62 protein-coding genes (1 of these 62 only partly in view) are annotated in these 56,553 nt (G+C 53.9%); 14 read left to right on the plus strand and 48 right to left on the minus strand.

What is annotated here, in order from left to right; translation table 11 throughout:
• A partial coding sequence (locus tag ISF27_RS11850) for a type II toxin-antitoxin system PemK/MazF family toxin (RefSeq protein WP_328701617.1) occupies positions 1-369 on the minus strand: 369 nt, incomplete at its 3' end.
• 251 nt (positions 370-620) lie between these two features.
• Between ISF27_RS11850 and ISF27_RS11855 the strand changes: the two genes are divergently transcribed.
• Together ISF27_RS11855 and ISF27_RS11860 are read left to right on the plus strand one after the other, a co-directional pair.
• Complete coding sequence (locus ISF27_RS11855) at positions 621-1,202, plus strand: type IV toxin-antitoxin system AbiEi family antitoxin domain-containing protein (protein WP_407926089.1); 582 nt, start codon at positions 621-623, stop codon at positions 1,200-1,202.
• Entirely contained in the window at positions 1,199-1,744 is a 546-nt protein-coding gene (locus ISF27_RS11860; RefSeq protein ID WP_194611703.1) for a nucleotidyl transferase AbiEii/AbiGii toxin family protein, read from the plus strand. Before ISF27_RS11855 ends, ISF27_RS11860 begins: the two co-directional genes overlap by 4 nt.
• 175 nt (positions 1,745-1,919) lie before the next feature.
• Here the strand turns inward: ISF27_RS11860 and ISF27_RS11865 are convergent, their stop codons facing one another.
• From ISF27_RS11865 to ISF27_RS11925, 13 genes are all read right to left on the minus strand, one after another.
• Positions 1,920-2,600: a DsbA family protein gene (locus tag ISF27_RS11865; RefSeq protein WP_194611704.1), complete on the minus strand. Its 681-nt coding sequence runs from the start codon at positions 2,598-2,600 to the stop codon at positions 1,920-1,922.
• A 31-nt stretch (positions 2,601-2,631) separates the two neighbouring features.
• Complete coding sequence (locus ISF27_RS11870; RefSeq protein ID WP_194611705.1) at positions 2,632-3,510, minus strand: radical SAM protein; 879 nt, start codon at positions 3,508-3,510, stop codon at positions 2,632-2,634.
• A 101-nt stretch (positions 3,511-3,611) separates the two neighbouring features.
• Positions 3,612-3,926, minus strand: coding sequence for an ArsR/SmtB family transcription factor (locus ISF27_RS11875; protein ID WP_194611706.1), 315 nt, complete (start codon positions 3,924-3,926; stop codon positions 3,612-3,614).
• A gap of 105 nt (positions 3,927-4,031) precedes the next feature.
• The gene (locus tag ISF27_RS11880) at positions 4,032-4,259 is read right to left on the minus strand and encodes a thioredoxin family protein (RefSeq protein ID WP_194611707.1); all 228 of its coding nucleotides are present in this window, start codon (positions 4,257-4,259) and stop codon (positions 4,032-4,034) included.
• A gap of 58 nt (positions 4,260-4,317) precedes the next feature.
• On the minus strand, positions 4,318-4,716 hold the full coding sequence (locus tag ISF27_RS11885) for an arsenate reductase ArsC (protein WP_194611708.1): 399 nt from the start codon (positions 4,714-4,716) through the stop codon (positions 4,318-4,320).
• Between the two features lie 12 nt (positions 4,717-4,728).
• Complete coding sequence (locus tag ISF27_RS11890; RefSeq protein WP_194611709.1) at positions 4,729-5,727, minus strand: permease; 999 nt, start codon at positions 5,725-5,727, stop codon at positions 4,729-4,731.
• The gene (gene arsB, locus ISF27_RS11895; RefSeq protein WP_194611710.1) at positions 5,727-6,767 is read right to left on the minus strand and encodes an ACR3 family arsenite efflux transporter; all 1,041 of its coding nucleotides are present in this window, start codon (positions 6,765-6,767) and stop codon (positions 5,727-5,729) included. The genes ISF27_RS11890 and arsB overlap by 1 nt, the downstream gene beginning before the upstream one ends.
• A 98-nt stretch (positions 6,768-6,865) precedes the next feature.
• Complete coding sequence (locus tag ISF27_RS11900) at positions 6,866-7,186, minus strand: ArsR/SmtB family transcription factor (RefSeq protein WP_194611711.1); 321 nt, start codon at positions 7,184-7,186, stop codon at positions 6,866-6,868.
• A 513-nt stretch (positions 7,187-7,699) separates the two neighbouring features.
• Positions 7,700-8,608, minus strand: a complete 909-nt coding sequence (locus tag ISF27_RS11905) for a radical SAM mobile pair protein B (protein WP_194611712.1) — start codon at positions 8,606-8,608, stop codon at positions 7,700-7,702.
• Entirely contained in the window at positions 8,596-9,285 is a 690-nt protein-coding gene (locus ISF27_RS11910) for a radical SAM mobile pair protein A (RefSeq protein ID WP_194611760.1), read from the minus strand. Before ISF27_RS11910 ends, ISF27_RS11905 begins: the two co-directional genes overlap by 13 nt.
• Positions 9,282-9,719, minus strand: coding sequence for a radical SAM mobile pair system MarR family transcriptional regulator (locus tag ISF27_RS11915; protein ID WP_194611713.1), 438 nt, complete (start codon positions 9,717-9,719; stop codon positions 9,282-9,284). Before ISF27_RS11915 ends, ISF27_RS11910 begins: the two co-directional genes overlap by 4 nt.
• A 367-nt stretch (positions 9,720-10,086) precedes the next feature.
• Entirely contained in the window at positions 10,087-10,779 is a 693-nt protein-coding gene (locus ISF27_RS11920) for a hypothetical protein (RefSeq protein ID WP_207727451.1), read from the minus strand.
• A 16-nt stretch (positions 10,780-10,795) separates the two neighbouring features.
• The gene (locus tag ISF27_RS11925; RefSeq protein ID WP_194611714.1) at positions 10,796-11,788 is read right to left on the minus strand and encodes an SIR2 family NAD-dependent protein deacylase; all 993 of its coding nucleotides are present in this window, start codon (positions 11,786-11,788) and stop codon (positions 10,796-10,798) included.
• A 258-nt stretch (positions 11,789-12,046) separates the two neighbouring features.
• On the opposite strand from ISF27_RS11925, the gene ISF27_RS11930 reads away from it, so the two are divergent.
• Entirely contained in the window at positions 12,047-12,592 is a 546-nt protein-coding gene (locus ISF27_RS11930; protein WP_207727452.1) for a TetR/AcrR family transcriptional regulator, read from the plus strand.
• Between the two features lie 477 nt (positions 12,593-13,069).
• On the opposite strand, the gene ISF27_RS11935 is transcribed toward ISF27_RS11930, so the two are convergent.
• On the minus strand, positions 13,070-14,242 hold the full coding sequence (locus tag ISF27_RS11935; protein ID WP_194611716.1) for a type I restriction enzyme HsdR N-terminal domain-containing protein: 1,173 nt from the start codon (positions 14,240-14,242) through the stop codon (positions 13,070-13,072).
• Between the two features lie 151 nt (positions 14,243-14,393).
• On the opposite strand from ISF27_RS11935, the gene ISF27_RS11940 reads away from it, so the two are divergent.
• Positions 14,394-14,585, plus strand: coding sequence for a hypothetical protein (locus ISF27_RS11940; protein ID WP_207727453.1), 192 nt, complete (start codon positions 14,394-14,396; stop codon positions 14,583-14,585).
• A 17-nt stretch (positions 14,586-14,602) separates the two neighbouring features.
• On the opposite strand, the gene ISF27_RS11945 is transcribed toward ISF27_RS11940, so the two are convergent.
• The 11 genes from ISF27_RS11945 to ISF27_RS12000 all read right to left on the minus strand — a co-directional run bounded on the left by ISF27_RS11945 (position 14,603) and on the right by ISF27_RS12000 (position 23,786).
• Positions 14,603-15,379 carry an SDR family NAD(P)-dependent oxidoreductase gene (locus ISF27_RS11945; RefSeq protein WP_194611717.1) on the minus strand — a complete coding sequence of 259 codons (777 nt, stop codon included), beginning with the start codon at positions 15,377-15,379 and terminating at the stop codon, positions 14,603-14,605.
• An 8-nt stretch (positions 15,380-15,387) separates the two neighbouring features.
• Positions 15,388-16,236 (minus strand): N-acyl homoserine lactonase family protein, encoded by an 849-nt coding sequence (locus ISF27_RS11950; protein WP_194611718.1) that lies wholly within the window; start codon positions 16,234-16,236, stop codon positions 15,388-15,390.
• A 109-nt stretch (positions 16,237-16,345) separates the two neighbouring features.
• On the minus strand, positions 16,346-16,531 hold the full coding sequence (locus tag ISF27_RS11955) for a hypothetical protein (protein WP_207727454.1): 186 nt from the start codon (positions 16,529-16,531) through the stop codon (positions 16,346-16,348).
• Between the two features lie 162 nt (positions 16,532-16,693).
• Positions 16,694-18,121: an IS5 family transposase gene (locus ISF27_RS11960; RefSeq protein ID WP_194608004.1), complete on the minus strand. Its 1,428-nt coding sequence runs from the start codon at positions 18,119-18,121 to the stop codon at positions 16,694-16,696.
• Between the two features lie 129 nt (positions 18,122-18,250).
• On the minus strand, positions 18,251-18,541 hold the full coding sequence (locus ISF27_RS11965) for a TetR/AcrR family transcriptional regulator (protein ID WP_207727455.1): 291 nt from the start codon (positions 18,539-18,541) through the stop codon (positions 18,251-18,253).
• 105 nt (positions 18,542-18,646) lie between these two features.
• The gene (locus tag ISF27_RS11975) at positions 18,647-18,907 is read right to left on the minus strand and encodes a type II toxin-antitoxin system RelB/DinJ family antitoxin (protein WP_194611719.1); all 261 of its coding nucleotides are present in this window, start codon (positions 18,905-18,907) and stop codon (positions 18,647-18,649) included.
• A 212-nt stretch (positions 18,908-19,119) separates the two neighbouring features.
• Positions 19,120-19,419 (minus strand): helix-turn-helix domain-containing protein, encoded by a 300-nt coding sequence (locus ISF27_RS11980; RefSeq protein ID WP_194611720.1) that lies wholly within the window; start codon positions 19,417-19,419, stop codon positions 19,120-19,122.
• The gene (locus tag ISF27_RS11985) at positions 19,416-19,763 is read right to left on the minus strand and encodes a type II toxin-antitoxin system RelE/ParE family toxin (RefSeq protein WP_194611721.1); all 348 of its coding nucleotides are present in this window, start codon (positions 19,761-19,763) and stop codon (positions 19,416-19,418) included. The genes ISF27_RS11980 and ISF27_RS11985 overlap by 4 nt, the downstream gene beginning before the upstream one ends.
• Before the next feature lie 286 nt (positions 19,764-20,049).
• Positions 20,050-21,525, minus strand: coding sequence for a 23S rRNA (uracil(1939)-C(5))-methyltransferase RlmD (rlmD, locus tag ISF27_RS11990; protein WP_194611722.1), 1,476 nt, complete (start codon positions 21,523-21,525; stop codon positions 20,050-20,052).
• Positions 21,512-22,618, minus strand: a complete 1,107-nt coding sequence (aroC, locus tag ISF27_RS11995) for a chorismate synthase (RefSeq protein ID WP_194611723.1) — start codon at positions 22,616-22,618, stop codon at positions 21,512-21,514. Before aroC ends, rlmD begins: the two co-directional genes overlap by 14 nt.
• Positions 22,619-22,727: 109 nt before the next feature.
• Entirely contained in the window at positions 22,728-23,786 is a 1,059-nt protein-coding gene (locus ISF27_RS12000) for a lactonase family protein (protein ID WP_194611724.1), read from the minus strand.
• 253 nt (positions 23,787-24,039) lie between these two features.
• On the opposite strand from ISF27_RS12000, the gene ISF27_RS12005 reads away from it, so the two are divergent.
• Genes ISF27_RS12005 through ISF27_RS12025 form a run of 5 tightly spaced genes read left to right on the plus strand, consistent with a single transcriptional unit; the run spans position 24,040 to position 28,935 of the window.
• Entirely contained in the window at positions 24,040-24,573 is a 534-nt protein-coding gene (locus ISF27_RS12005; RefSeq protein WP_194611763.1) for a helix-turn-helix domain-containing protein, read from the plus strand.
• A gap of 29 nt (positions 24,574-24,602) precedes the next feature.
• A complete protein-coding gene (locus ISF27_RS12010; RefSeq protein ID WP_194611725.1) occupies positions 24,603-25,700 on the plus strand; it encodes an ABC transporter ATP-binding protein in 1,098 nt (365 codons plus the stop codon).
• A 22-nt stretch (positions 25,701-25,722) separates the two neighbouring features.
• Positions 25,723-26,544, plus strand: coding sequence for an ABC transporter permease (locus ISF27_RS12015; RefSeq protein ID WP_235986386.1), 822 nt, complete (start codon positions 25,723-25,725; stop codon positions 26,542-26,544).
• A complete protein-coding gene (locus ISF27_RS12020) occupies positions 26,544-28,481 on the plus strand; it encodes an extracellular solute-binding protein (RefSeq protein ID WP_194611727.1) in 1,938 nt (645 codons plus the stop codon). The genes ISF27_RS12015 and ISF27_RS12020 overlap by 1 nt, the downstream gene beginning before the upstream one ends.
• Positions 28,482-28,506: 25 nt before the next feature.
• Positions 28,507-28,935 carry a NifB/NifX family molybdenum-iron cluster-binding protein gene (locus ISF27_RS12025; protein WP_194611728.1) on the plus strand — a complete coding sequence of 143 codons (429 nt, stop codon included), beginning with the start codon at positions 28,507-28,509 and terminating at the stop codon, positions 28,933-28,935.
• A gap of 124 nt (positions 28,936-29,059) precedes the next feature.
• On the opposite strand, the gene ISF27_RS12030 is transcribed toward ISF27_RS12025, so the two are convergent.
• The 10 genes from ISF27_RS12030 to ISF27_RS12075 all read right to left on the minus strand — a co-directional run bounded on the left by ISF27_RS12030 (position 29,060) and on the right by ISF27_RS12075 (position 38,976).
• Positions 29,060-30,397 carry an MATE family efflux transporter gene (locus ISF27_RS12030; RefSeq protein ID WP_235986387.1) on the minus strand — a complete coding sequence of 446 codons (1,338 nt, stop codon included), beginning with the start codon at positions 30,395-30,397 and terminating at the stop codon, positions 29,060-29,062.
• A gap of 34 nt (positions 30,398-30,431) precedes the next feature.
• Positions 30,432-30,950 (minus strand): tRNA (cytidine(34)-2'-O)-methyltransferase, encoded by a 519-nt coding sequence (locus tag ISF27_RS12035; RefSeq protein WP_194611729.1) that lies wholly within the window; start codon positions 30,948-30,950, stop codon positions 30,432-30,434.
• Complete coding sequence (locus tag ISF27_RS12040; RefSeq protein WP_194611730.1) at positions 30,947-32,122, minus strand: aminotransferase class I/II-fold pyridoxal phosphate-dependent enzyme; 1,176 nt, start codon at positions 32,120-32,122, stop codon at positions 30,947-30,949. Before ISF27_RS12040 ends, ISF27_RS12035 begins: the two co-directional genes overlap by 4 nt.
• Positions 32,119-32,601, minus strand: a complete 483-nt coding sequence (locus tag ISF27_RS12045) for an Lrp/AsnC family transcriptional regulator (RefSeq protein WP_194611765.1) — start codon at positions 32,599-32,601, stop codon at positions 32,119-32,121. The genes ISF27_RS12040 and ISF27_RS12045 overlap by 4 nt, the downstream gene beginning before the upstream one ends.
• Positions 32,602-32,603: 2 nt before the next feature.
• Positions 32,604-33,269 (minus strand): AIR synthase-related protein, encoded by a 666-nt coding sequence (locus ISF27_RS12050; protein ID WP_194611731.1) that lies wholly within the window; start codon positions 33,267-33,269, stop codon positions 32,604-32,606.
• 127 nt (positions 33,270-33,396) lie between these two features.
• Positions 33,397-34,461: an L-threonylcarbamoyladenylate synthase gene (locus tag ISF27_RS12055; RefSeq protein ID WP_194611732.1), complete on the minus strand. Its 1,065-nt coding sequence runs from the start codon at positions 34,459-34,461 to the stop codon at positions 33,397-33,399.
• 182 nt (positions 34,462-34,643) lie between these two features.
• The gene (locus tag ISF27_RS12060; RefSeq protein WP_194611733.1) at positions 34,644-36,323 is read right to left on the minus strand and encodes a glycosyl hydrolase family 18 protein; all 1,680 of its coding nucleotides are present in this window, start codon (positions 36,321-36,323) and stop codon (positions 34,644-34,646) included.
• A gap of 251 nt (positions 36,324-36,574) precedes the next feature.
• Positions 36,575-36,820: a hypothetical protein gene (locus tag ISF27_RS12065; RefSeq protein ID WP_194611734.1), complete on the minus strand. Its 246-nt coding sequence runs from the start codon at positions 36,818-36,820 to the stop codon at positions 36,575-36,577.
• A gap of 107 nt (positions 36,821-36,927) precedes the next feature.
• Entirely contained in the window at positions 36,928-37,512 is a 585-nt protein-coding gene (locus ISF27_RS12070) for a hypothetical protein (protein WP_194611735.1), read from the minus strand.
• Positions 37,513-37,533: 21 nt separating this feature from the next.
• Entirely contained in the window at positions 37,534-38,976 is a 1,443-nt protein-coding gene (locus ISF27_RS12075) for a serine/threonine-protein kinase (protein WP_328701621.1), read from the minus strand.
• Between the two features lie 444 nt (positions 38,977-39,420).
• Between ISF27_RS12075 and ISF27_RS12080 the strand changes: the two genes are divergently transcribed.
• The gene (locus ISF27_RS12080) at positions 39,421-40,458 is read left to right on the plus strand and encodes an adaptor protein MecA (RefSeq protein ID WP_407926090.1); all 1,038 of its coding nucleotides are present in this window, start codon (positions 39,421-39,423) and stop codon (positions 40,456-40,458) included.
• Positions 40,459-40,586: 128 nt separating this feature from the next.
• Positions 40,587-40,757: a DUF362 domain-containing protein gene (locus ISF27_RS12085; protein WP_194611738.1), complete on the plus strand. Its 171-nt coding sequence runs from the start codon at positions 40,587-40,589 to the stop codon at positions 40,755-40,757.
• A 240-nt stretch (positions 40,758-40,997) separates the two neighbouring features.
• On the opposite strand, the gene ISF27_RS12090 is transcribed toward ISF27_RS12085, so the two are convergent.
• From ISF27_RS12090 to ISF27_RS13645, 12 genes are all read right to left on the minus strand, one after another.
• Positions 40,998-41,621 (minus strand): class II aldolase/adducin family protein, encoded by a 624-nt coding sequence (locus ISF27_RS12090; protein ID WP_194611739.1) that lies wholly within the window; start codon positions 41,619-41,621, stop codon positions 40,998-41,000.
• Positions 41,614-42,891, minus strand: a complete 1,278-nt coding sequence (gene otnK, locus ISF27_RS12095; protein WP_194611740.1) for a 3-oxo-tetronate kinase — start codon at positions 42,889-42,891, stop codon at positions 41,614-41,616. Before otnK ends, ISF27_RS12090 begins: the two co-directional genes overlap by 8 nt.
• 212 nt (positions 42,892-43,103) lie before the next feature.
• Complete coding sequence (dnaB, locus tag ISF27_RS12100; protein ID WP_194611741.1) at positions 43,104-44,471, minus strand: replicative DNA helicase; 1,368 nt, start codon at positions 44,469-44,471, stop codon at positions 43,104-43,106.
• 92 nt (positions 44,472-44,563) lie between these two features.
• The gene (gene rplI, locus ISF27_RS12105; protein ID WP_194611742.1) at positions 44,564-45,010 is read right to left on the minus strand and encodes a 50S ribosomal protein L9; all 447 of its coding nucleotides are present in this window, start codon (positions 45,008-45,010) and stop codon (positions 44,564-44,566) included.
• 2 nt (positions 45,011-45,012) lie between these two features.
• Positions 45,013-47,055: a DHH family phosphoesterase gene (locus tag ISF27_RS12110; protein ID WP_194611743.1), complete on the minus strand. Its 2,043-nt coding sequence runs from the start codon at positions 47,053-47,055 to the stop codon at positions 45,013-45,015.
• Between the two features lie 283 nt (positions 47,056-47,338).
• Positions 47,339-48,952: a phosphoenolpyruvate carboxykinase (ATP) gene (pckA, locus tag ISF27_RS12115; protein WP_194611744.1), complete on the minus strand. Its 1,614-nt coding sequence runs from the start codon at positions 48,950-48,952 to the stop codon at positions 47,339-47,341.
• Positions 48,953-49,223: 271 nt separating this feature from the next.
• A complete protein-coding gene (gene rpsR, locus ISF27_RS12120; protein ID WP_456236843.1) occupies positions 49,224-49,481 on the minus strand; it encodes a 30S ribosomal protein S18 in 258 nt (85 codons plus the stop codon).
• Between the two features lie 39 nt (positions 49,482-49,520).
• A complete protein-coding gene (locus ISF27_RS12125; RefSeq protein ID WP_194611746.1) occupies positions 49,521-50,018 on the minus strand; it encodes a single-stranded DNA-binding protein in 498 nt (165 codons plus the stop codon).
• A gap of 18 nt (positions 50,019-50,036) precedes the next feature.
• A complete protein-coding gene (gene rpsF / locus ISF27_RS12130) occupies positions 50,037-50,324 on the minus strand; it encodes a 30S ribosomal protein S6 (protein ID WP_194611747.1) in 288 nt (95 codons plus the stop codon).
• A 61-nt stretch (positions 50,325-50,385) separates the two neighbouring features.
• Positions 50,386-50,607 carry a DUF951 domain-containing protein gene (locus ISF27_RS12135; protein WP_194611748.1) on the minus strand — a complete coding sequence of 74 codons (222 nt, stop codon included), beginning with the start codon at positions 50,605-50,607 and terminating at the stop codon, positions 50,386-50,388.
• On the minus strand, positions 50,604-51,344 hold the full coding sequence (locus tag ISF27_RS12140) for an NAD-dependent protein deacylase (RefSeq protein WP_194611766.1): 741 nt from the start codon (positions 51,342-51,344) through the stop codon (positions 50,604-50,606). The genes ISF27_RS12135 and ISF27_RS12140 overlap by 4 nt, the downstream gene beginning before the upstream one ends.
• A gap of 237 nt (positions 51,345-51,581) precedes the next feature.
• Positions 51,582-53,657 (minus strand): GNAT family N-acetyltransferase, encoded by a 2,076-nt coding sequence (locus ISF27_RS13645; protein WP_194611749.1) that lies wholly within the window; start codon positions 53,655-53,657, stop codon positions 51,582-51,584.
• A 246-nt stretch (positions 53,658-53,903) separates the two neighbouring features.
• On the opposite strand from ISF27_RS13645, the gene sufC reads away from it, so the two are divergent.
• The 3 genes in view from sufC to ISF27_RS12160 are tightly spaced (at most 25 nt apart) and all read left to right on the plus strand, a layout consistent with a single transcriptional unit that may run on beyond the window.
• Complete coding sequence (gene sufC / locus ISF27_RS12150; RefSeq protein WP_194611750.1) at positions 53,904-54,647, plus strand: Fe-S cluster assembly ATPase SufC; 744 nt, start codon at positions 53,904-53,906, stop codon at positions 54,645-54,647.
• Between the two features lie 16 nt (positions 54,648-54,663).
• On the plus strand, positions 54,664-56,070 hold the full coding sequence (gene sufB / locus ISF27_RS12155) for a Fe-S cluster assembly protein SufB (protein ID WP_194611751.1): 1,407 nt from the start codon (positions 54,664-54,666) through the stop codon (positions 56,068-56,070).
• Between the two features lie 25 nt (positions 56,071-56,095).
• Positions 56,096-56,553 carry the 5' end (the start) of a SufB/SufD family protein gene (locus ISF27_RS12160; protein WP_194611752.1) on the plus strand. Its footprint extends 616 nt past the window's final position, so the window shows 458 of its 1,074 coding nt (coding positions 1-458); its start codon is at positions 56,096-56,098; its stop codon lies beyond the right edge, outside the window.

The following is a 56,553-nucleotide window of genomic DNA, read 5'->3' on the forward strand; positions in this document are numbered from 1 at the left end:
ATTCTGATAAGATTCTTTGCTGAAGATTGCCTTTCTGGCCTGACTGATGCTGTTCTGTTCCATCAGGACTGACCCCATCAGCCGGATCAGCGAGGCTTCATTTTCACTGAGTCTTCCCAAAAATGTATGAAGTCTATGTTTATCAATCGTATCAATCTGTTCACCCAGAACCATGGATACCCTCTTCAGAAAAAAAGCATCCTGCAGCACATAGTGTGATGCCAGATGCACTTTCTTCAGATTTGAGGTTAACGGTACCATGGTAACCGTTGGAAAATATACACATCCCCAATCGTTTTGCATGATCACGACAGGTCTGAGTCCTCCCTGTTCTGATCCAAACGGATTGCCAGGATAGGCCAGAAACACATCACCCCGGTGGTATATTCTTTCGTTGCCACCGCAGGATGGGAAACCCCTCCTACAGTTCCAATTTCAGAGTCAGTGAAAGCTGAATTTTAGCGCCTGAATCGACCGGTCACCGTCCTTTATAAGACCGGTACGATCTCCGATTCACGCCAGCTGTATTTTGATTATTTTCTGCTATTAATTTTATTTGCCGAATTTAGTTGAAATAATTCCCGGAATGATGTACACTCCGGGACAAGGAGGTGATGATTGTGATCGCGCTTGAAGCAGATCAGAAATACTACACGACCAGTGAACTGAAAAACATGGGCTATTCTTACTACAAGATCGGCCAGATGGAAGAAAACGGTCAGCTGCACCGCATCAACCGGACCACATACGAGAATCTCTCCTATAAAGGTGATGAGAATGATTTCATCAACGCTGCTGCGTATGTTCCGGACGGTGTGATCTGCCTGATGAGTGCCGCCCGATATTATGAACTTACGAATTTCCTGCCAGACGTTGTCGATGTTGCGATCGACCGGAAGAAAAAAGTCAGTACTCTTCCCGACTGGCCGGAAATCAGGATATTCTATTTTGATCCTTCCCGTATGGAAACCGGTGTTGCACAGATCGCGGAAGGCGGCGATTCATTCCGTATCTTTGACATTGAAAAGACCGTCGTTGATATCATCTACTACCGCAATAAGATCGGCATTGAAGAAACATCAGAGGTGCTGCGCAACTATCTGAAAAGGAAGGATCGTCAGATCGACCGGCTTTATAACTATGCCAAAATGCTGCGGTGCGAAGCTATTGTAAGAACTTATCTGGAGGTGCTTGTTTCATGAACGCAGATTCCGTAAAGGCAAGACTGAAGAATTTCGCTGTCAGCTCCGGCTGCACGTTTCAGGATGCTCTCGTCTATTACGGGCTTGAACGGACGATCTACCGGATCTCGGTATCTCCGTATGCCGGCCACTTTGTTCTGAAAGGCGGCATCTTTCTGTACGCAATCTTCGACAGGAAGTACGAGCGGGCCACGACAGATGTTGACCTGCTGGCCAGACGTATCTCAAACAGCGCTGAGGAAATGAAAACTGTCTTCCGTGATATCTTTGCCCAGGACACCGATGATGCTCTTGTTTTCGCTCTTGATTCCATTACAGCGGAAGATATCACAGAATTCAAAGAATATCATGGACTGCATATCTCAGCGGTCGCATATCTTGACCGGACCAGATGGAACTCGTTCTTGAAAAAGAAAAGAGCTCTGATTCCGGTCTCAATGAATGATGCTATATCCCGGATCAGAACATTTGTAACGCCCCTTCTTACTCAGCCCAGTGTGCCAGTCACTGAATGGGATCCGAACGAGGGATGCTGGAAATAAACCATTATCAGTGAATCCCTCTGTGCCTTGCGGTTGGATTCTGTTTCTTCCAGCAGCAGATATTCTGATTCCGTAATCTTTCCTGCTTTATGCAGCTGATTCAAATACGACAGCTGCAATGCATACCGCAGCATCCGTTCCATCCCTTCCAGTAAAATTTTCTCCTTCAAATAGCTTATGAACAACCTGTGCCGTCGATATTACAGGCAACGGGCGTATTGTCTCCATCATTGAAGATCCCGCCCTTTTCCTTAATGATATTCAGATTTTCCTCTAAATCATTGAGGGTAATCGCACTTCCTTTTAAGTCATAATGCTTCCCATTGATTTCAAGAAGCAGCGTCGGGAAGGATGTGACTCCTATTTTTCTTGCCTCATAAAAGTCCGGATGGTACTTGCCCTCTTCAGAAATACGGATGAACTCATCTGCGATCTTGTCTGCAGGAAGGTCATAGGATTTGGCGATTGATCTGATCGTCTCCACGTCAGAAAGTGATTTACCATCCAAATAGAATGCTTCATGCATCTTTGACGCAAGATTAACATGTTCTCCTTTAGGTAAGAAGCTCCTGAGAACTCCAAATCCTATTGCGGCATCATTCGAGTCAGGAACCATACTTCCCGTCTCTAACAGGTTCAGATATGGCTTGCCGAATTCCACGCCAAACATATCCGCAATTCTTTTATTCGTATCACTCATATACGGAAATGCCGAAAGCGGATGACCGTCCATAAATAATCCACCTGATAACGCCGTTACTTCCAATTCCGGATGTGCTTCAATAAACGGTTTAAGAATTGTTTCAAACCCATAGCACCATCCACAATAGCTGTCAAAAATATAATACACTTTCATCTAAATACCGCCTTTCTGATTTTTATCCTGGTCACAGGCTTCTCATGCTGTCTCTTCGCATCCGCAATCGCTCTTCTCCCTGTTCGTCTGCACCCTGTTTGAGCATCGCCAGTATCTTCTCTTTGTCCTCCGGAAGATGTCCATATACCGGCATCATGTTGGAGACATTCGTCGCATCCAGCAGAGTGTGGATATCAAGCGTCTTCACAAAGGTATACAGTTCCTGTATCTTCTCTGTCTCTGTAGACTCTACGAACTCACCTCTTCTTACTTCCTCCATAAGCGGTGTGTCAGGGAAGATCGAGAGCCCGGAAGCCAGTACTCTGACGGGCGACAGGTGGTTTAACACTTCTGCTGTTTTGACGGCATGCCCCATACCATACGCATGACCTCCCAGCCCGTATAAGAAGATGACAGAATAATGCATTCCCGCCTCATCCATCTTGGAGAGCTGTTCCACTATATCACTGGCATGATAGCCCTTGTTCATCTTATCGAGGACAGCATCATCGCCCGACTCGATCCCGAATACGATCATGTCGTATCCCATCTCTTTCAACGACTTCAGCTCACCTACAGACTTGTTCCTTACACTATCCACTCGGCCATATCCGCCGACGGAAACACCCCAGGGCAGGTATTCTTTTATCAGGTCCATGATTCTTTTAAGCCTGTCGTAGCTCAGCAGGAACGGATCTGCCCCCTGCAGAAAAATCCGCTTTACCTTCCATCCGGAATCCCGGATCTCCTGAAGATCCTCCCGTATCTCACTCTCCGGAGATACGGAAAAAGGTGCTTCCTTGTAAAAGGTGCAAAAGCGGCACTTATTATGCGAACAACCCGACGTTACTTGTAAAAAACAGGAACCAGCCTCATAAGGCGGTCTGACGATTCCACATGAAAAATGCATACGAATTCCTCCTCGTTTCTATATATCCTTATATCTCGCTTTGTCGATATGTAATGATTTAAATTAAACGGGATCTTCATCCCGCCTAATCTATGCACAACTTAAATTTCATGACCGAAGTAGTCTGCCAGTGCAGCGAGGGTCTCTTCATTCCGTCTGTAATATGTCCATTTTCCGTGCCTTTCGGAAATAAGCAAGCCTGCTTTTTGCAGCATATCTAGGTAATGAGATACGGTTGACTGTGATATCCCGGCTTTGTCGCGGATGCTTCCAACACACACACCGCCTTTCAGATCCACCACATCATCAAAATGTCCTCCCTGCGGCGGAAAGTTTTTCTCCGGTTCCTTCAACCACTCAATAATACTGAGCCGTGTTTCATTTGATAGTGCTTTAAAAATTTCAATCTTATCCATGCCTTTATTATATCTATCTTTCGCGATATGTCAATGCTTATCAGCAAAAAAACGGCTCCTCGCCACTGAACCCAATCAGTAGTGAGGAGCCTTATCCTTTTTTGCTTACAATAGTTTCTCTACATCCTTTGCCTTCAGCACTTTTCCTGCAGAAACAATTTTGTCATCAATCATAAGGGCGGGCATGCTCATCACCCCATATCCCATGATTTTTTCCATATCGGTGATGTACTCAACCTCAGCATGAACTCCCTTGTTTGCTACCGCCTCTTTTACGGACTTCAAAAGTGCCTCACATCTTTTGCAGCCACTGCCTAAAACCTTAATATTCATCTTTCTTATCCTCCTTCAGCGAAAAAGTTATTGAAACTGTTTTAGCTATATACGTAATTTATTGTGCCAGATGCTGTGCAAGCTCTACAATTTTCGTATGGATTTCCCGGATTGTCCCGATAAAAGCTTCATCACCAGCTCCCGTTGGATCCTCAAGCCCCCAATCAAATCTCTCTGTGCAGGGAAGAAACGGGCAATGAACATTGCAGCCCATCGTGACAACCACATCTACGGGCGGGATATCGGACAGAAGCTTACTGTATTGCGTCTTTTCCATATCAATGTCATAGATTTGCTTCATCAGCCTCACCGCATCCTGATTGATCTGCGGCTCTGGTTCTGTTCCGGCAGAATAGCTCTCAAAGACATCGGGCGCAAGATGTCTGCCTAATGCTTCGGCAATCTGGCTGCGACATGAGTTGTGAACACAGATAAATGCCACTTTTGGTTTGTTCATTGAAATTTTCCCCTACACCAGTAAGTACGCTATGGCATTGAAGCCGTATCCGACAATGATGATGCCCACTGTGCAGATGGCTATAAATGTCGCTAAGAGTTTTGGCTTAATAGCCTTTTTCAGCATGATGAGGGACGGAAGGCTGAGCGTGGTAACCGCCATCATAAAGCTGAGAATCGTACCGAGCAATGCTCCCTTTGCCAAAAGTGCCTCGGCAATCGGAATCGTGCCGAAAATGTCTGCGTACATGGGTATGCCGACAAGCGTGGCGAGTATCACACCGAACGGATTATTGTCGCCGAGAACGGTTTCCACCCAGCCTTCGGGAATCCAGTTATGGATCACCGCGCCGATAGCCACGCCGACAAGGATATAAGGGAACACTTTCTTAAAGGTGGATGCAACCTGATCTCTGGAATAGAACAGCCGATCCTTTACGGTAAGATTTGGAGACTCGATATCCACCTTGCTGTTGTTATTGCGGATAAAATCAGCAATCTGGTCTTCCATGTGCAGGTGTTCTATCAACGTCCCGCCAAGGACGGCGATGACAAGTCCCAGCACTACATACGCCACGGCAATCTTCACGCCAAAGATACTGACGAGAAGCACAAGACTTCCCAAGTCCACCATCGGTGATGAAATCAGGAAGGAAAATGTCACCCCAAGCGTAAGCCTTGCGCTCGTAAAGCCCATGAAGATCGGAATGGAGGAGCAAGAGCAGAAAGGTGTCACCGTCCCAAGCAGAGCGCCTACAGCATTTGCTCCTATTCCATGAAATCTTCCCATGATCTTCCTGCTCCGCTCCGGAGGAAAGAAACTCTGAATGTAAGAAATCAGAAAGATCAATACACAGAGCAATACCGTGATTTTCATTGTGTCATAAATGAAGAACTGTATACTGCCGCCAATCCGACTATCTACATTAAGTCCGACCATGAGCAGCAACTGCTCAATCAGGGCATTCAACCACTTCATCCCAAGGATCTGATCCTGAATAAAAGTCCACATTACGCAAAACTCGCTTTCGTTTTGTTTGCTATTCGCACTAACAGGAGCATGACGGGTACCTCCGTCAGAACGCCTACAGTGGTAGCGAGCGCTGCAGGGCTTGTCGTACCAAATAGTGCAATTGCCACTGCTACAGCAAGCTCAAAGAAATTCGATGCGCCGATCAACCCGGCAGGAGCCGCAATATCATGCGGTAATTTCAGCAGCTTGCTTGCTCCATAAGCGATAAAGAAGATCAAAAATGTCTGAATGGTCAGCGGCACCGCGATCAGCACAATATGAAGTGGATTAGACAGAATCACCTCTGCCTGTGAACTGAAAATAATAACCAGCGTCAGCAGCAGACCTATTGTTGTGGCATTGTCGAACTTGTGGACAAACGTGCTCTCAAAGTAATCCACACCTCTTTGCTTCGTGATTGTTATCCTCGTGAGGATGCCGCCCACAAGCGGAATCACAACGAACAGAAAAATGCTGACGAACAGAGTACTGTAGGGAACAGCCACATTGGAAACACCCAAAAGGAATTTTACAATCGGAACAAATGCCACCAGAATAATAAGGTCATTGGTGGCCACCTGCACAACCGTATAAGCAGGGTTTCCATTTGTAAGCGTACTCCACACAAACACCATCGCTGTACAAGGAGCAGCTCCTAAAAGCACTGCCCCCGCAAGATACTGTGTGGCCAATTCCGAAGGTATGAACGCTTTGAATACGACAAACAAAAACAGGTAAGCAATTCCATACATAGTGAAAGGCTTGATCAGCCAGTTCGTCACCCATGTGACCAGAAGTCCCTTTGGATTCTTCCCAATCTGTTTTACGCTCTGAAAATCTACTTTCATCATCATAGGGTAGATCATGACCCAGATGAGAACAGCGATAGGAATCGAAATGCCGGAAATCTGAAATTTGCCGAGTGTGGCAGGAATGGCCGGGACAAAATGCCCAATCAGTACTCCTATAGCCATGCAGAGCAGTACCCATACCGAAAGATATCGCTGAAACGTATTGATTGCCTTGTTTTGATTGTTCATGACCTCAGCTCCATTAGTTTGATACATTGAAATATCTCTATGTTTACGGCCTTTATAGAGGCACTCCCAAAGGACTGCCTATGAATAACAAATATCGATTACTTCTTTCCTTTACATTCGCAGGATACGCTGCTGTCTGTTTCACAGTCGCATCTTGCGTAGGAAGCTATCATTTCCCGGAAATCTTTGACGCCGTCTGCGGAGATGGAGTAATGCATCCATTTTCCCTCTTTGTAGTAATCAACAAGGCCGCTGTCTGCAAGAATTTTCATGTGATGCGAAAGAGTCGGCTGCGTGATATTCAGTTCCCTCAGCAGATCACATCCACACTTCTCTCCATGCTGGAGCGCAAGCATGATCGCAAGACGGTTCTCATCTGTGAGTGCCTTGATTTTTTTGACGTCTTCTCTGAATCCCATGATTTTCACCTCCGGGAGATGTACATATTATATCGAATACATTCATAGTTGTCAATGTACGAATGTGGTATTGTTTCAAAAAGCTTTTCGCCTATGATGGTAGTGTGGAAGCCTTTTTCCAACATCTATCTCACAGCCACAACTACCCAACATCTAACCTGGCAACGGGGCATAGTGACATCTATCGTGGCAACTCAACTCTCACACTTTTTGAGCCGGATTGCCCGTGAATAAGTTACCGAGAAGCGTTTGCTATGCTCGATGCCACATTTGCCTGATTGCCCGAAAACCGTAGTATTACTGGGCTTTCGCGGCTATTTTCCTTCGACTCTTGACATCAATACTACCGTCTCAACATGCCCCGAGACAGTGAGAAACATAATCACGTCGGTTCTTGCTGTCTGGGAATTGGTCAAGGTAGGAACATGCTATTCGGAAATTGATCGAAAATATGATGTTGCTCCATTACCTTCAATGATATCAGCGACATTGCAAAACACATTGAACTGGAAGTTAGCGATTTCTTTTTCCGGTATTCTCTGTCCCACGGATTTCCTCATGATAGAAATAATCTACGATCACCGGATGCCCCTGCGGGACTCTGCCATAAGGCATTTCATTATCTACAAAAGCACAATCATACTTCTTAGCCATTTTCTCAGCTTTTACTTCAAGTGCTTCAAAGTAGCTGCGGTTATGCTTGTTATAGATCTCGTCGTAAAGTGGTGCCAGATCAGGATATTTTCCGGCGATATAATCCATAATTGTCTTTTTGAAACCGCCTCGAAGATTGAGATTTTCGAGCCAGAACAGATCGCACTGATCCTTTACCCGATCAAAGATTGCTTCAAAATCCGTGATACCGGGGAATACCGGGGATACGAAACAGACTGTACGGATACCTGCTTCATATACCTGCTTCATAGCAGAGATACGGCGCTCAATGCTCGAAGCAGAGTCCATATCGTTCTTGAAATTTTCATCTAGTGTGTTGATCGACCATGAAACGGTTACACGTCCAAGCTTCTTCAGCAGATCAATATCCCGTACCACAAGATCCGACTTTGTGCAGATCAGAATATCTGCGTCACTGCCGATCAGCTGCTTCAGAAGTTTTCTGGTATTCCCGAATTGCTCCTCCTGTGGATTGTAGCCATCTGTCACAGAACCGATGACTACCCGCTGTCCGGCATATTTCTTCGGATTTTTAATTTCCGGCCAATGCTTCACATCAAGGAAAGTGCCCCATTCCTCCTTGTGCCCGGTAAAGCGCTTCATAAAAGAAGCATAGCAATACTTGCAGGCATGTGTACAGCCCACATAGGGATTGACCGAGTAACCGCCTACCGGCAGACTAGACTTAGTCATGATGTTCTTTGTTTCCACCTCACGAATGAGGATTCCATTTATTACTTCTGCCATGATTTCTGTACCTCTAACACTTTATTAAATTCTTCCGGCATTTCCTGAATCATATTTTCATCCCCTATGATAGGGACAAGGTCTTCCTTCATAAACACCGGAATGCCGAGCTTATGTGCCTGGTCCGCCAGAGACCATGCCCATTCCGGCTCCGTTTGAATCTTCCTGCTCTGAGCTCCGGTCATGGTGCCCACAACGATCCAATTGATTCTGGAAAGGTCAACTGTGCCGGGATCGTCGAATAACGGCTCAAAGGTAACATGGTAATGTTTTGCTCTGACATTTTTCCGAATGGCGTCGATACGCCACAGTTCTGCTTTCCTCGTCACCGTAACGCCAAACCATGCGTTTTCCAGATCGGTATCAAAATCCAGCAAATCAGGTCTCTTGGTAAGGAACAGGAACTGATGTTGTGGATTTTCACGGATCTTTGCAAACACCTCGTCTCTCCATTCCGGCTTCCATCCAGAGAGATCGCTCATGCCGGTGAGAAGAAAGTTCTGCGGACGTTTCTTTTCCATCATCCTGAGTTTGCCTGGAAAGAACTCAGGATCAGAGAAGTCATCAATCATATGCCAGCGTTTCACATTGTTGCGGGCATAGCAATATGTACATCCCACTTTGCAGCCAATGACGATATTCATGTTCTGAATCTGATCTTTGATACAAATACTCATGACTTCTGCCACTCCTCAAGATTCTTTCTGATGCGGTCGAGGTATTCCTCAAACTGGGTAATTTCTTCCTCTGAAAATCCTTTGTAGTAAATACTGCCCATCTCATCAGATACAGAATCGTACTCGCCCTTTAAGGCATGTGCTTTCTCAGTCAGAAACAGGAGTGTTTTTCTTTTGTCCGTTTCAGATTGAACACGGCTTATCAGCCCTTGATTTTCCATTCTTTCCAGCATCGTAGTAAGAGATGTTATCGCTAATCCGCATTTAGTCGAGAGTGCCCTGATAGAGATACCATCCTCCTGCCACAGAACATAAAGAATACGTCCCTGGGCTCCATTAAACGCATCAATATTCTTTTCACTGAGAATCTTCTCGAAAATCCGGTCTCCAAGCTGTTTTATTTTGGTGACAAGAAATCCTCCATTCATGTCCATATAAAAGCTCCTATATAGTAGTTTATTAAAAACCTACTATATAGGAGCTTTATTGTCAACAATTTATATGTCTTAATAGGTAAATTCCGATTTCACGGCCAGTTCGACCGCGCTGTTTTCTTCCTCGGCAGACTCTCCTCCGCCTCCCTTTTCACATAGGTCAATTCTGATTTATATCTTGGAATACCTATCTTGTCTTCTTCCAAGTGGCTTTGAAATCCTTACCATTTCATCTGTATATTATATCCGAATATCCTGCAGGTCCTCCGGGACAAAAGAAGAAAATGCCAATTGCCCCGAAAGATTCTCCCTGATTTTTCCGGATCGTCCATTTGATTTCATAGTCTGTAACCTCATGTTCAGGCTCTCATTCATTCAAAAGATTCCTTAAGTTTTCTCCGATATCACCTGTCAGGGCTACTGTCCTGTCTGCCAGCGCATCCGGAATGTTGATTTCTCCCGGCATATTCATCGTAATGAACTTCCAGGAAGGATATTCCGCTGCCATTCCCATCGTCGGGGCTTTGATCAGCTGGTTCCGGCTCCCAATGCCAAGCTCAAAGAGCAGAGCATTCTGCCCGGAATACTCCTGAAGAAATGCGTAAAATCTCTGCCGCTGGCCGTTCCACTCCTCAGACCCCTCCGTAAGGCCTTCGAAGTTACCTTCCACTTCGAAGATTCTGTCCCGGTCAAAACCATTCATCTGAAAATGCGCGTCGCCGTTACTGGTCACGATAAAATATGGTTTATTCCTGACAATTGAAAGCAGGTTTTTCATTACCTCACTGCCATGGTAGTCGTCAATTAAATACTGATGAACCGTCTGCATATATTCCTCATGATCGGCCGCCGTCATCGGCGTGAACACACCGCGGATCAGGGAGTCCAGGCCGTACTTCTGACGGAACTTCCCAAAGTACCTTCTGAACGACCCATCATCCGCAAAAATATGATACCCCTCCGCAATGGAAAGCCCGTTGCTCGCCGTAATCAGAATGGCGTCCGTGTTTTTCAGCCAGTCTTTTGCCTCTTTATAATCGTTTACTTTATATTCCATCATCTTTCACCCTCTACGATCATACAGCTGTGACTTTCTTCTCCATTTCACTTCTTACATCCTCCAGCACTTTCCCAATATCGGCCTGGATAGCCAGTCCCCTGTCTTCAATTGCCTCCGGCAGGAACGCATAATCCTTGTTCACAGAAATATACGTCGTCTGTGGCAAACTGTTCACCAGTTCCCAGAACGGCTCCTGGATGAACATCGGTGTGAGTCTTCCGACGCCGAGTTCCAGGAAAAGAATCTTCTCGTCCTTATGTGCGAGGATATAATCCGAAATCTTCTGATATTCCTCTTCGTACTTCTTTCCGGTCAGGAAATTCCCGTAACCCCGGACCCACGGAAACGCCTCAGCGCCGCAGTGCGGGCAGTGCGGGATCAGTTCCTTCGGCACTGCCGTGCCGTCACCCATGGCATCGATCATCTCCTGCACCGGTTTCACGGCATCCCATACCTCATCCGTGCAGCACCTGGAGCACTGGAAGAAGCGATGGTCGCCCTGAATCTGGGCGACTGTAGACTCCGGATACAGCTTTACGAACTGGGTGTCCTGATTTGTGGTCAGTACAAAGAATTCTTTATCCGCGAGGACCGCATCCAAATCCAGGTACGGCTTCCGAACCTCCGCATGCTGGGTGGTATGCAGGAATGTTGCCATATATCCCCAGAACTCCTCACGGGAATCCCAGTGGGCAAACGCACCGGCAAAAGCACCTTTGAATCCGTATTTCTCCGCATACTTTCCGAAATATTTCCGGTAGGAGGCGTTGTCTTCATAATAGAAATCCCCGCCGCCTGCCGCGGAAAGGCCGGATGCTCCTCCGATGATCACGCAGTCCGCGTCCTTCACTTTCTGAACAAAATCCTGAATCTGCTCTTCATAAGGGAGCGGCTCTTTCTTTGTCAGCGGAACCACAGTCCTGCCGGATGCATATACGTTGTAATATCTGGAATAATTGCTCATCTGTACTTCATTTACAATCTGCTCATAAAAGGTCATGATTTTCATTCCTCTCTCATTTTTGATTCTGCGATACAAGGCTAGCGACAGTTTATTGACACCCTGTCTATAAACTAATATACTTAAATTTGGAAAAATGAGAAGAACACATTCTCTCAAAAAGAATAACTCCCGTACAGAATTGCAAAACTGTACAGGAGTTTCTCATGATCTGGAATATTCGATTGCAGATATCAGAGAAAGACGGTGAATAAAATGAAGTCACCAAATCAGAAAAAGACTGACCGAAGAACGTTATACACAAAGATGGTCATCAAAGACGCGCTTCTGGAACTGAATAAAGAAACCGCCTATGACAAGATCAATGTCACTATGGTCTGCAGGCAGGCTGAGATTGCCCGTGCTACCTTTTACCTGCATTTTGACAGCCTGGATGAAGTACTGGACAGTGTCATCGATGACGCCCTCCTCTTTTCAGAGAGCGGCTCCGGAACGGTTGTTGATGTACTCGATATTATCCGCAGCGGCAGGTCAGATGTGCTCCGTGAGAACGAAACCGTCCTGCCCGCCTGCCAGCGGATCGCTGATTCTGATAAATATCATCACTTGTTTATGGACGTATCTGTCAGCGACCATATCATCCAGAGGATTGCCGCTCATGAGCATGACAAAGTTGTCCCGGATCTTATGGCGCATACCGGCCTCGCCACAGATGAAGCCGAGATGCTTTTTAAGTTCATCCTTAACGGATCTTTCGCTGTAAACAGGAGCCTTGGCTGGGAGAAAAATGAACGATGGTACCGGTACCAGCAGATCCTTGGCAGATTTATTAATGCCGGGATAGAGAGATAATCACATCGCCACTTCTGTTACCATCCCCGCCTTCATGGTAAAGCGCATTCTGTCCGGGAAGACTTCGATCTTTTCAACGAAGTCTCGGACAGAAAACGTGGCATCCGCCTCTCTTCTCAGAAAGACGGATGCCGCAGAAATGGCTTAAACACGGGCTTTTTCGGCCCTCTTTCAATTTGTTCTTGTTAGCAGAGCCACCGTTTCCACATGCCCCGAGACAGTAAGGAACATAATCACGTAGGTTCTTGCTGTCTGGGAATTGGTCAAGGTAGAGACATGCTGTTCGGGAATTTGTCAGAAATATGATGTTGCTCCATTCGTCTTAAAATCCGATGCGCCGTTCACAAAATAGACCATCATAGGTACCAGGAGAAACTCCCAAACTTCAATAACCTTACTTCCCGGATGATGCGGTTCGATTCCTCAAGGAAAGCCGTGTCACCGGGATTAAATTTCTTAGCCATAGACACCTCATATCTACTTTCTGGCTTTCACGATCTCTCTGAACTCATCCCGCACAATGGAATATGAGATAAGATTTACCACCAAGTCGATAACATCCGGCTCATCCAGTCGGAGCAGATGGTCAGCTGTGATACTGCCCAGGTAGTATTTGCCCTCTGTTAATATCTTCGGATACCGTCTGCTGACCATTTCCCGCAGTTCTGATTTCTTTCCGCTGCCGATACGGCCTATTGCGATCCTGCCGTTGTGATAGAATTTGACCGTTTTGCCCGCTGCCACAGCATCCTCATCTACTGACATCTGAAGGGCATGGTGGGAAGTCTTTTCATCATCGTGCGCCACGCAGATAATGGTCCGCGGATAATTGGTGGTGATTCCGATTGAAAAAATCTCCGTGTTGCCGTCTATGCTGACGAGGAATGAACGATAAGGACCATAGTACTGTCCTCCTGAGGCATTGCCATAAGTCAGCATCCTAACACCGTAGTCCTCCAGCAGTTCAAACATGCCATATTTCCCAGTCGGCATTTTTACCCTTACATCAAGCAGCCCTTCCCAGAGGTTAAAAACCGGAAGTGCCAGTTCCATCGGTGTATACTTGCTGATACCCGTATAATAACCGTCCTCATCTTCAGCGAAGGCACTGCGCAGTTCTTCTTCAAGTTTCTCAAATGGAATCCGCTCCGGCACTACCTCCTGCTCGACAGGAGCACAATCGCCAGTCAGCATATCGGCATATTTCGGCAATTTCTCTATCTGAACATATTGCTTTTTAGTCTCATCGTATTTATAGCAGAACTCACGGTCACCATTGATCAGCAAGGTATAGATACTGCCCCAGGCGTCACTGTAATCAAGTACCTGGTTCATCGCCTTCTCATCCAGCGGAACCTTCTCCGCTTTACATTCAATGACCGTCAGAGGGAAAGCGTCATTGTCCTTGTTTTTTCCAAGCACTACGATATCTGCTCTGTCCCTGGATTTCAGTCCATAATGGGAAAGATGCTCCTCAACCTGCACCATCCCCGCAGGTACTTCCAAAACATCAAGAAGATATGAAATCACCTTCTGTCGAACTGTTTCTTCCGGGGTAATGTATATGAGCCGCTTTCTTATCGGATCGAAATAGCAATCCCGTCCATTCCTTTTATATATTTTCGGCAGCTTTGCCTTTGATAGATCCAACTACTCCGCCTCCCTTTTCACATAAGTCAATCCTGATTTATATCTTGGAATACCTATCTTGCCTTCTTCCAAGTGGCTTTGAAATCAGTAGCAATCATATCCATTTTTCATTAGCACAATTTTGTTACTTAGTATATCATGCTTGGAATTCGTGAAAAACAGAAAAGCCGTCCCGATAGTCCGAGACGGCAAAAAAGCGATAACAACCGCCGACACGATGAACCCGGACGGTATCCAGGCACGGCTCGACGAGCTACAGAAGGAACTCATCCGAAAGGCCAACAGTAAGCAGGACTACGATGCCATCGCCGATGAAATCTTTACGCTGCACGAGCAGAAATGACAGTGTGCTTGTTTTTCTCAGCTATTCATCTTTTCGGCATATTTTCTTGCTACGGATCTTGGAACAATCCTGCATAGAAGGCTCATGCACTTTGTGTATCTACCATAATAGCTAAGGACTTTGCCTTTTGTCATAGCACGTATGCCACCCTTTGCAACCTCGTCTGCCTTAGCTGCCTTCCGAAACATCGCGGAGCCTTTGCCCATTGCTGCCGCCTGATCAAACCCAGTAGCTGTAGGTCCAGGGCAAAACGCCGTCACTGTAACTCCTGTACCTTTGACCTCCTCTGCAATTGCTTCGGAGAAGCTTCTGACAAATTCCTTAGTTGCATAGTAAATGCTCATATACGGTCCAGCACTAAACGCTGCTACTGACGACATGTTAAGAATCTTTCCGTGCCCCTGCTCTATCATTGGATTAAGGAAACAATGAGTCAGCTGCATCATCGCCACAACATTCAATTGCACCATCTCATACTGTTTTTTCCAGTCACTGTCTGCAAAATTCCCTGAATCACCAAAGCCGGCGTTGTTTATAAGAACATCGATCTCAATGTCATTCTCCAATGTATAATTAAATACATTTAAAGCAGCGTCTACAACCGACAAGTCTGTCGCATATGGATAAACTGATATACCATATTCCGTTTCAAGCTCATTTTTGAGAGCGTATAATTTTCCTTCGTTTCTTGCTACAAGGACAAGATCATATTTCTTTTGGGCAAGAATCCTGGCGAATTCCAAGCCCAGGCCTCCGGATGCCCCTGTGATAAGAGCTGTCTTATATTTTCTCAAGATCCACCTCACAGTTCTATGACATGCGGAATAATATCCGGGTCATGGTTTGCCAGTGATTCAATACAATCCGGGTCAAGGCTCTGTTCCCTGATCCACTGGAGAGACTTCTTCTGAAGCTGCTTGTCTGCAGCGATACCTGAGGTGATCATTTCCTCCCAGCTTTTTCTCGCATAACCGCCATCAGAAAAAGGCAATACAAATTTTCCTTCTTCATTCCTGATCTTTACCGCAAACAGTCCATCGGAATGTCCCGGGATGTTGATCAGTTCAATGGATCCGTCCCCAAGAAGGTCATATGACTTGCTTACAGGTCCCTGATTGTCATTCCAGTCAAACTCAGTCAGTTTGATTTCATCCCACCACCCTTTGTAATAACGCACCTTGTTGGTGAGCTTATTTGCAAACCTGACTTCATCTGCTGCAACCATAAACTTCTTTGCACCTTTTACCTGTTTCAGGCCGTTGGCATGATCACAGTCGAGATGAGTAAGGAGGACTGTGTCAATGTCAGAGTCCTTTATGCCCATTTCTGCAAGCTGTTCATCAATGCACTGTCCTAATCCGATGCGGCCCTGATTCACTTCATATAGAAGAACAGAGCCAAGAGATTTGATCTGCGCATTCTTATCGAATTCACCGTTCGGACTGATATCACGGGCCCAGCCCGTATCAACAAGGAATTTTCCCTGCGGATGCTCGATCAGATATGAAGATACCGGAAGCCATATACGTTCTGATCTGTCTCCAAAAATACCTGATGCCTTGATTGCATTGCTGTTGTCTCTGCCAAAAGGAAGATCCGGCGCGACGCATACCTCTCCGGTGTGGAATACATGAATTTTGATATTTGCCATAATAAAAAGCCCTCCTATTCAATGGTTTCTCGGCTTTTATCACCGTTGCATCCATTTTAGGAGAGCCTTATTTCAGATAACACTACACAAGTGCTGAAAGTGTTCGGACTTACAATTCAGCCACAAGTGAATTCAGCACCTTGTGCAACAGCGGCTTGATCTCCTTCGTGTCGCAGGTATCCGGATGTTCCATCCAGTAAGTATAGGCGCTGATAACCGATGAAGCCAGGATTTCAGCAATAGCGTCATAATTGCCAAAACATCGCTTCTGCGGATATCGTTTTCGAAAATTCATTATGATCGCATCTTTCCATTTCCGTATAAATCTGAGATTGGGTTGCCGCACAAGGAACGCATAAATAGTGTCTGCTCAACATTGGGTCCAATTTTAGCAAACTGCAAAGGTATCTGGACGGCTGCCAACCGTACAGTGCAGCCCGGAATTCTGGCGAATTGCTCACGTTGCATCGTCCATTTCGATGAACTGCGCTGTTTCCGGCCCGTATCCGCAGTCCGCAAAATAAAGCACAAAAAGATTCCCTGTAGGAATTGCGAAGAGGTTGGTGACATAGACTGATAATGCGATAGATGCCAGTGTTGTTTCAGCCAGTCTGGTCATAATGAGACCAGCGCCGTTACAACGCTTCTCCCTGCTGAAGAAGCGCTCTACCTCGATCCGGTCAGTGTTGTCTTTATACTCCTCCCGGTTAGCCTTATGATCGGCTGCGGGACGCCCCAGTCTCGGGCCGGAGATGCGGATGCCGTGCTCTTTACAGTAAGCACGGTTCGCCCTTGTCCTGTAGATCTGGTCAACAAGAACCCGTACCGGATAATGCCCGGTGCGTTCCTTATAACGTTCTACCGCATCCTGCAGGACAGAGCTCTCATTGTAAGGATCAAACTGGAGCTTCTCCAGGCGGGCGTGGCCCTTTTCGTCAATGCTGACATCATACTTGGCGCCAAACTCCACGGGAGACTTGGCTTTGCCGCGCACGATGGGACGGATATACGGCTGGCTGATGCTCACAATCCGGTCATCCACTCTGTGAGTGTTGTTATCAAACATGTACTTCTGCTGTTCGTACAGCTTCTGGACGGTCAGATAGCAGTCAATATACTTCTGTGGCAGGGCATAGCCTTCTGTCATGTATGCCTCCAGATACCGCAGATCGCGATTCAGGCAGCCAAGCTGCTTACGGATCAGGCTCCGGAGCTTCTTCGTCGGGCGTTTTTTGGCTTTCGCCATGGCAAGATATTCTTTTCTTGCGCGCCTCCGGTATGTTCTGGGCTTCGTCCATGGATGATACTGGTGATGGAAATAGTCAATCATCTCTTCGAGCTTCTCCCTGGCATCATTGAGAAGCACAAAGTCCTGAGGATACTTGATGTTGGACGGAGAACAGGTGGCATCCAGAATGAAAGTCCCCACGTTCTCCCCGTCGGCGGATTTTTCCGGTTTATCGCCGGCATGTTCCGGCGTGGCAGCGCCTGCAGCAAGGTATTCTTCATTCGCCATCATCAGAAAACGGGAATCCAGCCTGCGGCGAAAATACACGAGAACTGTCGGCTTGAACGGGCAGGTGTCCGAAAACCGGTCCATACCAATGAAGTACTGGTAATACGGGTTTTGGGCGACTTCCTTAACCAGCCTGCGGTCAGAAAGCCCCTCACGTTTCTGAATGATCAGAGCACCGAGAGCAACACGCAGAGGAAAGGCCTGCCGTCCTTCGTGTGAGGGAAAGAGAGAAGCGTACACTTTTTCCAGGCTTGTCCAGTCGATGGCATTTGCAAGCCGGACCCATTCATTGTTTTCATCCAGCGGTGTTCCACAGCTCTGGTTGAAATCAAAAATCGAAATCTGGTGCTCGGACGGTTTTTTGTACATGGCGGACTGCCTCGGATATATCAATAAGTGCAAAGAAATTAGGAGAAATTGCAAAAATCTTTGCACTTATTATACCGCAATCCGCCGTTATTGTCAGTAAATATTGCATTCTACGCTATTGAGCAGACACTAAATATATGTCCAGTTATCCTTTATATATCCTTCTATCTCATCCATAAACCGGCTGAAATCCATATCTGGCAGATTTCCGGAAGAGACATCTTGAGATACCTTCAGCAGTCCTTTGATCAGATCATTCTCTACCTCACAGCGCACATCATCTGTGTTGTCAAAATAAGAATAAAAAGTAGTCCGAGCAACCGGTGTTGCTGCGCATAGCGCTTTTACTGTAATGACTTGAAAATCTTTTTGGGCATACATTTTCATGAATTGGGCTTTGATTGCTTCTTTTGTATCCATCTCCTAATCTCCGATCTGTCGCCATGATATCTTAATAGCCGCCGATAATTGTAATCCATGATTTTATTTCTCTCGCCAAGGGAGGATCAGATGACGAGTCTAACCTCATGAGTTTTTGTCGTTCGTGTCACGAGAAGATACACCGCGAGCGCGGCGACAGATAAAAAGCAGTCCTCGATAATTTTTGATCTCATAAAGGTCTGCTTCCGCATCCAATGTTCTTGGCTCTGACGGAACAGTCAGTGAGAACGGAATGCCATGACGATAAATGATCTGGCGGTACAGGGAATTGATGACAACAGAGACAGGAATTCCAAGCTTATGTGCGAGGAAATGACGACCAGGCTCGGCAACCTCAGCAAGCATCCGACGACCGGCAAGCCGATCCCGTCGCCGTTCATCAATATCAGAATCAACTACATGAATCAGGAGAACCGCCTGTGGGACGAGATCTTCCAGATCGTAAAGGAGAACTGCTCCGCTCCTCCCTCAGGGAGTTCGGGTTCGTATCGCCCGCGGTTATGCAAGTGCTCCGATCATGGAGTATCTGCCCAATTTAACATATGTTCATTACATATTTATTTTGCGGTCTTTATTACACCTTCCGGGATGAATTCGATCTTCAATCTCATGCCAAGGCCATGTGCCAGCCGTTTTACCATTCCAAGAGAGGGATTTCTGGTTCCATTTTCAATGCGGCTGATATCCGCCTGTGTGATTCCTGTCCTTTCAGACAATTCTTTCTGTGTTAACCCTTCTTTATTCCGCGCATCAATCATCGCCTGGATAATATCGTATTCCGGCTGGAGGGCCTCATATTCTGCTTTCACATCTGGGTTCTCCAGCGCTTTTCGCTTGTAATCATTATAGCTGCTCATCGTCCGAATCTCCTTTCGTAATCCGCTTTGTATTTCCTTGCCAGCTCGATAGCTGCGGGAGGCGTCTTCTGCGTCTTTTTTACGAAACCGTTTGTCAGAATCGCTCTCTTTCCTATAAAGAAAAAATATAGAACCCGCGTAATGTCAGAACCTTGTTTCGTTCTTAACTCAAATATTCCATCTCCAAGCGGCCCTGAATATGGCAGTCTGAGTGCCGGCCCATTTTGCTCCAAGAGGTCAATTGTTCTGAACACTTTTGCTTTCATTTTGGGTTCTAAGGAATCCAGAAACTCTTGCACCGGCGTGCTCCCGTCTTCCGTATCATAAAACTCAATCTCAACCATTTCCTTCTATCCTTGTTTTTCTTCATTATATGTCGTATAAGACATATTGTCAATGGACCATTGCATACGAATAAAAGCAGGCGCCCACCCGAACTGCCTGCTCTTATTTATCCTTTCTGACATCCAATCATGAGTCACAACCTATCAAATATCTAATCACGAGTCTCGACCCTATAAAACAGCTCGTTCGATAAGTTCCCCCAGAGAGTTTTTTCTTGGTTGAACCATCCTTTTGTAAAAAGGTCAGGTGTGCAGGAAAGGCTTAAAATAAGGCTTTTCTCACCCCTTAGTCCCTGACCCTTGACATCAATACTACCGTCTCAACGTGCATCCCCATCGGGAACATGTCGCAGCAGCGCACCTTTTTCAGCCGGTATCCGCCCTCCCCGGCCAGAATCCGGATATCCCTTGCCAGAGTTGAAGGATTGCAGCTGACATAGACAATCCTTTTGGGCGCCATCCGGATCATCGTGTCCAGAAGCGCCCGGTCACAGCCCTTCCGGGGCGGATCGACAACAATGACATCCGCCTTCTCCCCATGTTCCCGATACTCGCGCGGCAGCACCTCCTCCGCCTTGCCGGCGAAGAATTCCACATTTTCCATGTGATTGAGTTCCGCATTGGCCCGGGCATCGCGCACGGCGTCGGGCACAATCTCCACCCCGCGGACCTTCCCCGCTTTCCGTGCGAGGAAGAGAGAAATCGTCCCAATCCCGCAGTAGAGATCCCACACCGTCTCGCCGCCCTTGAGATCCGCGTAGCTGAGCGCGGTGCCATACAATTTCTCCGTCTGCACCGGATTCACCTGGTAGAACGACAATGGGGAAATGCGATAGCGCACGCCGGCAATGCTGTCCTCGATATATGGCTCGCCCGCGAGCGGTAGGATTTCCTTCCCCATGACGACATTGGTTCTGGCAGTGTTGACACTCAGGGAAATGCTCTTCATCCCCGGAATCAGCATCAGCCGGCTTACGAGATCCCCGCTGTGCGGGAAGCTTCTGCCGTTGATGACAAGGCATGCCAGGAGTTCCCCGCTCGAAAAGCCCTTCCGGATCAGCACATGGCGGACAAGCCCTTTTCCGGTCTCTTCGTCGTAGGGTTCTATGCCATACTCCTCCAGGAAATCCAGAATCACGCGGAGTATCTTCTGGTTCTCGCGCACGCCGAGCAGGCAGTCGCCACACTCGACAATCCGGTGGCTCCTTGCCGCATAGAAACCGGCAATGATCCGCCCGTCGCGGCTCTTCCCGATCGGGAATAAGGCCTTGTTGCGATACCGCCAGGGATTGTCCATGCCGAAAATCGGCTTCATCTTGATCTCATCCGCCGGAATGCCGCCGATACGCGTGAGGGCATTCAGAACTTTCTCCTGCTTCATCCGGAGTTGCTCCCGGTAGTCGAGCATCTGCAGCGTACAGCCACCGCACTCGTGGGCGGCGGGACACGGTTCCGAAACACGGTGCCGGGATGGAGTGATAATCTTCATGAGCCGGGCATAGCCGTAACTTTTCAGCACCTTCGTCACCCGGACACGGACGACATCGCCGACAACGGTATCCTTCACAAACCAGACGAAGCCGGTGCGGCGCCCGATCCCGGAACCGTCGTCCGACATATCCTCAATGGTCAGGTTAAATTCCTCATTCTTCTGTGCGGCTGGCTTCCCGCCACGGCGGGAAGCCGCTGTTTCCCGGGAATCTGCCGCCACCCCGGAAAGCGCTCTCCCCGCGGCGGCGTTCCCGCTCTCAGTCTTTGCCATAAAAACTCCTGACTCTGTCGATTCTTGCACTCATCCCGGACAGAAGCATATCTGCAGCAGCGAAAGCCGCCATCATCTCAACGACCACAACAGCCCTGGGCACGATCACCGGGTCATGACGGCCGTGGATAGAGAGTTTGGTCTCCTCTCCCTCCCTGGTCACGGTGTCCTGCTCACGGGAAATGGACGGTGTCGGCTTTACCGCAACCCGGAAGATCACATCGCTCCCGTCCGTCATGCCGCCGAGCACCCCGCCGGCATGATTGGTCTTCTTCACAATCTTCCCCTCCGGGCTGATGCCGAAGGCATCGTTATTCTCCGAACCGAGCACCCCGGCGGCCGCGAAACCGTCGCCGATCTCAAAGCCCTTCACGGCGCCGATGGAGCAGACCGCCTTGGCCAGGTTGGCGTTAAACTTCTCAAAAACCGGCTCGCCGATCCCCGCCGGCATGCCGGAAATGACGCACTCGATGACGCCGCCGGCGGAATCCCGCGCGGAGACGATCTGGGAAAGCCATTTTTCCGCCTCAACGGCGGTCTCCGCATCCGGCATCCACAGGCTGTTGCACTCGCAGGCTTTGAGATCCCTTTTTTCTGGTTTTACCCGGTAAGGGCCGATCTGGATGGTATAGGCGCGGACGCTGATTCCCAGCGCTGCCAGAATTTTCGCGGCAACGGCGCCGGCAGCTACCCGGCAGAGGGTCTCCCTGCCGGAGGAGCGGCCGCCGCCCCGATAATCCCGAAAGCCGTAGCGCATGTCGAAGGTATAGTCCGCATGCCCCGGACGGTAGACATCGGCGAGCGCCCCATAATCCTTCGAGTGCTGATCCGCGTTCCGCACCATCATGGAGATCGGCGTTCCGGTCGTCCGCCCTTCAAAGACACCGGAGAGGATCTCCACCTGATCCGCCTCGTTCCGCTTGGTGGTAAAGCGGCTCTGCCCCGGCTTCCTGCGGTCCATGTATTTCTGGATGTCCTCCTCCGCAAGCGGGATCCCCGCCGGACATCCGTCCACGACAACGCCAAGGGCGGGTCCGTGCGACTCGCCCCAGGTGGTCATGGTCAGTATTCTGCCATATTCTGATCCTGCCATGTTCTCTGCCTTTCTAACCAGCCAGCCTCCGCGATTTCCGCCGTTTTCCCAGCCGGCCCCATGATTTTCCGCCGTTTTCCCAACCGGCCTCCGTGATTCTCCGCCGTTTTTACCGGATAACCTTCGTGATGACGCAACAGTTCGGCTCATTGACCGGAAGGCTGCGGTGGCACATGACGAGCAGCCCCTTCTCGTAATTCACCGTAAAGAAGGAAAGGCTGTTGGATGCGTGATTCACGCAGACGATGTGCTTTCCGTCCGGGAAAATGCCCAGATCCTTCGGATAATCGCCGGCGATGGGCAGACAGCAGAGCTGGGTGAGCAGGCCGGTATCCGGATCACGGTTATAGACGCTGACGGAATTGTCGCCGGCGTTGCTACAGAACAGGTGCAGGTCGTCCGGGCTCATCCGGATCGAGCAGGACGCCGTCATAGAGCTGGAATTCTTCGGGTCAGTGGCAGGCACAGTCTGGATTTTCTCAAAAACCGGCTTATTCCCATCCAGATGGTAGGAATACACATCAATAATATGCTTGACCTCATACATCAGATAGAAGAAACGGCCGTCCCGGCTGAACAGGAATTTGCTGGGGCCGGATTCCAGGTCGCAGCGGATCGCGTCCACCAGCTGCATGGTTCCCGAGGTGGGATTGAAGGAGTAGATCTTCACCTGGTCGAGGCCGATGTCGGCCACCAGGGCGAACCTGCCGTCCGGCGTCCGCCCGCCGCAGCTCACATGCGGGCGGAATGTCCGCTCAGCCACGGTGCCCAGGCCGTGGTGATAGATTCCGGCGGTGATCTCGCCGACCGTGCCGTCCGGATTCAGCCGGAGGACGGTCTCCTTGCCGTCGTGATAGCCGGAGACAAAGATATATTTATCTTCCCTGCCCGTCGTCACATGGCAGCCGCGCATGCCCTTGATCTTGACACTGTTCATGCGGTAGAGGCCGCCGTTCGGGAGAATACGGAAAGATACCAGGCCCTCGTCCGCGATCGAATAGAGATATTTCCCACTGTGCGACACGCAGAGATAGGAGGAATCCTCAACTTCTTCCTCGTTGCGATAGCGGAAGCTCCCGTCCGCGACGTTCACATCATATATGGTAATTCCCTTCGCCTTTCCGCTGTAGGAATAGGATCCCACATAGGCCATATACATATCTTCCATTGCCCGTTCCTCCTGTCAACTTCTGGACAAATTTTTTTCTCTATCCAGGGGGATCTGTCCGGAGCCCTCCATGCGCCAAACAGTCCCGCCTGCTATTGATTATAACGAACCGGGGCACCTGCCGCAAGGCGGATTTTCCCGCATTTACTTGACACCCGATCCAGATATCCTATAATGAATCCGGTGCTCTGTTTAGTGAGAGTAAACTTTAATCTTAGAGATGGATAATCTTCGGAAGGGGGATGGTTTTCCGTTGAATATCGGGGAAAAGATCAGGGAACAGCGGATTCTCCGTGGACTTACCCAGGAAGAGCTGGCCAGCCGGACGGAACTCTCGAAGGGCTTCATTTCCCAGCTGGAGCGGAACCTGACCTCGCCGTCCATCGCCACCTTGACCGATATTCTCCAGTGCCTTGGCATGACGCTGGGGGAATTTTTTCAGGATGAGCCGGAGGAACAGGTCGTCTTCCGCGGCACGGACTATTTCGAGAAAAATGACGCGGAGCTTGGCAGTAAGGTCACCTGGATTATCCCCAATGCCCAGAAGCATGGGATGGAACCGATCCTCCTGCGCCTTGCCCCCGGAGGCTCAACCTGCCCGGATCATCCCCATGAGGGGGAGGAATTCGGCTATGTTTTCCGGGGGAGTGTCGATATCCATCTGGGCAGCCGGGTATACCGCGCAAAGAAGGGGGAATCCTTCTATTTTGTCAGCGACAGGCGGCACTATCTCACCAGCCGGCAGGGAGCCGAGATCCTGTGGATCAGCTCTCCGCCAAGCTTCTGAGACCGCCCAGTTTTACAGGAGGAAAATGCATGAGCAGCAGCCTGATCGAACTTGACCACATTTCCAAAAGCTTTGACGGGGACCTGATTCTCGATGATCTCTGCCTCTCGGTGAAACCGAATACTTTCGTCACCCTCCTCGGCCCCTCCGGCTGCGGCAAAACCACCACGCTCCGGATCATTGGCGGCTTTGAGCGGCCGGACAGCGGGCGGGTGATCTTCGAGGGACAGGACATCACCTCGCTTCCGGCGAACAAGCGCCGCCTGAACACCGTATTCCAGAAATACTCGCTCTTCCCGCACATGACCATCGCCGAGAATATCGCATTCGGCCTGACCATCCGGAAGATGCCGAGGAGCTATATCGAGGATAAGATCAAGTACGCCCTGAAGCTGGTCAACCTCCAGGGCTTTGAGAACCGCTCAATCGATTCCCTCTCCGGCGGCCAGCAGCAGCGAATTGCCATTGCCCGCGCCATCGTGAACGAGCCGAAGCTCCTGCTTCTGGACGAGCCGCTGGGCGCCCTGGATCGGAAGCTCCGCGAGGATATGCAGTACGAGCTGATCCGCCTGAAAAATGAGCTCGGCATCACCTTCATCTACGTCACGCACGACCAGGAGGAGGCGATGACCATGTCGGACACGGTCGTGGTCATGAACCAGGGCTACATCCAGCAGATGGGCTCGCCGGAGCAGATCTACAATGAGCCGGAAAATGCCTTCGTGGCGGACTTTATCGGCGAGAGCAATATTGTCCCGGGGCTCATGATCCGCGATGAGCTCGTCGAAATCTTCGGCGCGAAATTTGCCTGCGTGGACCGCGGCTTCGGGAGCAATAAACCGGTCGATGTCGTGATCCGCCCGGAGGATGTGGAGCTTGTCCGCCCGGAGGACGGAACCCTGCGGGGGATCGTGACCCACCGCATTTTCAAGGGGGACAACTACGAGATGGAGGTCACCACCCCGGACGGCTTCGAGTGGCTGGTGCACAGCACGAAGAAGTATGAGCTGGACGACCGCGTCGGCATCCGGGTTGACCCCTACAATATCCAGATCATGAACAAGCCGGAATCCGAGGATGAGCAGGCCGCCAGCCTCCTCAAGGAGGAAGCGGAAAAGCTGGTGTAACTGTCTAAAAGGAGCTTCTGTCATGAAAAAAACAAGGTCTCTTCTCGCCTTTCCCTATATTGTGTGGATGATCGGCTTCACCGTCATCCCCCTGCTCATGGTCTTCTACTATGGCCTGACCGACCGGTCCGGCGCGTTTACCCTGGAAAATCTGATCGCCATGGGGAGCCGGGAGCACATGAAGGCGCTTCTGCTCTCCCTCGGCCTCTCCCTGCTCAGCACGGCGATCTGCCTCCTTCTTGCCTACCCGATCGCCCTGATCCTCCGGAAAAAGGGCATCGGGAGCGGGAGCTTCATGGTCTTTATCTTCATCCTGCCCATGTGGATGAACTTCCTGCTCCGGACCCTGGCCTGGCAGACGCTCCTGGAAAAGAACGGCGTCATCAACGGCATCCTCAGCCTCCTCCGCCTCCCCGGGATCAGCATCATCAACACCTCGGGAGCGATCGTGCTCGGCATGGTCTACAACTTTCTCCCCTTCATGGTCCTGCCGATCTACAATGTCATGGAGAAGATCGACGACAACACCATCAATGCCGCCTATGATCTCGGCGCCAGCAATTTTCAGACGCTACGCTACGTGTGGATCCCCTTGAGCAAGCCCGGGATCGTCAGCGGGATCACGATGGTCTTCGTCCCTGCCCTGACGACCTTCGTCATCTCGGATATCCTCGGCGGCGGCAAGATCATGCTGATCGGAAATGTCATTGACCAGGCATTTACCAAGGGGAGCAACTGGAACCTGGGCGCCGGCCTCTCGCTGGTTCTCATGGTGTTCATCCTGCTCAGCATGGCCTGGCTGCAGAAATACGATAAGGATGTGGAAGGAGGCGGGCTGCTCTGATGAAACGACATAAATCGGCGAAACAGTTTTTTCAGGATTTCTATCTTGTCCTGATTCTCCTGTTTCTCTACACCCCGATCCTGACGATGATCGTGCTCTCCTTCAACAACACGAAATCCCGGACCCTCTGGGGCGGCTTCACCACGCAGTGGTACCGGAAGATGTTCGACGACCCGACGATCATGGCTGCCCTCAACAACACGCTGCTGATCGCGTTTTTCAGCGCGCTCATCGCCACCATCCTGGGGACGGCAGCCGCCATCGGCATCCGCGCCATGAAGGGCTGGCCGAAGACGTTGACCATGATGGTCAACAACATCCCGATGCTGAACTCCGACATTGTCACCGGGATTTCCCTGATGCTCGCCTTCATCGCCTACGGCATTTCCCTGGGGTTTAAGACTGTGCTGATCGCCCACATCACGTTCAATGTGCCCTATGTGATCCTGAGCGTCATGCCGAAATTAAAGCAGACGAACCGCAGCACCTATGAGGCCGCCCTGGATCTCGGCGCCACGCCGTCGCAGGCTTTCCGGAAGATCGTATTCCCGGACATCCTTCCCGGCGTCCTCTCGGGCTTCCTGATGGCCTTCACCATGTCCCTGGACGATTTCATCATCACGCATTTCACCCGGGGTGCCGGCATCGATACCCTGTCCACCCTGATTTACAGTGAAGTGCGCCGGGGAATCCAGCCCACCATGTACGCGCTCTCCAGTGTGATCTTTATCGCGGTGCTCGTCCTCCTCATCATCACCAATTTCTCCCCGCAGGAGCCGCGCGGCAGAAAACCGCTGACCGGCGCGGAGGCCGCGGCGCTCGCCCAGAAGAAACGGAAGAGCAGCTCCCTCCGGAAGGGGATTCTCGCCCTGGCCGCGATGGCGATTCTCCTGATCAGCGCCCTCGGAACCTGGCGCCGCTACACCGCGGTGAAGTCCAATGAGCTCTATGTCTACAACTGGGGCGAGTACATCGACCCGTCGGTGATTGACGAGTTCGAGAAGGAAACCGGCATCAACGTGACCTATGACCTTTTTGAGACGAACGAGGAGATGTACCCGGTTATCGAGGCGGGCGCGGTGAACTACGACGCGGTCTGCCCGTCGGACTATATGATCCAGAAGATGCAGGAAAATGGCCTCCTCGCGGAGATCAACTGGGACAAGGTGCCGAATATTCACAATATCGACCCGAAGTATATGGAGATGTCCAGGGCGTTCGACCCGGAAAACAAGTACTCTGTGCCCTACACCTGGGGGACGGTCGGCATCCTCTACAACACCAAGCTGATCCGGGAGAAGAACCTCCCTGTGCCCGCGAAGTGGGAGGATCTCTGGAATCCCGCCTACAAGGGGGAAATCCTGATGCAGGATTCTGTGCGTGATGCCTTCATGGTCGCCCTGAAATCCCTCGGCTATTCCTGCAACTCCACCGACATCAACCAGCTCCAGGAGGCGAAGCGCAAGCTGATCGCCCAGAAGCCTCTCGTCCAGGCCTACGTCATCGACCAGGTCCGGGACAAGATGATCGGCGGCGAGGCGGCGCTCGGCGTCATTTACTCCGGAGAGATCCTCTACATCCAGGATGAGGTGAAAAATCAGGGGCTGGACTATGACCTGAATTATGTCATCCCGGAGGAGGGAACGAACCTCTGGCTAGATTCCTGGGTCATCCCGAAAAACGCGAGAAACAGGGAAAATGCCGAGAAATGGCTCGATTTCCTCTGCCGCCCGGATATCGCCATGAAGAACTTTGAATACATCACCTACTCAACCCCCAACAAGGCTGTCTACGATATGCTGGACGACGACATGAAGAACAACAAGGCCGTCTTCCCGGATGACAGCCGGCTGGCGAACAGCGAGGTATACCAGTACCTCGGCGAGGACGCGGACGCGACCTATGACGAGCTGTGGAAAGAGGTAAAATCCGAGTAAGAAAAACGGAGAAAGGAATATAACGATGATCATCGCAGTCCCCACCGATCACGGCGAGATCTTCCCGCACTTCGGGAATGCCGTGGAATTCACGATATTTACCACGAATGAATTTGACGAGATCGAAAAGACAGAATCGATCCCCGCGCCCGGCACGGGATACCGGGACATCCTCCCGGAGCTTGTCCGCCGCGGCGTCAGGGTGATCATCTGCGGAAAAATCGGCGCCTATGCCGTCCTTGCGGTGCGCGGCGCCGGGATCATGCTGCTCGGCGGCGCGTCCGGGAAAGCCGAAGACCGGGTTCTGGATTTTCTCGGCGGGACGCTCCGCTTCTACGCGCCCGGAGAGCCGGTCTCCCCGGCGCCCGCCCCGGGTGAAGAACCGGAGACCGGCGACGGCATCGAGACCGACGGCAACATCGCAGCCTGCGGTTCCAATCCGGTCTGCACCTGAACCATCCGCACGCGAATTGTGCCACGGCCACCGGCCGGACGAATTGTGCCCACGGCCGCCGTCCGGACATTTTCAACAGAATTTCAGCAGCACGGCCGGCCGGCAGCGGAGAGGATCCCGCCGGTCAGGCCGTTTTTCTGCCCTGCCCCGGCAGCTTAACCGCCCTGCGGAAGACAATCACCGAAATCCCTGCGGAGATGAGCTCCGCCGCCCAGAAGGCGTGCCAGACCCCGGCGGGTCCCAGAAACCGGCTGAATATCCACGCCGCCGGAAGGATGACCAGGATATACCGGCAGAGGGAGATGACAAGCGAGGGAAGCCCTTCCCCCATCCCTTCCAGCGCTCCGGAGCAGGTGATGGAGACCGAGGAGACCACAAATCCGGCGCAGATCACGCGGAGCGCCTCCGCCCCGGCGGCCACCGTCCCCGGGTCTTCACTGAAAAGGCTGATCAGCCGGTCCGGAATCTCCAGGCAGATGACCGTGCCGAATGCCATGATGACGGCGCACATCAGAAGAACCTGCCGGAAAATCTTCCGGACCCGTCCGGATTCCCCGGCGCCGTAATTATAGCCGATCAGCGGGCGCATGCCCTGGATGATCCCATTTGCCGTCAGGTAGAGAAACGTCTGCAGCTTGTAATAAATCCCGAGGACCATCACGTAGGTCTCCGACCAGGCGGAGAGGATGCCGTTCATCACGGAGATCATGACCGAGGGCAGCGCCAGGTTCAGGGTTGCCGGAATGCCGACGCTGTAGAGCCGCCTCGCCATGGCGCCCTCGGGACTGGCCAGGCCACGGCGGATCCTGACCGGGATCGGGCGGAACACATAGACCGCCAGATACCAGATGAGCGTGACCATCTGTCCGATCCCGGTAGCCGCCGCGGCGCCCTCGATTCCCCATGCGGGAAACGGCCCGAGCCCGAAGATCATGCAGGGGTCGAGAAGGATATTCGTGAGGCAGCCGGCCATCATGGCTGCCATGCTGACCTTCATCTGCCCCACCGCCTGGAAAATCTTCTCCCAGGTGATCGACACATTGACGGCTATGGAGAACCCGAAGACAATCCTGGCGTAGGAAAGGCCGTAGCGGAGCACGGGCACACTTCCGGTATACATCCGGAGGAACGGGCCGATGATGAGGAGGCTCAGGATGGTCAGCACGATGCCGTGAATCACGGAGAGCAGGACGCCCTGTGTCGCCGCGAAATCCGCATTTTCCTGCTGGCCGGCGCCGAGAAACCAGGCGATGGCCGCGTTGACCCCGACGCCGAAGCCGATCGCCATGGCGCCGATAAAGTTCTGGATCGGGAAAACCAGCGACAGCGCCGTCATGGCGTCCCCGCTGATTTTCGCCACAAAGTAGCTGTCCACAATGTTATAGAGGGCATTCACCGCCATGGAAATGACCATGGGGAGTGCCATGGAGACAAGAAGCGGGAAAACCGGGCGGGTCCTCATAAAGGACGGATCCCGGCCTTCCCGCTTCGCAGATTCAGCAGAATTCATCATATGATTCTTCACTCTTCCAGTGCATGCGATGCAGCCGGCCATACGGCTCGAGACCGCGGAACCGGTTCTGCCGCAGAGCCTCATAGAGCACAATCGCGGCGGAATCCGCCAGATTGAGGGAACGCTCATTCTCCCGCATCGGAATCCGGACACAGGTATCCTCATGATCCACCAGGATCTCTTCCGGAATCCCCCGGCTCTCCGGCCCGAACATGAGAAAATCGTCTTCCCCGTAGGACACCTCCGTGTAGAGCTGGTGCGCCTTGGTTGTCGCATAATAGATGCGGGCTCCCGGATTTTTTTCACAGAAATCCGCGTAATCCATGTAATAGCGGTAGTCCAGCCGCGGCCAGTAATCCATCCCCGCCCGCTTTGCCGCCTTGTCGGACAGGCTGAAGGTCAGCGGGCCGATGATGTGCAGCGTCGTCCCGGTCACCACACAGGTGCGGCCGATATTGCCGGTGTTCGCCGGCTTTTCCGGTTCAAAAAGCACAAGGTTCATGATTTCCGCTCCGCGGTAAGCTTCCGGAGAAAATGTTCCAGCCGCTCCAGCGCCCTTTTCAGGTCCCGGATCGAGTACGCATAGGAGATCCGGAGAAAGCCCTCGCCGCAGTTACCAAAAGCGGTGCCGGGCACCAGGGCGAGTTTTTCCTCGCGGAGAAGCCTGGTGGCAAATTCATCCGAGGTCATCCCGAACTTCTTGATGCTGGGGAACACATAGAACGCGCCGAACGGCTCAAAGCAGTCCATGCCCAGCTCGCGCAGGCGGCCAACCAGGAACTTCCGGCGCTCATCGTAGGCGCTGCGCATCCGCTTGATGTCGTCGTCCCCGTTTTTCAGTGCCTCCACCGCCGCATACTGGCTCGTCGTGGGGGCGCACATGATCGCGAACTGGTGGATCTTCAGCATCTGGCGGATAATTGCCTCGGGCCCAGCCGCGTAGCCGAGCCGCCAGCCGGTCATGGCATAGGTCTTGGAAAAGCCGTTGATCACGACCGTCCGCTCGCGCATACCCGGGAGGGAGGCGATGGAGACATGCTCTACCCCGTAGGTCAGCTCGGAATAAATCTCGTCGCTGAGCACATAGAGGTCATTGTCAATGATGATGTCCCGGATCGCCTCGAGATCCTTCTTCTCCATGACCGCGCCCGTCGGGTTATTGGGATAGGGCATGATCAGGATCTTGGTTCTCGGCGTGATTTTCTCCCGGAGCTCTTCCGGCGTCAGGCGGAAATCATTTTCCTCCTTCAGCTCTACGATCACCGGAACGCCGCCGGCAAGCACCGTGCAGGGGACATAGGAGACATAGCTCGGCTGCGGGATCAGCACCTCATCGCCCGGATCCAGCATCGCCCGGAGCGCATCGTCGATCGCCTCGCTGCCGCCGACCGTGATTATGATCTCCTTTTTCGGATCATACTGGAGCCCCTGGCGGCGCATCAGGTATTTGCCGATCTCCTCGCGGAGCTGCATCAGGCCGGAATTAGACGTGTAGAAGGTGCGCCCCTTCTCCAGAGACCGGATGCCCTCCTCCCGCACATGCCAGGGCGTGTCGAAATCCGGCTCGCCGACGCCCAGGGAAATGGCGCCGTCCATCTCACTGACTATATCAAAAAATTTCCGGATCCCGGAAGGCTGGATCTGGGTTATGGTTTTGGAAAGCGGATCTCTCACGGGTTGACCATCATCCTTTCATCTCTCGGCTCGTCGCACAGCACGGTGCCGTGATCCTTGTATTTTTTCAGAATAAAGTGGGTTGCCGTGCTGATGACCGAATCGATCGGAGCCAGCTTCTCGGCGACAAACATGGCAACAGCCCGCATGGTCTTCGCCTCGATGATGACCGTAAAGTCAAAGCCGCCGGACATCAGGTAGCAGGCGCGGACCTCTGGGTACTGATAAATGCGCTGGGCGATGGTGTCGAAGCCCATCTCCCGCTGGGGCGTGACCTTGACCTCGATCAGGGCGATCACCTTCTCCTCCTCGGTCTTGTCCCAGTTGATCAGCGTGTGATAACCGCAGATGACATTATCCTTCTCCATCTCATCAATGGCGGCGGCTACCTTCTCCTGCGGCTCGCCGACCCGCTCAGCCAGTTCCTCCAGGCTGATCCGGCCGTTTGTCTCCATGATCGACAGGATCTGTTCATTCATCTTCATCTCGCAATACCTCCCTCTTTTCGATTTCTGATCTTAATGATCTCATCCTCCGCCGGAAAATCAAGATACGACACCGTTTCCCCGCTGCGGATGCGGCAGCCATTTCCCCTGACGGTCCAGCCGATCACCGCGGACGGGATGCCCTCTCCGGAAAGCCTGTCCGCAAGCTCCGCCGCGCACTCCACGGCCAGAACCAGCGCCCCGCCGGCATCCAGCCGGTAGGGATTCAGATCCAGGAGCTCGCTGATTTCCACCGTCTCCTGGCTCAGGGGGAATCTCCGCAGATCCGCCTCGAAGCCGCAGCCCCCCTGCCTGGACAGATCCCAGAGCGCGGCAAGAATCCCGCCGTCCCCCGCGGGCACCGCGGCGCGGATTCCCAGCTTCCGGAAGGCCGGTGGAAGCGGGGTTCCCGGCTCTCCGTCAGCCAGTTCCCGGACCAGCCGGTCCGCGCTTTTCCTTTCCCGCTGCCGGAACATTCCGGAACAGAAAGGCGGAGAGTATCTCTCCGCCAGCTCACCGGCCAGAAATTCCGCCGCCTCATCCGAACCGGCGAGCGCAATGTCCCCGGCAATCATGAGCGAAAGGCCGGGGCGGCACTCCCCGTACAATGGGGCTGTCCTGCACTTTCTGACGCGAAAGGCCTTCTCCCGCTCTTCCTCCATCAGTTCGCCACTGCCGCGACGCCGGCCACCACCATGGAGCCGACCATGGCGATGATGATGATCAGGATGACAATTGCGGAGATCATCCGCTTATTTTTCGGATTATTGAAATCAAACATACTTTACCTCACACATGCAGAATATGGTATCCGGCCGCCTTCTTCATCCGGTTCATGATCGCCTGTCCCAGATGATCCTCGGCAAAGCCTTCGGAGAAAATGTACTCGGCGCCCCGGTCGTCAAAATCGCGGAGTACCGCAAACAGGTTGTGGGCGATGGTTTCCTGCCGGCTCCGGGTGCCGATGCTCTCGAGCATGCCCTCCGGATAGCGGTTCTTCGTCTCCTCGGTACAGATGATCCCCACCTTTTTCCCGGCGGCCAGCTTTTCCTCCGCCAGGCGGTTGATCTCCCCGACCACCCTGTCCATATCGCCCTCGACGATGGTCAGGTCGGCTTTCGGCGCGTAATGCCTGTACTTCATGCCCGGCGCCTTGGGATGGACATCGGGGCTCACCGGACCCAGGATCGCCGGATCAATCTCCACATGGCCGACCGCGTCCTCGAGCATCTCCATCGTGATCGCTCCCGGGCGGAGCAGTGTCGGTGTCTTGCCGGTGACATCCACGATGGTGGATTCGACCCCGACCTTCACGGGGCCGCCGTCCAGGATCACCTCGATTTTGCCGTGAAGATCCTGCCAGACATGTTCAGCCCTTGTCGGGCTCGGCCGTCCGGAGGTATTCGCGCTCGGCGCGGCAATCGGGACACCGGCACGACGGATGAGCTCCGCAGCCACCGGATCCGAGGGCATGCGCACCGCCACCGTATCCAGCCCTCCCGTCGTCTCCCGGGGGACCGCGTCACTCTTGCGGAAAATGAGGGTCATCGGCCCCGGCCAGAAGCGCTCCGCAAGCTTTTTCCCGGTTTCCGGGATATCCGCCGTGATCGGCAGGATCTCCTCCATGCAGGAGACATGGACGATCAGCGGATTGTCCGACGGACGCCCCTTGGCCGCGTAAATCTTCTTCGAGGCGGAGGCATCGAGGGCATTTCCCCCCAGGCCGTACACGGTCTCTGTGGGGAATCCTACCAGCCCGCCGTCACGGATGACGTCCGCCGCCTCCTGGATGCAGCGCAGATCCTCCGCGCTGAAATCTCCCTTATCGGATACTCTGAATAATCTGGTCAGCAATGATAACACTTCTTTCTATAAAGATGACAAGAATGACGGAGAAGCGCGGAAGCCTGTTCCTCCGCCCTTTCCGCCGTTCTATCTAGTCTAATACAGGTTTTTCAAAAAGTAAATCAAAAAACGGGGGTTCCCGGCGGTCCGCACCGCCGGGAGAACCCCCGTTTCACGATTTCTGTAGTGTTTCACTGCGGCTGGCTGTCCCAGCTGAGCGCGCCCCAGTCGGCGGCCTCCTCCATCCCGAGCTTCCATGCGGAGACGCCGGCGAGGTCATTGTCCCTGACCTCCTTCATCTTGAGTGCCAGGGACTTCTCCTCCTCCTGCCACATCATCTCTGTCGCGCTCCCGTTCTGGCGCTCGCCGTAATACTGGCCGGTCTCATCGTCCCACGCCATGGAGACGCCGTTCTGGCTGATCCACTGCTTCGCGTCGGCAATGCCCATGGCCTTCGAGGAAGTCTTGTCCCCGTCCACGGTCCAGAGGCGGGTGTAGAACGGCACGCCCCAGATCACCTTTTCCTTCGGCACCTGGCTGAGCGTCGTCGCGATCCCGTTTCTGGTATACCCGATCGATGCCACCGAACCGGCATCACCACCGGCATAGTGCTCGTCGTAGCCCATGATGACCACATAATCCGCGACTGCCCCCTGCTCACTGATATCATAATAGCTGTTGTAGGATTCCGGGACATAATCGTCCACGGAGAGCACCAGCCCCTGATTCCGGCAGGATACTGACATCTCGCGGATAAACTCAACATAGTGTACACCGGCTTCCTGCTTCAGGTTCTCGATATCCAGGTTGAAGCCGTCAAAGCCGTAGGTATCCGCCTCCTTCATCAGATTGGCGATCAGCGTCTCCCTGGCCTTTGTGCTGGAAAATAATTTCACCGGATCCACATTGGCGCTGAAATCGTGGCCGAAATTGTCCACAAGCGGCCACACCTGCATGCCCGCCGCATGGGCTTTAGCCACATAGTCCCTGCTCGCCAGGGAAGTATAGTGTCCCTCATTGTCGTTCAGGCCGAACCAGGTCGGGGAAACCACATTGACATCCTTCGTCTCGCCAAGGAGCGTGTCCAGGCCGGCATTCGCTGCCTGCACCGTCACTTGGTGCCAGACCATCGTGATTTTCCCGTCGTGCTTGATGGAAGTATACTCCGGCTCATCGAAGCTGTCCTCCCGGACCGCGTCGACCAGATTTCCGATCCGCTTTGTGGGCATATACCCGATAAAGCCGTCCTTCGTCATCACCTTCGACCAGTGATCTAACGTCTCCAGGACAACAACCTGGTCTCCCTTCGCCGCGGTGGTCAGGATCCGGCTCTTGACCCCGCCACGGAGGCGCACCGCAGCATCCTTCTTCACGGTTCCCTGGGTGTAACTGTCCCGGAGATTCAGCAGGAATATCCGGGGATGCCCGTCATCCGTGAAGACCTCCGTGAAGACGTCCGTGTGGGCCGTCACCTCGGCGAGGGAAAGGTAGACCGCATCCCCCTCCAGGATCCAGGCGGGTTCCCCGGATTCCAGGGTGTCCTCCGCGCCGCGCTTCTCGATCTCCGTGGGGAGCACATAGATCAGGATCTGCTGATCTTTGTCAAAATAATAACGCTTGTTCAGATTCTCATTCACATAGTCCAGCGGAAGATACATCGTGCCATCCTTCCACAGGGCTCCCGTATCCTGGCGCTCAAAATTCAGGTAGAGCGCGGCGGCATTGTCCCCGGAAACGCCGAAGTATTTGTCCAGATCGGCCTTCTCCCGGGTCGGGCTGAAATGCCGGTAGAGGAAAATCCCGGCTGCCGCCATGCACACCGCAAGCGGCGCGAGAAAGATGGCGGTGAAAACTCTCAGTGTATTTCTCATGAAAACCTCCGGAAATGCGGGATGTCATCAGGTTTTGCCAGCCGGCGGAAAAGCAGTCTCTCCGCCAAGCCGGCAGAAACCGTAATTGCATCAAGTATACCATGTTTCCGGAGTCCCGACAGAAGAATTTGTACCTGTTCCGCGATATATGTTGCCGAACAGGTACAGGAATTCCCTTCCCAGGCGGAACAGAATCCCCCTCTGTCATCGCAGGGCATCGCCGTCTGTCGTCGGCGGTACATCCCCATTGGTCATCGATAGTACACCCGGTCAAAATGAATCTCGCAGAGCTTTCCGTCCTCGTCCCCGATATAATCGCCCATATAAAATGACCGCCCCTCCCGCACGAACAGGCGGCTGTAATCCCTCGGCTGGCATACCTGCCCGTCGATCCGGATCACAATACCGTGGCGCTGATAGTAAGCCAGCCGCTCACTGAATATTTTCTGTTCTTCTTCCCTCCTCCTTCTTTCATCCTCCGTTTCGACCTGTATCATACTCGTCCCTCCCTGCCGCGGAGCGATCCATCGTCCGCAAGGAATCTTCTCCGTGATACTTCCTTTCCGCGGCAAATCTTCATTCGAAGCTGTTCCTCCCCGGAGGATCAGAGGCCACCTCTCCACAGTCTTCCCAAAAAGGCCATCGTCTTCCCGTCAATCACACAGGGGTCGCCGGAAGGCGGGACGCGCCCAATCCGGATGCCGAGATACCTCTCCGCAAGGTCGAGCTGCCGCCTGCCCCCGAAGGAAGCTACATACTCACAGTGGGATTTTTTCCCCTCGCCGGCGGCAAACTCCGCCAGGTCAGCAACCTGCCAGCGGGTGGCTGCCGCCACGGCGAACCTTCTGGTGCAGCGAAAATATTCGCTGCGGATTTCCTCCCGCATCACGCCGAAATCGATGACGCAGGCCGCGTATCCGGTATTTCCCAGCCGGATCAGCAGCCCCGGGTCTCCTTCGGTGTATAAAACAGTTTCCATAAGATGAAACGAACCGCAGGTTTCGGCGCGGACAGTGTTCTCCTCCCTGCCGCCATAGACCGCGGCGATCTTCCGGAAAGCACAGCCCGGATTCCACTCAACCAGCGCGGTTTTCTTCCGCTTCACGCCGGCGAGATATTCCGCCGTCATCAGCGCGAAATGCGTTGTCCCTACCGCATGGCCGAGGCCCGCGATGCCAACGAGAATCATGGGATTGTCCATTTTCCTGCCTTATCTGTCCCTGTCCCGCCCGGCCAGGCGGCGCAGGAAGCTTTCCGCTCCTCCCCTCCTTCTTCCGTCCTCCCCCGGCCCGGCTGCCCCGGAGGACGCGCCGCGATGGAAAAACAGTTCCCCGGCCCTGCTCCCCGCCAGGAGTTCCCGGAAGAAACTGTCCTCCGAAGCGTCATCGCCCTCCGCCGGCAGCTGATAGTAGCTGAGGCGTGTCAGCTCCGCCGGGAGAACCGGCCTGTCCGCTCCGCCGGCGAAGACAATCCGTAGATTCTCTTCCCGGCAGAGCATCCGCACTGCCCGGACGCTGTCCGGCATCTGCCAGGGCTCTGCCCGGCAGAGAAGGATCCGGACATCGGCGTCGGACTCCCGGACCGACTGGAGTTCAGTCCCGAAATCCTCCGCGGCCATGTCTGACGGCGTCTCCGCCAGATGGACACAGCTGCCGTAATAAGGTTTCACCGCACATCCCAGTGCCTGGAAAATACCATAGCTGTCGGGAATCTCCCCGAGATAGTCAGCAAACCGTATCATGGCTCCCGTCTGATTTTCCTCCCTGATCAGGCAGCGGATCCCCTGCCTTCCGAGACTTCTCGCCATGCGGAAGCAGAAGCCGGTAGCGCCTGCCCCGCGGCTGCTTTCACACACCGCGGCTCTGACAAATACATGATCCCTTTTCTGCGGCCGGGCACCGATCGCTTGCAGGATATGGAGCACTTCCTCCGCGGACTGCGGTCTCTCCTCAGGCCTTTCCGAAAGGCAGCTCCGGATCAGCCCCCGAAGCTCCGGGGAGCCCGCCTGTCCGCGGGTTCCCTCCACTGCAGCTTTCTCCGGGCTTTTTCCCGTCAGCATATAGCAGAGAACCGCTCCCAGCCCATAAATATCTGTCCTGCGGTCCGGCCGGCCGCCATGTCCGAGTTCCGGCGCGGCAAATCCCGGTGTGCCGCGGACTCCCCCTTCCGGGGCGATGTCCTCCGATACCGCGCTGTCAAAATCGACCAGCTTGGGCACGTTCCCGCAGAGCAGAATATTCTCCGGCTGAAGATCCGTGTAATAAATGGGCGGATAAAGAGAATGAAGATAGAGAAGAATGCGGCACAGCCTGATTCCAATGGGCACAAGCTCCGCCTCATGAAGATGTCCGGCGCGCTGGATGCGCGAGGACAGAGATTCGCCGTCCAGATATTGTTCGATAAGATAATAGTACCTGCTGTCTGTTTCCAGGTCGTAGAGGATCGGGATGTCCGGCATCCGTATCCTCCGGAGAAGCCCCGCTTCCCGGAGGACAGCGCTGTCGGGCTTGGGCACCCGCTTGACCGCCCTCGGCTCATCCAGGGCGATATGCCTTGCCCGGTACACGGTTCCGCGCCTCCCGCGGCCAATCACCTGCTCCAGTCGATATTTCCCGAATAAAATGCCGTCTGCCTCTCTCCCTCCTTTCCGGATCTGCGTTTTGTGAGCTTTATTTTAGAATGATTTTCGCTAATTTCAAGCTTTTTCCCGTCTTTCTCCGCGAATATTCTATATTTATCAAATTTGTCTGATTTTCGCGGAATCTTTTTTCTGGAATTCCTCTATTTTTTGTCTATTCTTGCGTAAAATTCTCCCTTTTGCCGGGAATGTGCTGTTTTCTTGCCGCCTGCGCAGGGGAAACGTATCTGTACGCCACCACGAAACCGGCGGCGGATTTCTTGCCGCCTGCGCAGGCGGCAAACGTATCTGTACGCCACCGCGAAACCGGCGGCGGGAAAGCCGGTTCTAAACCGTGATATCGATTTTATGGAAATAGGATTGCACTTTTACCGCTTATCCATTATAGTGGATGCGAAATTTCCGACGAGGCATCCGGATTCCTCCGGAAAGCCCCGAAATGACGGAATTGGAAAGGAAGTGGTCCCTTTGAAAATTGAAAGGATCAATGAGAATCAGATCCGGTGCACATTGACCAGCGTTGACCTGAACGCCCGCAATATCAGGCTCTCTGAACTGGCCTATGGCAGCGACAAGACCAGAAATCTGTTCCGGGAAATGATTCAGCAGGCTTCCATCGAGACAGGATTTGACGTCGATGATATTCCGCTGGTAATAGAAGCCATTCCGCTGGCCAGCGGGAGCATCATGCTGATCATAACCAAAGTTGAGGATCCGGAGGAACTGGATTCCCGTTTTTCACGATTTACCCCCTCCCCCGAAGAGGATCTGGAGGAACAGCTTCCGCCGATGGAGAGCGAACAGCTGGATGGCGCGGACAGCCTGATGAACCTCTTAAGCACATTTGCCGCCTCGCTTGGCGTCAGCGATCCCGCCGCCCCGGATGCCGAAGACGCAGGCATGACCTCCGGAGGCCTCATCCTGCCGCCGGATGACGCCCGGATTTCCGATGAAGGCAGCGCCGCCGTCGGGCAGGCCGGCGGCAGCCGGAACGCTTCTGTCAATACTCAGGGCAGCGCCAAGGCTCCCGGCACAGAAAACGCCGCGGCTGCCGGCAAGGGGAATGCCGCCTCGGATTCCGGCAGGGAAAATGCTTCGGCGGATGCTGGCCGGAAAAACACCCCGGCAGATTCCGAGAGGAAAAACGCCCCCGCGGATGCCAGCAGAAAAAACGCCGCCGCGCGAAGGGCTGCCGCGGCACAAAAGCCCGCAACCCGCTTCTACGCATTTCCGAATCTGGACGCGGCAATCACCGCGGCGAAGATCTGCGATCCGGCCTATGCGGGGAAGAGCACCCTCTACAAATCCCCCGCCGGCACATTTCTCCTGGTGCTCCATGTGGACAATGCGGACAATCTCCCCTTCATCCACATCTGCAACCGCCTGTCGGACTTCGCGTCCCGTCAGAAGCATCCGGATGCTGCCGAGGCATTCTATGCTGAGCACTATGATCCGATCATCCGTGAGGATGCCCTGCGGCATCTGGCGGAGCTGTAAGGCCCGAGAATACTCTTGTACAAAAATTGGTACATTGAAGGTGCCTGGTTGCGCTTGTCTAACCGGCAGGTGCTATTGTAGAATCCCTAGTAAAAAGAACATCTTATTTCTCAAAGGAGGATTTTCCAATGGCTTACGTTATCAGTGATTCCTGCGTTATGTGTGGTTCCTGCGCTGGTGAGTGCCCGGTAGGCGCTATCTCCCAGGGCGACAGCCAGTATGAGATCGACGCTTCCAAGTGCATCGACTGCGGCACCTGCGCAAACGTTTGCCCGACCGGAGCTATTTCCCAGGGCTGATCGGATTCTTAAGATCACAGAAGGCCGGCACAATTCCCAGGAGGGATGTGCCGGCCTTTTTGTTATGCAGAGCGCTTAACAATAACCAGCCACTTAACGAGGACAAGCGAAAGCGCAGTCCGAGTTTAGTGGAGTGGCTATCCGCGGAGCGGGGCGCGAGCCCCGCAGGCGAAGCGCGAGTTTAGCGCGAGCTATGCAAATTTGCTTGCCCGCGAATATTTTCAGTACTGCTTGGGCAGGTCATTTGAGCGGAAGGCGATGAACGGCATCTTGCGGCTCATTTCTCAGATACCAGGCCACTTTGATGCTTTCCTCAAGTTCCTCGCATTTGGCAAATGCTTCCATCATGGTTTTTCCGGTGACGACCGAGCCATGATTCTGCAATAAATAGGTGCCGCCGGTTTCCAACCGGGTAGAAAATGCCTGAAACAGTTCCGGGCTTCCCGGTTCCCCGTACCCGACGAGCTTCACTTTTCCGGCTTTCATCCGGAGATAAGGGGTATACGCCGGAACAACATCATCCGGATTTTCATGTTTGAGGCAGGACCACAACACCGAATAAAAGCTGTGCGTGTGAATGACCGCATTTACCTCAGGATCATTCCGATAAATCATCCAATGCAGAGGAAACTCCTTGCTGGGACGGTTTTCCGACACTGTCACGGCCTTGCCTTCCTTCTCCTTCAGCACGGCAAAATCCTGTTCGGTCAGCCTGCCAAAACAGCTCCCGGTTCTGCTGATGAAAATACAGCCGTTATATCGAAAACTGATATTTGCCGTTGAACCGGTGGTTTTCCCACGGTCAAAAAGGCTGTGCGCAACCCACAGGGCATCTTCCATCCTGCTCTTCAATGCCTCATCCATTCCCGTGCTCCTTATGTTCTCCTGTCATCTCGACCGCCCGGAAGAAGAAATCCGGCTGGCCAAAATTCCCGGATTTGAGGATCAGGCGGATCTCCGGGTGACCAAGCGGCATCATAATCGGGACGCCTGGCGCAACGCTGCTGCCAATCCAATAGGCGTCGTAACCCAGGGCCTGGGTCACCGCTCCGCTGGTCTCCCCGCCGGCGACAATAAAACGGGTGTATCCTTCTTCCCGTGCCAGTAAAGCAAGCTCCGCCGTTGTTTTTTCAAGATGCACCGAGGCACTGTTACCGACAGCTTTCTGCACCTTCTCGACTTCCTCAGGCGAATCTGAACTGTAGATCAACACGCCGTCCTGATCTTCTGCCTGTCTCCAATAGCTCTCTGCCTGGTCAATACCGCCAATCAGGCGCAGCGGGTCCATTTTGACCAACCTGTGATGATCTTTTTCGTACTCATGAATCTGTCTGCGGGTTGCTTCTGAACAGCTTCCCGCCAAAATGACAGCCTTTCCCGGAACAGCCGAAGGCAGCGATTCCCCCGTGCCTCCGCCGTCCATCGCACGCCGCCCAAGAGCGGTGAGAATCCCCGACCCCCCGGAGAGAACCGTTGACTCCCCAAAAATATCCGCAATCAATTCGGCATGGGCATCTTCATAATAATCCGGAACCAGGTAAAAATGGGTCACTCCCGCTGTTTTGCCTTCGATTTCTCTCCAGACAGATTCCTTCCCGCGTTTCATCTGCTCCACACTGACTTTCAGGCATGGATATTTGCTCTGCGGCTCCATCAGTTTAACAATATCCGATTCCCACATCGGGTTCAGCGGATGATTTTTCATCGGGCTGTCCGCCAAAGGAACCCCATTGACATAGAGAATTCCATCTCGGACCGTCCGCCCGTTGACAGGAAGCGCCGGGCACAGGACACTGCTCCTCACCTGCAGTGTCTCCAGCATTGCATCAAGAATCGGTCCGATATTCCCCTTCGGAGTGGAGTCAAAGGTTGAACAATATTTGCTGTAGTATTGCGCCGTTCCCTGCCTTTTCAGCCATTCCACGCCGGCAAGGGAATCCGCAACCGCCCGGTCAGTACGGGCGCTCCGCGTTTTCAGTGCAATCACAACGGCATCGCAGCGCTCACGGAGTTCCTCCCTGGGCACCCCGTTGAACAAAATCGTCCGCATGCCGGCTTTCACCAGGAAGGAAGCTGCATCGCTCGCCCCTGTAAAATCATCGGCGATGCAACCAATCTTTATTTTCTCTGTCATAATCTACCCCTTCTCAGAATGATCCGCAATCTATCATCTCAAATTGCCATTTCTCAATTCTAATAGCCCAGCACTCTCGGAAGCAGCAGCGAGATTTGCGGAAGATATGTAACTGCAAGAAGAACAATCAGCAAGGAGGCGATAAAATCAACCACGCCAGAAGCCGGCGGAAAGGCCTCCTACATATATGGCCTTCTCCCGCCGGCTTCCTCTCAGTCCACGGAAATCGTGGTATTCTTCGGGTTTTCCAGATTGACAAACTTCGTGAGCTCCGGGCGCCACATCAGCTGCACAGTGCCCAGCGGGCCGTTTCTGTGCTTGGAAATGATCACCTCGGCGATGTTCGGGTTCGCGGTGTCCTTATTGTAATAATAGTCTCGGTAGAGGAACATGACGATATCCGCGTCCTGCTCGATGGCGCCGGAATCGCGGAGGTCGGAGAGCACCGGGCGGTGATCCGGCCGCTGCTCACAGGCACGGGAGAGCTGGGACAGGGCAATCACCGGGACATCCAGGTCTCTCGCCAGGCTTTTCAGGGATCGGGAAATCTCGGAGATCTCCTGCTGCCGGCTCTCGGAGCTGTGCCCGCTGCCGGAACCGCTCATCAGCTGCAGGTAGTCCACGATGATCAGATCCACACCGGCCTCCAGCTTGAGCTTCCTCGCGCGGCTTCGCATCTCCGGATAGCTGATGCCCGGCGTGTCGTCGATCATGATGGTCGAATTGCTGATCGAGCCGATGCCGTCCACCACGGAGGTCCAGTCATCATCACTAAGGCTGCCCTTGCGGAGCTTCTGGGAATCCACCCCGGACTCCATCGAAAGCAGGCGGTTCACCAGCTGCTCGCTCGACATCTCCAGGCTGAAAATCAGGCATTTCTTCCGTTTTCTCAGCGCCGCGTGCTCCACAACATTGAGGACAAATGCCGTCTTTCCCATGGACGGGCGCGCCGCCACCAGGATGAAATCCGACGGCTGAAATCCGGTGGTCATGTTGTCCAGGTCAATAAAGCCGGAGGGGACACCCGTCACGGTGGAGGTGCTGTTGGCCGCCTTCTCGATCCTCTCGAGAACCTCCATGGCCACATCCTGAATCGGCCGGATCCTGCCGGTCGAGCGGTTCTGCAGCAGATGGAAAATATCCTTCTCCGTCCCGTCCAGGATGTCGCTGACCCCGTCCTTCCCGGCGTAGCACTGGTTCTCGATCCCCTCGCAGGTTTTGATCAGCCGGCGGAGCAGGGATTTGTCCCGGACAATCTGCGCGTAGGAGCGCACATTGACCGAGGTCGGCACTGCGTTCATGATATCGCGGACAAAGTCCAGGCTCGCGACCTCCGGCGGCACATCCTTCTGTTTCAGCCGCTCCTGGAGTGTGACCAGGTCAACCGGTTTATTCTCATTGTAGAGCTCAACCATGGCGTCAAACATGACCCCGTACTGGCGCTGGTAAAAATCCTCCCCGGCCAGCAGCTCCGACGCCGCGGTAATCGCCTCCCGATCCATCAGCATGGAGCCGATCACCGCCTGCTCGGCCTCGATGCTGTTCGGGAGCGTCCTCTTGACGATACTATCCTCAGGCATAATTCACTCCAAATCCGGCATTTTCACGGAAAATCCTTGGAAAGACAATACTGCCGCGGCAAGGAAACCGCCGCGGCGTGGTCATTTTCCGGTTATGCCTCAACGACATGGACAGCGAGCTTGCCGATAACCTCCCGGTGAAGGCGGATCGGCACTTCAGTCACGCCGAAGGTACGGATAGGCTCCGGGAGAACCAGCTTTTTCTTGTCGATCTCCATGCCCAGCTGGTCGCTGATCGCCTTCGCGATCTCCTTGGTGGACACAGAGCCGAACGCCCTTCCGCCCTCGCCGGCCTTGATCGCGAGGGTGATCTTTTTGCCCTCCAGCTCCTTGGCCAGCTCCTGAGCCTTCGCCAGTTCCTCGGCGGCCAGCTTTTCCTCGTTTGCCTTCTTCAGCTTCAGGTCATTGAGATTCTTCGGGGTAGCCTCAACGCCGAGATTCTTCTTCAGAAGAAAATTGCGGGCATAGCCGTCGCTGACGTTGACCATCTCGCCCTTTTTCCCCAGTGCCTTCACATCCTGTAATAAAACAACCTGCATGGTTAGATTTCTCCTTTCTCCGACATACTGTCTAAGGTTTCCTTGATTTTCTGGCGCGCCTCCTCGGCGGAAATATCCCTCAGCTGCGCGCCGGCGATCGTGCGATGGCCGCCGCCGCCCAATTTTTCCAGAATCACCTGGACGTTGACCTCGTCAATCGAACGCCCGCTGATATAGACGACGTTGTCCACCTTTGTGATGACGAACGTGGCCTTGATCCCGATAATATCAAGCATTTCGTTGGCCGCCTGCGCGCCCACTATGCTCGGGCTCTCCAGCCCATCAGCCGGGCACTCCGTGATCGCATAGTGCTCGCGGTAGATTTCCATATTTTCGATGGCCTTCGCCCGCGCACGGAAATCCTGCGGCTGGTCACGGAATAATTTCCGCACCCGGACCACATCAGCCCCGGACCTGCGGAGAAATGCCGCCGCCTCAAAGGTCCGGACGCCCGTCTGGTTCATAAAGTTCTGGGTGTCAATCATGATGCCGCCGTACATCGCATCCGCCTCAAGCGGCCGGATCCGGATATTGTCCCCGATATACTGCAGGATCTCCGCCACCATCTCGCAGGCCGAGGACGCAAACGGCTCGACATAGGAGAGCGTGGCATTTTTGATGATCTCCGTGCTCTGGCGGTGATGATCCAGGACGACAATGGTGTGCACCCGGGTGAGCAGCTCCGGCGCTTCGGTGATGCTTGGCCGGTTGACATCCACCACAACCAGCATGGTGGTGCCGTCCGCCCACTCCGCGGCTTCCTCCCCCGTCACAAACATATCTTTCGGATACTCGCTGCTGTTCTTGAACTTATACAGCATCGGCGTGACCGAGGAATTGACCCCGTTGATGACGATTCTTGCCTTCTTGTTGAAGGTTGTCGCGATTCTCCAGATGCCGACGGACGCGCCAAAGCAATCGATATCTCCGAGATGATGCCCCATGATGAGGATTTTGTCCTTCGTATCCATCAGCTCGCGGAGGGCGTGCGCCTTAACGCGCGCCTTGACGCGGGTCGTCTTTTCGACCTGCTGGGACTTCCCGCCGTAGAAGCGGATCTCGTCGCCGTCCTTGACCACCGCCTGGTCGCCGCCGCGGCCGAGCGCCATATCAATAGCCGCCCGCGCATACTCGTAATTCTGCATGTATGTGCTGCCGTGCATGCCGATTCCGATGGACAATGTGACCGCCATCTCGTTGCCGATATTGACCGTTTTCACATCCTCAAGAAGGGAGAAGCGGTTCTTCCGAAGAATCTCGGTGTAGCGCTGCTCGATCACGAAGAAATATTTATCCTTCTCCAGCTTCCGCACGACGCCGTTCATCGCGCTGATACTCTTCATGATCTTCCGGTCAATCAGCGCCTCCAGGAGCGAGCGCCGGACGGTCTCGATACTCTCCAGCGCCTCATCGTAATTGTCCAGATAGATCAGGCCGGCAACCATCTTCTGGTTGTCGATCTCCTTCTCGTAGATCAGCGCCTGCGTCTCATCGATCAGGAAGACCGCCGTCAGGCGCTCATCCGCGGCGCTGTTCTCCGACCCGATGCTGTCCGCCGCATCCTGATCCATGCTGACCGGTCGGAGGTCAATCTCGTAAAACCTATCCTTATACTGCGAATGGATCCGCGTATCCGCCTTGATCCGGTCGAAGAAATTCGGGGTCAGCTCCGGAAAATATCCGGAGAGCGGATTTCTGGTCCTGTCTGTGCCGATGATCCCGGCGAATTCCCGGTTCATCCAGAGGATCCGCCCGTCCGTATCGACAATCCCGTAGGGGACAGCCATACCATCCAGCAGCTGCACCTGCGCGGCGGAATAGCGCGCCGAAAAGTCCACGAGCCCGTCCATCAGGTGCTTCCGCTTTCCGAACCAGAGCCAGACCGCGATCACAATCTCCGCCAGGGTAAATCCGCCCATCGCGGCGCCCGCCGCATGGTCGACCAGGGCCACGGCGATATTGGCGGCCACCATAAAGAGAGCCAGGATAAATGGCCAGTTCAGGTATTCCGCGATCTCCCCACGGATTCTGACATGATCTTTCATGAGTAACTCCCCGCGCCGCAGGGCGCCAGGAACCCGTACACCGGGCGAAGCGGGTCTTCGCGGGATGAGGGGTTCCGCATCGTTGCCATCTTGATTCCGCTGAATCAGAAACACTGCGTCCTTTATCATACCATATTTCCGCGGATTGCACTACTCTGTCTCCGGGTTCGGACCCGCCGGCTCTGCGTAAAGAACGGCGCAGGCCGTCTCTCCCGTATCCGGGGGAAATGGTCCTGCGCCGTTCTTTTTCTATTTCCGTACCTGTTTCGCCGGAATTTTCCAATTACAGCTTCGGTCCGGCAGCCACGAGTGCCTTGCCGGCCTCGTTGCCCTCATACTTCTTGAAGTTCTTGATGAAGCGGCCGGCGAGATCCTTCGCCTTCGCATCCCACTCAGCGGCATCCGCATAGGTGTCGCGCGGATCGAGAATACCGGAATCAACGCCCGGGAGCTCGGTCGGCACCTCGAAATCGAAGTACGGGATCTTCTTGGTCGGAGCCTTGAGCACCTCGCCGTTCAGGATCGCGTCGATAATGCCGCGGGTATCCTTGATGGAGATTCTCTTGCCTGTGCCATTCCAGCCGGTGTTAACCAGATAAGCCTTGGCGCCGCTCTTGTTCATCTTCTTCACCAGCTCCTCAGCGTACTTCGTCGGATGCAGCTCCAGGAATGCCTGGCCGAAGCATGCGGAGAAGGTCGGAGTCGGCTCGGTGATTCCGCGCTCTGTGCCCGCGAGCTTTGCGGTAAAGCCGGAGAGGAAGTAATACTTTGTCTGCTCCGGAGTCAGGATGGACACCGGCGGCAGGACGCCGAAAGCGTCAGCGGACAGGAAGATGACATTCTCTGCGTCCGGACCTGCGGACTTGCCGTTCACCTTGAGGGCAATCTTGTCGATGTGCTCGATCGGGTAGGACACACGGGTATTCTCGGTCACGGACTTGTCCGCGAAGTCAATCTTGCCGTCCTTGTCCAGAGTTACATTTTCCAGAAGGGCGTTGCGCTTGATCGCGTTGTAGATATCCGGCTCGGAATCCTTGTCCAGGTTGATGACCTTCGCGTAGCAGCCGCCCTCGTAGTTGAAGACGCCGTTGTCGTCCCATCCGTGCTCATCATCGCCGATCAGCAGTCTCTTGGGATCCGTGGAAAGGGTGGTCTTGCCGGTACCGGAGAGGCCGAAGAAGATCGCCGTATTCTTGCCTTCCATATCGGTGTTGGCAGAGCAGTGCATCGAAGCGATGCCCTTCAGCGGCATATAATAGTTCATCATGGAGAACATGCCCTTCTTCATCTCGCCGCCGTACCAGGTGTTGATGATAACCTGCTCATGGCTCGTGATGTTGAAGGCAACCGCGGTCTCGGAATTGAGGCCCAGCTCCTTGTAGTTCTCTACCTTTGCCTTGGAAGCGTTGTAGACAACGAAGGTCGGCTTGAAGTTCTTCTCCTCCTCAGCGGCCGGGCGGATGAACATGTTGCGGACGAAATGCGCCTGCCAGGCAACTTCCATAATGAAGCGGACAGCCATCCGCGTATCCTCATTCGCCCCGCAGAACGCGTCTACCACGTAGAGCTTCTTGCCGGAAAGTTCCTTCTGCGCGATGGCCTTGAGCTTGCCCCAGGTCTCCTCGCTTGCCGGATGGTTATCATTCTTGTACTCATCGGATGTCCACCAAACGGTGTTCTTGGAATTCTCATCCATGATGATGTATTTGTCCTTGGGGGAACGACCGGTAAATTCTCCGGTCATGACATTGACGGCACCAAGCTCGCTGACCTGGCCCTTCTCATACCCGGTAAGACCCGGCTTTGTCTCCTCCTCGAACAGCTGTTCATAGGACGGATTATAGACAACTTCCGTAGTGCCGGTAATTCCGTACTGTGTTAAATCTACCTGTGCCATGCTTTTCCTCTTTTCTGAACAATGATTGTTGCTCTCCCGACCGGCGGTACCGATCGTTAGAATATTAACATCCGCTACTGTTTTAGCATACCCGCCTTTTTTTATCAACCGGCGGCGGGAAAGATTATACAGAATCACGAAAGACGCGGTATTTCCGGAAATTTTTCTGGCAAAAGTATCCTATGAAAATCGCCGGGGCAGCTCCCAGAAGGGAGCCACCCCGGCTTTCGTGACCAGATCCGTTATTTTGTTCTGCCTGTGCTGCCGAAGATTACTCTACGGTGTACGGAAGCATCGCCATGTGTCTTGCACGCTTGATCGCTACAGTGAGCGCTCTCTGGTGCTTTGCGCAGTTGCCGGTGATTCTTCTCGGAAGAATCTTGCCTCTCTCAGAGATGTATCTCTTGAGCTTAGCGGTATCCTTGTAATCGATCGGCTCTGCCTTCGCGCCGCAGAATACGCAGACCTTTCTTCTTCTGCGGATTCCTGTTCTTCTCGGTCTCGCGTTCTCCGGTTTATCCGTCTTCATTGCTGGCATCTCAAAATCCTCCTTAACGGCTCCCGCTCATCAGTTGAACGGAAGTCCCTCATCTTCAACCCCGTCAGGAATATTCATAAAGCCGTCACCGACCGCGCTCTGCGGGGTCGGACGGCCTGAAGCCGGCGCACCGCCCTGCGGCATCCCCATCCCGGCTCCCTGGTCTGCCGGATGAGAGCTCCGATAACTGTCGGAACTGTTCTTGCTCTCGGCAAATTCCTGATCCTCAATAATCACTTCTGTCGTATATACTTTCTGACCGTCCCGGTTGGTATAGCTGCCGGTCTGAATTCTTCCGGAAACCGCGATCTTGATCCCCTGGTGAAAATACTTCTCAGCGAACTCTGCCGCACGGTCGAACGCGACGCACGGAATGAAATCCGCCGTCTGGCCGCCGTCCTGGTTGTTCCTGCCGCGCCGGCGGTCAACCGCGAGCGTGTATCTCGCGATCGCCATCTGGCGCTCGCCCTGGGAATATCTCACTTCCGGATCTCTCGTCAAACGTCCCATCAGAATTACTTTATTCATACGATCACTCTTTCTTATTTATGCATCCTGTCTCACGCATAAGTATCTGAGTACCGGTTCCATAATGCGGACGCGGGATTCCACCTCAGCCGGAGTGGTAGCCGGAGCCTCGAAGTGGATGAAGGAATAGTATCCTTCCTTCTCTTTCTGGATCTCGTAGGCAAGCTTCTTTCTGCCGCCATCCTCGATATCCTTCACGGTGCCGCCGAAACGGGTGATGTAACCCTGGATCTTCTCCAGAGCCGCCGCTCTGTCTTCGTCCTCAATCTTTGTGCTGAGAACAAGTGCTAACTCGTACTGATTCACTGTAGTACCTCCTTGTGGACATTGACCCCCTGACTCCAGCAGGGAGTAAGGATCTGTAGTATCACGGGCTATCATTATAGCCGATTGCCGGATCATTTGCAAGCGGTTTCCGAAGGCCTCGCAGATTTTTCTCCACAAGTTTTCTCGGCACCATCACCTGATGTCCGCAGCCGAGGCACTGGAGGCGGAAATCCGCGCCGACACGGAGTACCTTCCATTCGCTGCTCCCGCAGGGATGGGGCTTTTTCAGCTTCACGATATCGCCAACCACAAATTCTGTCATACGCCGACCGCCTCGCCGAGAACCTTCCCGATGCTGTCGCTGATCACCAGGTCCGCCTGGCTGTCGCGGCTGGTGGAGGACTTGTTGATCAGTACCAGCTTATGTCCCTGATAGTAATCCACAAAACCGGCTGCCGGGTACACGACAAGCGAAGTTCCGCCGATGATCAGCATGTCCGCCTGGGAAATGTACCGGATCGCTTTCGACATGACGTCCATGTCCAGGCTCTCCTCATAGAGAACCACATCCGGCTTGATGATCCCGCCGCATTTCGGGCAGCGCGGGACCGGCTCCTTCATCTGCCGCAGGATCTCCTCCTCCGTGTAGAAGGCGCCGCACTTCATGCAGTGATTGCGGCGGCAGGAGCCGTGAACCTCAAGGACTTCCCTGCTTCCCGCATCCTGATGGAGGCCGTCGATGTTCTGCGTGACGACCGCCTTGAGCTTCCCTTCCTGTTCGAGCTTCGCCAGCGCATAATGCGCCCGGTTCGGCAGGACCTTTTTGCCGTCCATCAGGATCTTATTCTTGTAGAAACGGAAAAACTCCTCCGGCATCCTGGTGAAAAAGGTATGGCTCAGGATGGTCTCCGGCGGATAATCATACTGCTGATTGTAGAGCCCGTCCTGGCTCCGGAAGTCCGGAACGCCGCTCTCGGTGGAGACGCCGGCGCCCCCGAAGAAGACGATATTGCCGCTCTCCGCAATCCATTGTTTCAGCTTTTCGATTTTTTCCTCCATCATTTCCGCCTCTTTTCTCTGCCTTGCTGTGAAAATATTGACAAAGCGGCCGGCCTGTCCCGGACGACATGGTCAAACGCGCCCGCTGCGGCCGTTCCGGATGACATGGTCAAACGCGCCCCTGCGGCCGTCCCGGACGACATGGTCAAACGCGCCCCTGCGGCCGTCCCGGACGACATGGTCAAACGCGCCCCTGCGGCTGCGCCTTCCGGCATGGCCTGGTGCCTCTCGCGGCGCTCAGACCAGCTCGTCCAGGCAGACGCCCTTCACCACGGGCACCCGGTTCAGCTGCTCCAGCACCTCCGGAGCCGCCTCCGGCCAGATCTCCGCCGCCGGTTCTCCCGCGAGAAGGAAGCGGATCAGGCCGCTCTGATCGGTCCGGAGAAGCGGAAGATCTGCCGCCTCCTCCTGCCGGACATTGTCCTTCGTCCAGCGGAAAATGCCGTTATTTCCCGCGATCAGCGGGTCGGATACCTCCACGGAGAGGGCAAAATCCGCCGCATCTGCCCCGGCATTTTCCCCGGAAGCAACCGCCTCGCCGCCGGTGCCTTCCCCTCGGGCAGGAGCCGTCTCTGTCCCGGCATCCGCCGCCTCGCCCTCTCGGGTGAATAAGCCGAGCAGCGCCGCAGCGTCCGTACACCTCGCCATGTTCCAGGGTTTTACGCCCGTCACCGCGGCGTACGGGTCATCCGCGTAGAGCAGATACTGCTCCCTCTCCGCAAGACCCCACTCGGCTCGGAGGCCAACCAGGCGCTCCCCGTCATAGAGGAACTCCAGCGTCCCGTTCTCCGACGCCATCTCCTTCCGGAGATCCGCCACATAGGCCCGGTCGCGCACCGTATGGAACTCATAGCGGGCATCCAGCCATTTCGTCATGTATGCCGCCGCAAGGTCGAGATCCGCCTTGTCCTCCGTCACTTCCCGGCGGCTGAGGGTCTTCCCCGCCTCCGTAAGCTCCGCCCGGACAACATTTCCCGCAAAGACAAAGCCCAGCGGCTCATACACCTTCGGGTTCACCGGAACCAGATAGGTAAACGGCTTCTTCTCCTCGTGCTGGTCATTCAGGAGCTTCTCAAACGTATCCCGGTAATTGCCCTCCCGGCGTCGGTCCGAGGCGGTTCCCACCGCCACCAGATAATCCGGCACAAGATGCCTGCCGCGGAAATCCACCGGGTACGGGTTCAGATGAACCATCGACACCAGAAGCCCCGAATCCTTCTTCACGAGGACACGGTTCTTCTTCATTTTCTCCGTGTAATAGTAGTCGGTGAAGGCCTGGGAATCCTCCGGGAAGCACTCATGGTAGAGGCGCTCCGTCTCCCCCTTGTCCTCATCCGCAAGGTATTCATAGGCGGGACCCAGGGTCGTATTGTCGATATGTTCCGCCCACTGGTAGCCCTTCTTCCCGTCCACCAGCTGCTGCACGAGGAACTTCCGGGCAAAGGTTACCGGGTTGTAGGACATCTTGGACTTTCTGAGCCCCTCGAGGCCCATATCGTCCTCCCGGTTGACCAGCTCCGCCTGGGGAAATGCGTCCAGCAGGAATTCCCGGTTGATAAACTGGTAGAGGCCGTCGATCGTGGGGTTGGCTTTCTCCACATGGATGACCGCCATCTTCTCCACCGGGTTATAGCTGCCGATCGTGAACGCCTCGAGCTCCCCGTCGATAAAGACGCCGCCCATGGCGCCCGGATTTGCCACACAGTTCTTGAGGATGTCGTGAACACCCATGGCCTCGTAATCCAGATGTTCCTCGTCCTCATCCTTCTGCTCCCGCCATTTGTCCAAGAACTCCCAGACCCGGTGCGAATCCGAGCAGGCCAGCCTCCGGTACTCATACCGGCCCTCATAGGCGCGGGTGAAGACATTCAGGCGGTTCTTCTTCTTGTGCATCTTTTTGCCCGCCAGCGTGCGGAGGGAGTCCCCGGAATAGATATAGTCGCGGGAATCTACCTGCTCCTCCACCCGGTATTTATCCTCCGGGAGGTTCAGGAGATTGACGGCATATTCGTCCGCCAGGTTGATCACCAGCGGATATCCCAGATTCTCATTAAAATACTGTTCGATCGCGTGAAACGCATCCGGAAGATCCTCCGGGCGGCAGAGCGGCATGGCGGAAAATTTCTTTCCGTCCATCTCCGCGATCCAGAGCAGCGCCCGGTTCTCCCAGATCGCGTACTCCACGCGGTAGTAATCCTTCCAGATAAAGCTCTCCAGAAATGTGCTGTCGCAGGTGCGGTTCGGCCGCATCTCGTAGAACGGCTGCATGATCGGCATGTCTCGGAACTCGATCGGTTTGAATTTCAGATTCATAAATCCTCCATGAGTAAACGTCTCTCTCGGTTTTCTCATTATATTATCGTGCCCGCTATAGTTCAAGCTCCGGGCGTGGATTTTCAATATACCCCTACCGGGTACGGGATTTTTGCCAACAAATGCCCACCAAGTTGCTAAGAATTCGTGGAACATCACGAAAACCCGCTGTTCGCCTTGCTTCTCCGTTTCTTCCAATATATAATAGCAATCGTCGCAAAAGACCGATAAGTCGGAGGAGATATCATGGCTGAACAATTACTGCATATAGAGAATCTTAAGGTGAACGTGGAGGAGAAGGAGATTCTCCACGGCATTTCCCTGGATATCGCGCCGGGAGAAACCCACGTCCTGATGGGTCCCAACGGCGCCGGAAAGTCCACCCTCGGCTACGCCATCATGGGCAACCCGAGATATCAGGTAACCAGCGGCAAGATCGTCTTTAATGGGGAGGATATCACCGAGGAAGCCGTCGACCAGAGGGCGAAGGCGGGCATTTACCTGTCCTTCCAGAACCCGCTGGAGGTTCCGGGGCTCACGCTCTCGAGCTTCATCAAGACGTCCGTTGAGCAGAAGACCGGAAAGCACATCCGCATCTGGGATTTCCGCAAGCAGCTGCGCGCCGCCATGGACGTGCTGCAGATGGATCCGTCCTACGCGGACCGCGACCTGAATGTCGGCTTCTCCGGCGGTGAGAAGAAGAAGGCGGAGATTCTCCAGCTCCTCATGCTGAATCCGGCCCTGGCGATCCTGGACGAGACCGACTCCGGCCTTGATGTGGACGCCGTCCGGACTGTGTCCCGCGGCGTTGAGGAGTATCAGAAGAACCACGACGGCGCGCTGCTCATCATCACCCACAGCACCCGGATCCTGGAAGCGCTCCGCGTGGACCACACCCACGTCCTCGCGGCAGGCAAGATCGTTGCGGACGGCGGCGCCGGCCTGGTTGACCAGATCAACGAGAACGGTTTCGAGCAGTTCCTGAACTGATGGACCGGAGGTTTTTATGAAAGAAAAAGCAGAAGTCAAGGATATTGACCAGAATATGTATGATTTCCGGTATGCGGAGGACGATGCCTACCGCATCAAGTCCGGCCTCACACCGGAGATCGTGGAGAAGATTTCCGCGGAGAAGCATGACCCGAAGTGGATGCATGACTTCCGGCTGAAAAGCCTCGAGATCTACAACCAGCTGAAGGTTCCGGAATGGGGCCCGTCGATTGACGGCCTCAACATGGATAATATTGCCACCTACGTCCGCCCGAACACCAGCATGAAGGGCACCTGGGATGAAGTCCCCCAGGATATCAAGGATACCTTCGAGCGCCTCGGCATTCCGCAGGCGGAGCGCAAGTCCCTCGCCGGCGTCGGCGCCCAGTACGACTCCGAGCTGGTGTACCATAACGTGAAGGATGAAGTCGCCCAGCAGGGCGTTGTCTACACCGACATGGAGAGCGCCCTGACCGGCGAGTACGCCGACATGGTGAAGTCGCACTTCATGAAGCTGGTTCCGCCGACCGACCATAAGTTCGCTGCCCTGCACGGCGCCGTGTGGTCCGGCGGTTCCTTCGTGTATGTCCCGAAGGGCGTCCACCTGGACATCCCGCTGCAGTCGTATTTCCGCCTGAACGCCAAGGGCGCGGGCCAGTTCGAGCACACACTCATCATCGTGGACGAGGGTGCCGACCTGCACTTTATTGAGGGATGTTCCGCGCCGAAATATAACGTAGCCAACCTCCATGCCGGCTGCGTTGAGCTGTTCGTGGCGAAGAATGCCCGCCTGCGCTATTCCACCATCGAGAACTGGTCCAAGAACATGTACAACCTGAACACCAAGCGGGCCATCGTCGAGGAGGGCGGCACCATTGAATGGGTTTCCGGTTCCTTCGGTTCCCATGTCTCCTACCTCTACCCGATGAGCATCCTGAACGGAAGGGGCGCCCACTGCGAGTTCACCGGCATCACCTTTGCCGGGCGCGGCCAGAATCTGGATACCGGCGCCAAGGTCGTTCATAACGCGCCGGAGACCACCTCAGTCATCAATACCAAGTCGATCTCCAAGGACGGCGGTGTCAGCACCTACCGGAGCGCCGTGGTCATCCGGAACCAGGCGAAGAAGAGCAGATCCTCCGTCTCCTGCCAGTCCCTGATGCTGGATTCCGCTTCCCGGTCAGACACCATCCCGGCGATGGATGTCCGCACGCAGGACGCGGATGTCGGCCACGAGGCGAAGATCGGCCGCATCAGCGATGAGGCCGTCTTCTACCTGATGAGCCGCGGCATCCCGGAGGAGGACGCCAGGGCCATGATCGTCAGCGGATTCGCGGACAATGTCTCCAAGGAGCTCCCGCTGGAGTACGCCGTGGAGATGAACAACCTGATCCGCCTGGAGATGAAAGGAAGCATCGGCTGACGGTGCAGAGAGAGGAGTTTCATTCATGAGTCAGAATAAGGATATGGTCATCAACCGGCTTCCGGCACTCACCTGGAACCATCTCGGCATGAACCAGAGCGAAATCCGGGACATTCCGCTCCCCGATGCCGGTACACTTCTCGCCGAAGTGCCGGATGTGATCCTTCACAGTACCGACAACGTCAAGCGCCTGAAGGACATCGCCACCGGATGCGGCAGCGCGGTGGACGACCTTCTTGAACAGACGGACATTCCGTCCAGCCGCTTCAAGACGAAAGCCGGCGAGACCTGCGAAAAGCCCGTCCGCCTGGATTTCCGCTACGGCGAGACGCCGAAAAACTTCAATTATGTTGAACTGACCGCGCGCGAGAACAGCGCCATGACCGTGGTTATGGATTACCGCTCCGCCCCGGGCTCTGCCGGCTTCGCCGGTGTCCAGACCAAGATCCGCGCGGAGAAGAATTCCCTGGTCCGCCTGGTGCA

The sequence above is a fragment of the Clostridium vitabionis genome, assembly GCF_015351765.1.
GTDB classification, from domain to species: Bacteria; Bacillota; Clostridia; order Lachnospirales; family Lachnospiraceae; genus Clostridium_R; species Clostridium_R vitabionis.

Bases quoted from the DNA above. Each gene is read 5' to 3' on its own strand.
- ISF27_RS12140 (WP_194611766.1), bottom strand. From the start codon at position 51,344: ATGGAGGAAAAAATCGAAAAGCTGAAACAATGGATTGCGGAGAGCGGC.
- ISF27_RS11870 (WP_194611705.1), bottom strand. From the start codon at position 3,510: ATGCATTTTTCATGTGGAATCGTCAGACCGCCTTATGAGGCTGGTTCC.
- rpsR (WP_456236843.1), bottom strand. From the start codon at position 49,481: ATGAAGACGGATAAACCGGAGAACGCGAGACCGAGAAGAACAGGAATC.
- rplI (WP_194611742.1), bottom strand. From the start codon at position 45,010: ATGCAGGTTGTTTTATTACAGGATGTGAAGGCACTGGGGAAAAAGGGC.
- ISF27_RS11925 (WP_194611714.1), bottom strand. From the start codon at position 11,788: ATGAAAATCATGACCTTTTATGAGCAGATTGTAAATGAAGTACAGATG.
- ISF27_RS12110 (WP_194611743.1), bottom strand. From the start codon at position 47,055: ATGAAAGATCATGTCAGAATCCGTGGGGAGATCGCGGAATACCTGAAC.
- ISF27_RS12045 (WP_194611765.1), bottom strand. From the start codon at position 32,601: ATGAATGAACAGATCCTGTCGATCATGGAGACAAACGGCCGGATCAGC.
- otnK (WP_194611740.1), bottom strand. From the start codon at position 42,891: ATGACAGAGAAAATAAAGATTGGTTGCATCGCCGATGATTTTACAGGG.
- ISF27_RS12065 (WP_194611734.1), bottom strand. From the start codon at position 36,820: ATGATACAGGTCGAAACGGAGGATGAAAGAAGGAGGAGGGAAGAAGAA.
- ISF27_RS12025 (WP_194611728.1), top strand. From the start codon at position 28,507: ATGATCATCGCAGTCCCCACCGATCACGGCGAGATCTTCCCGCACTTC.
- pckA (WP_194611744.1), bottom strand. From the start codon at position 48,952: ATGGCACAGGTAGATTTAACACAGTACGGAATTACCGGCACTACGGAA.
- ISF27_RS11910 (WP_194611760.1), bottom strand. From the start codon at position 9,285: ATGAGTATTTGTATCAAAGATCAGATTCAGAACATGAATATCGTCATT.
- ISF27_RS12090 (WP_194611739.1), bottom strand. From the start codon at position 41,621: ATGGATGAGGCATTGAAGAGCAGGATGGAAGATGCCCTGTGGGTTGCG.
- ISF27_RS12015 (WP_235986386.1), top strand. From the start codon at position 25,723: ATGAAAAAAACAAGGTCTCTTCTCGCCTTTCCCTATATTGTGTGGATG.
- ISF27_RS12070 (WP_194611735.1), bottom strand. From the start codon at position 37,512: ATGATTCTCGTTGGCATCGCGGGCCTCGGCCATGCGGTAGGGACAACG.
- ISF27_RS11920 (WP_207727451.1), bottom strand. From the start codon at position 10,779: ATGATGGAATATAAAGTAAACGATTATAAAGAGGCAAAAGACTGGCTG.
- ISF27_RS11965 (WP_207727455.1), bottom strand. From the start codon at position 18,541: ATGGATACAAAAGAAGCAATCAAAGCCCAATTCATGAAAATGTATGCC.
- sufB (WP_194611751.1), top strand. From the start codon at position 54,664: ATGAAAGAAAAAGCAGAAGTCAAGGATATTGACCAGAATATGTATGAT.
- arsB (WP_194611710.1), bottom strand. From the start codon at position 6,767: ATGAACAATCAAAACAAGGCAATCAATACGTTTCAGCGATATCTTTCG.
- ISF27_RS12010 (WP_194611725.1), top strand. From the start codon at position 24,603: ATGAGCAGCAGCCTGATCGAACTTGACCACATTTCCAAAAGCTTTGAC.
- ISF27_RS11860 (WP_194611703.1), top strand. From the start codon at position 1,199: ATGAACGCAGATTCCGTAAAGGCAAGACTGAAGAATTTCGCTGTCAGC.
- dnaB (WP_194611741.1), bottom strand. From the start codon at position 44,471: ATGCCTGAGGATAGTATCGTCAAGAGGACGCTCCCGAACAGCATCGAG.
- ISF27_RS12000 (WP_194611724.1), bottom strand. From the start codon at position 23,786: ATGGAAGATATGTATATGGCCTATGTGGGATCCTATTCCTACAGCGGA.
- ISF27_RS11930 (WP_207727452.1), top strand. From the start codon at position 12,047: ATGGTCATCAAAGACGCGCTTCTGGAACTGAATAAAGAAACCGCCTAT.
- ISF27_RS11880 (WP_194611707.1), bottom strand. From the start codon at position 4,259: ATGAATATTAAGGTTTTAGGCAGTGGCTGCAAAAGATGTGAGGCACTT.
- ISF27_RS12035 (WP_194611729.1), bottom strand. From the start codon at position 30,950: ATGAACCTTGTGCTTTTTGAACCGGAAAAGCCGGCGAACACCGGCAAT.
- ISF27_RS11905 (WP_194611712.1), bottom strand. From the start codon at position 8,608: ATGGCAGAAGTAATAAATGGAATCCTCATTCGTGAGGTGGAAACAAAG.
- ISF27_RS12060 (WP_194611733.1), bottom strand. From the start codon at position 36,323: ATGAGAAATACACTGAGAGTTTTCACCGCCATCTTTCTCGCGCCGCTT.
- ISF27_RS11885 (WP_194611708.1), bottom strand. From the start codon at position 4,716: ATGAACAAACCAAAAGTGGCATTTATCTGTGTTCACAACTCATGTCGC.
- ISF27_RS11915 (WP_194611713.1), bottom strand. From the start codon at position 9,719: ATGGACATGAATGGAGGATTTCTTGTCACCAAAATAAAACAGCTTGGA.
- aroC (WP_194611723.1), bottom strand. From the start codon at position 22,618: ATGGCAGGATCAGAATATGGCAGAATACTGACCATGACCACCTGGGGC.
- ISF27_RS11985 (WP_194611721.1), bottom strand. From the start codon at position 19,763: ATGGTTGAGATTGAGTTTTATGATACGGAAGACGGGAGCACGCCGGTG.
- sufC (WP_194611750.1), top strand. From the start codon at position 53,904: ATGGCTGAACAATTACTGCATATAGAGAATCTTAAGGTGAACGTGGAG.
- rlmD (WP_194611722.1), bottom strand. From the start codon at position 21,525: ATGGCAAAGACTGAGAGCGGGAACGCCGCCGCGGGGAGAGCGCTTTCC.
- ISF27_RS12030 (WP_235986387.1), bottom strand. From the start codon at position 30,397: ATGAGGACCCGCCCGGTTTTCCCGCTTCTTGTCTCCATGGCACTCCCC.
- ISF27_RS11955 (WP_207727454.1), bottom strand. From the start codon at position 16,531: ATGAATTTTCGAAAACGATATCCGCAGAAGCGATGTTTTGGCAATTAT.
- ISF27_RS11890 (WP_194611709.1), bottom strand. From the start codon at position 5,727: ATGTGGACTTTTATTCAGGATCAGATCCTTGGGATGAAGTGGTTGAAT.
- ISF27_RS12125 (WP_194611746.1), bottom strand. From the start codon at position 50,018: ATGAATAAAGTAATTCTGATGGGACGTTTGACGAGAGATCCGGAAGTG.
- ISF27_RS11960 (WP_194608004.1), bottom strand. From the start codon at position 18,121: ATGTACAAAAAACCGTCCGAGCACCAGATTTCGATTTTTGATTTCAAC.
- ISF27_RS13645 (WP_194611749.1), bottom strand. From the start codon at position 53,657: ATGAATCTGAAATTCAAACCGATCGAGTTCCGAGACATGCCGATCATG.
- ISF27_RS11865 (WP_194611704.1), bottom strand. From the start codon at position 2,600: ATGAAAGTGTATTATATTTTTGACAGCTATTGTGGATGGTGCTATGGG.
- ISF27_RS11950 (WP_194611718.1), bottom strand. From the start codon at position 16,236: ATGGCAAATATCAAAATTCATGTATTCCACACCGGAGAGGTATGCGTC.
- ISF27_RS11900 (WP_194611711.1), bottom strand. From the start codon at position 7,186: ATGGGATTCAGAGAAGACGTCAAAAAAATCAAGGCACTCACAGATGAG.
- ISF27_RS12050 (WP_194611731.1), bottom strand. From the start codon at position 33,269: ATGGAGGAAGAGCGGGAGAAGGCCTTTCGCGTCAGAAAGTGCAGGACA.
- ISF27_RS11980 (WP_194611720.1), bottom strand. From the start codon at position 19,419: ATGAGCAGCTATAATGATTACAAGCGAAAAGCGCTGGAGAACCCAGAT.
- ISF27_RS12135 (WP_194611748.1), bottom strand. From the start codon at position 50,607: ATGACAGAATTTGTGGTTGGCGATATCGTGAAGCTGAAAAAGCCCCAT.
- ISF27_RS12020 (WP_194611727.1), top strand. From the start codon at position 26,544: ATGAAACGACATAAATCGGCGAAACAGTTTTTTCAGGATTTCTATCTT.
- ISF27_RS11975 (WP_194611719.1), bottom strand. From the start codon at position 18,907: ATGCTTGCTGAGGTTGCCGAGCCTGGTCGTCATTTCCTCGCACATAAG.
- ISF27_RS11875 (WP_194611706.1), bottom strand. From the start codon at position 3,926: ATGGATAAGATTGAAATTTTTAAAGCACTATCAAATGAAACACGGCTC.
- ISF27_RS12085 (WP_194611738.1), top strand. From the start codon at position 40,587: ATGGCTTACGTTATCAGTGATTCCTGCGTTATGTGTGGTTCCTGCGCT.